This is a genomic window from Paraburkholderia sp. Ac-20347 (assembly GCF_017104805.1).
Lineage (GTDB): Bacteria > Pseudomonadota > Gammaproteobacteria > Burkholderiales > Burkholderiaceae > Paraburkholderia > Paraburkholderia tropica.
Window position 1 is genome coordinate 1 of record NZ_JAAGPN010000011.1, and the last position, 57,671, is coordinate 57,671.

A 57,671-nucleotide genomic window follows, 5' to 3' on the forward strand; every position below is an offset into this window, starting at 1 on the left:
CTGGCGCGCGCGCCGCAACGCGGCAATCGTCGTGCGGCCCGCATGGCCGGTCGCGCCAAAGATCACATACATGTCGATTCCTCCTCGTTGAGCCTGCCGCCATCGTAGGGGCGCGGTGGCCGCGCGGCGCGCACGAACGGATGGCCGCGCGCGGAATCGGATGAAATCGCACGCGGCGAGACACGCGCCCGCCGTTGCGCCGCCCGGTGCGAATCCACTAGACTGGGCGCGCACGATTTCGCGCGACGCCACGCATACGGCGTCGAAAAAGGGGACGCCATGAACGCAGTATGGGAAGCCGCCGCGCCGCGCGCCGGCGCGCGCGTGAGCCTGAAAAACAGCCGCGAACTGGGCTGGAACGGTTTCGGCGCGGAACTGGTCGGGATTTCGGCGGGCAGCCATCGCGTGCCCGGCTCGGCGATGCATCGCGTCGGCGTACACGTGGGCGCGCCGGTGCGCGCGCATTGCGTCTGCGACGGCACGCGGCTCGCGCGCCTGCAGGCCGAAGGCGACGCCGATGTGATTCCCGGCGGACTCGACGGCGTCTGGACCGACGACGGCGACTGCACGATCCTGAGCGTGAGTTTCGAGGATCACTTCGTGCGCGCGACGGCGCAGCAACTGTCACGCGGATCGGCGCGCTGGGCGATTCGTCCGCGCCTGCAACTGCGCGACGCGCGCCTGCAGCATCTCGCCTGGGCGCTGCGCGCGGAACTCGAAGCGGGCGCGGCGTCCGATCCGCTGTTCGCCGAAAGCGTCGCGACGGCGATGGTCGTGCGTCTGCTCGACGGCGCGCCGCCTTCTCCGCCGACGCGCCGTGCGTTGCTCGCGCCGCGCGTCGCCGCGCGCGTGATCGACTACATCGAAGGCCATCTCGACGAACGCCTCACGCTCGCGGAACTCGCCGCGCTGGCGGAACTCAGCACGCCGCATTTCAAGGCGCTGTTTCGTGCGACGGTCGGCTTGCCGGTGCATCAATACGTGGTGCGGCGGCGGGTGGAACGCGCGCGGACGCTGCTGGAAAAGGGCGCGCTGAGCGTCACGCAGGTCGCGCTCGAAACCGGCTTCGCGCACCCGAGCCACATGGCGCACTGGATGAACCGCGTGCTCGGCGTGACGCCGCGCGACGTGGTGCGAACGCGCGGCGCGTAGCGTGCCGCGTGCTCAGCCGCCCACGAGACCTTCGGCGACGAGCGCGGCGCGAACGTGCGGTCGGCTCGCCACGCGCTGCTGGAACGCCGTGAGCGCGGGCAGATGCGAAAGATCGACGCCGACATGCGGCGCCCAGTTCGTCACCGTGAACAGATAGGCGTCGGCGGCCGAGAAATGATTGCCGAGCAGCCAGGCCTGCGGCGTCAGGATCTCTTCGAGCCACGCATAATATTTGCCGAGCGCGGCTTGCCGTTCCGCGCGAACTTCGGCGGGCGTCGCCGGATTGAACAGCGGCGAATAACTCTTGTGCACATCGGAATTGATGAACGCGAGCCACTCCTGCAAGCGGTAGCGCGCCATCGATTCGTGGGCCGGCGCGAGTTCGGCTTCGGGCGCACTGTCCGCGAGAAACTGCAGGATGGCGGGGCCTTCGGTCAGGATCGTCCCGTCGTCGAGTTCGAGCGTCGGCACGTTGCCCTTCGGATTGATGCTGAAGAAGTCGACGCCGCTTTGCGTGCGCTTCGTCGCCAGGTCGACTTTTTCGAGTGCGATGGGAATGCCGCATTCGCGCGCGACGATATGGGCGGCAAGCGAGCACGCACCCGGCGAGTAATAGAGCTTCATATCGGTTCCTGACTGGAGTGAAAACGGTCGCGGGCCACACGGTCCGCGCTACGCATGGTAGCGGCACGGCGCGGCGATGTGGCAAGTGCGCCGATATAATCCGGTTACTCCGCAGTTACCGTTTGACGAGGACGATCGACGATGGGTTTGGCGGTCCGCAAGAACAGGGCACCCGCGCCGCCCGCGTGTCAGGTGACCGACGCGCTGGGTTTTTTGCGCGGCGCATGGGCATTGAACGTGATCTGGCAGTTGCGCGATCAGGCGCGCCGGTTCGGCGAATTGCGCCGCGATTTGCCGGGCATTTCGGCGCGCGTGCTCAGCGTGCGTCTGCGCGAACTGGAGACGCGCGGGCTCGTCGCGAAACACAAGCTCGACAGTTCGCCGCCGTCGGCCGAATACGTGCTCACCGATCTCGGACGCGAATTGCTGCCGGCCATCGACATCTTCGCAGCCGTGGGGCAGAAGGTGCTGGCGGCGTGGCAAACGTCGCCAGCGGAAATCGCGTAACGCAAGTCAGCCAGGTAAGCCACATCAGCCGCCCGGCTTACTCCTCGCCGCCGAGCCGACGCGCCAGCCCGCTCGTGCGCACGACCCACTTCTCCAGTTCCGCGCCGAGAAACACCACGAGCCCCGCGCCCAGCACCTTGAGCCATTCCTGCGGGACGAGCGCCGCCGATCCGAACAGATGCTGCATGAAGGGCGCATACGTGAACGCGATCTGCATCAGCACGCACGCGCCAATCGCGAGCAGCGCGTAACGGTTGCCGGTGAGCCCCTGCCAGCTCAGCATCGAGTGGAAGATCGAGCGGCTGTTGATCAGGTAGAGCATCTCGGACATCACCACCGCATTCACGGCGATCGTGCGTGCGCGCTCGATGCCGGTGCCCGCGCTCAACTCCCAGTAAAACAGGCCGAACGCGCCGATCATCATCAGCACCGAGACCATCGCCACGCGCCACATGAAGAAGCCCGAGAGCAACGATTCGCCGGGCGCGCGCGGCTTGCGGCGCATGATGCCCGGTTCGGCGCGCTCGAACGCAAGCGCGATGCCGAGCGTGCTCGCCGTCACCATGTTGACCCACAGCACCTGCGCGGGCGTGAGCGGAATGCCCAGACCCGTGAGCGCGCCCGCGAGCACGACGAGCGCTTCGCCGCCGTTGGTCGGCAGCGTGAAGAGGATGAACTTCTTGAGGTTGTCGTAGACGGCGCGGCCTTCGCGCACGGCGCGCGCGATGGTGGCGAAGTTGTCGTCGGCGAGCACCATGTCGGCGGCTTCCTTGGCCGCTTCCGTGCCTTTCGCGCCCATCGCCACGCCCACGTCCGCGCGCTTGAGCGCGGGCGCGTCGTTCACGCCGTCGCCGGTCATCGCCACCACCTGGCCGTCCTGCTGCAAGGCTTCGACGAGACGCAGCTTGTGCTCGGGACTCGCGCGCGCGAACACGTCGATATCGAGCGCCACGCGGCGCAGTTCCGCATCGCCCATCAGCGCGACTTCCGCGCCCGTGACGGCCGGCTTGCCGACGCCGATCGCCAGTTGCGCGCCGATCGCACGCGCGGTTTCTGCGTGATCGCCGGTGATCATCTTCACGCGGATGCCTGCGCGATGGCAGTCGGCCACGGCCTGGATCGCCTCGTCGCGCGGCGGATCGATGATGCCCGCGAGCGCGAGCAGCGTGAAGCCCTGCGCGACATCGTCGAAATCGAGCGTGTTGTGCGCGGGCGCGCCGCGCCGGTACGCGAGCGCGAGCACGCGCAAGCCCTGCGCGCCGAGGTCGGTCTGCATGCGCCGCCAGTAGTCGGGATCGATGCGCTCTTCGACGCCGTGCGCGAGTTGCGTCGCGCACATGTCGAAGAGGCGTTCGGGCGCGCCTTTCACGAAGATCCATGCGTGGCCTTCGGCGTCCGTGTTCCAGCTCGCCATGAAGCGATGCTGCGATTCGAACGGAATGCTGTCGCGACGCGCCCACGGCGTGCCCGCGCGCGCCTGCGGTTCGTGCGCGATGCCCGCCTTCGCGCCGAGCACCAGCAGCGCGCCTTCGGTGGGATCGCCTTCGACGTGCCACAGGCCCGCTTCGTCGCGACGCATCTGCGCGTCGTTGCAGAGCACGCCCGCGCGCACCGCGAGCGCGAGTTCGGGGCAGCGCGCGGGCCATTGCGCGGCGTCGAACGCGCGTTGATCGATCGTGAAGGCGCCTTCGGGCGCGTAGCCCACGCCGCTCACGTCGATCACGTCGCGCGCGCACACCACGCGCTGCACGGTCATCTCGTTGCGCGTGAGCGTGCCGGTCTTGTCGGAGCACACGACGTTGACCGCGCCGAGCGCTTCCACGGCGGGCAGGCGGCGCACGATGGCGTTGTGCCGCGCCATGCGCTGCACGCCGAGCGCGAGGATGATCGTCATGATCGCGGGCAGGCCTTCGGGAATGCCGGAGGCGACCAGCGCGACGACGATCAGGAACATGTCGCTCGCGCTTTCGCCGCGCCACAGCGTGCCGAGCGCGAACGTGAGCGCGCCCAGCGCGAGGATCACGACGGCGAGCACGCGGCCGAAGCGGTCGATCTGGCGCAGCAGCGGCGTGGCCATCGTATCGACATCGGCGAGCATGCGGTTGATGTGGCCGATTTCGGTGTCCGCGCCCGTGGCCACGACCACGCCGCGCGCCTGGCCGTAGACGACCAGCGTGCCCGAATACGCCATGCCCCAGCGGTCGCCGAGCGGCGCGGCGGCGTCGACGCTCGCGGTCTGTTTATCGACGGGCAGCGACTCGCCGGTGAGCGCCGCTTCGTCCACGCGCAGCTCGCGCACGGCGATCAGCCGCAGGTCGGCGGGCACACGGTCGCCCGATGCGAGCACGACGATGTCGCCGGGCACGAGCTGCGTGGCGTCGACGGTTTCGCGCTCGCCGTGGCGGATTGCGGTGGCGTGCGGCGAGAGCATCGAGCGGATCGCTTCGAGCGCCGATTCGGCCTTGCCTTCCTGAATGAAACCGATCGCCACGTTGACGAGCACCGCCGCGAGCAGCACGCAGGTGTCGAGCCAATGCCGCAGCACGGCCGTGACGAGCGCGCCGGCGAGCATGACGTAGATCAGCACGTTGTGGAATTGCAGCGCGAGGCGCAGCAGCGGGCCGCGGCGTTTGGGCGGCAGCAGACGGTTCTCGCCGTAGCGCGCGCGGCGGCGCGCCACTTCGGCGTCGTCGAGACCTTCGGGCGTGGTGCCGAGATCGGCGAGCGCCTGGTCGGCATCGACGTTGTGCCACGCGCGCGGCGCGGCGGCGGCAGGCGGCTGATCGGGCATCGTGCGGTCCTCCGTCGTGCGGGTTCGCACGATGGCGGTCGATTGCAGGGGCAACGAAGCGCACCGTCGAACGTCTGCGGAAAAAAATCAGTATGACGGTATCGGAATTGGCGTGCGCGTGCGCCGGACGTGCGCGCGGCGATGCGGCGCGCGACTTAGGTGGATCGCGCGCGTGCGAGAAACGTGGCGAACGTGGTGGAACGTGGCAAACGCACGCGCGCAAAAAAACCGCGCCGCCGTCCGCAAGAAGCGGAACGGCGGCGCGGCTGATAATTGATTCGATATCCGAACGATTTAAAAACGATATCGCGTTCGGATCAATGTATCACTTCGCGACCGGCATCGTGAATTCCGCACCCTTTTCGGTGCTTTCCGGCCAGCGCTGCATGATCGACTTCTGCTTGGTGTAGAAGCGCACGCCTTCCTCGCCATACGCGTGCATGTCGCCGAACAGGCTGCGCTTCCAGCCGCCGAAACCGTGCCACGCCATCGGCACCGGAATCGGCACGTTGATACCCACCATGCCCACTTCGATCTGGCGGCCGAATTCGCGCGCCACGTTGCCGTCGCGCGTGAAGCAGGCCACGCCGTTGCCGAACTCGTGGTCGTTGATCAGTTGCACGGCTTCGGAGAAGTCCTTCACGCGCACGCAGGCGAGCACCGGGCCGAAAATCTCTTCCTTGTAGATGCGCATGTCAGGCGTGACGTCGTCGAACAGCGTGCCGCCCGTGAAGAAACCGTTTTCATGACCCGGCACCGTGAGGCCGCGGCCGTCCACGACGAGCTTCGCGCCTTCCTCGATGCCCGTGGCGATATAGCCTTCGATGCGCTCCAGCGCCTGTTTCGTGACGATCGGGCCCATTTCGGCGTCGGCTTCCATGCCGTTCTTCACCTTGAGCGTGCGCGCGCGCTCGGCCAGACGCGGCACGATCTTGTCGGCGACGTCGCCGACCAGCACCGCCACCGAGATCGCCATGCAGCGCTCGCCCGCCGAACCGTAGGCCGCGCCGATCAGCGCGTCGACGGCCTGGTCGAGATCGGCGTCGGGCATCACGACCATGTGGTTCTTCGCGCCGCCCAGCGCCTGCACGCGCTTGCCGTGCTTCGCGCCGGTTTCGTAGATGTAGTTCGCGATGGGCGTGCTGCCGACGAAGCTCACGGCCTTCACGTCGCGATGCGCGAGCAGCGCGTCGACCACGATCTTGTCGCCTTGCACGACGTTGAACACGCCGTCGGGCAGGCCGGCTTCGGTCAGCAGACGCGCCATGAACAGCGCGGCCGACGGATCGCGTTCGCTCGGCTTGAGCACGAAGGTGCAGCCCGCCGCGAGCGCGACCGGGAACATCCAGCACGGCACCATGCACGGGAAATTGAACGGCGTGATGCCCGCGACCACGCCCAGCGGCTGGCGCACGGTCCAGTTGTCCATGCCCGTGGAGACCTGCTCGGTGTAGTCGCCCTTGAGCAGCTGCGGAATGCCGCAGGCGAATTCGATCACGTCGATGCCGCGCGCGACTTCGCCTTGCGCGTCGGCGAACACCTTGCCGTGCTCGGCGGTGATGATCGCCGCGAGTTCGTCCTTGTGGCGGTTCATCAGTTCGAGGAAACGCAGCATGACGCGCGCGCGGCGGATCGGCGGCGTGTCGCGCCAGGCCGGGAACGCGGCTTTCGCGCTCGCCACGGCGGCGTCGACGTCGGCGACTTCGCCCAGCACCAGACGGCGCGCGGCGGCGCCCGTCGCCGGATTGAAGACGGATTGCGTGCGGTCGCCCGCGCCGCGCTCGCGCTTGCCGCCGATGTAGTTGACTACGTCCGCGGAATCGGTAAAGGGCTGCATGTCATCTCCTCGAAGTGGGGTATCGATTGAGCATCGGTTGATCGTCACTGTGACGGCCAGTGTACGGAGGCGGCAGGCGTCTGCACAGCCACGCAGGCTGAATTGATTGTTTTCCAGCGTGAACAATCGCCATGCGCAGCGCTGAAAGATGCGCGGGCGCGGTGCTATCATCGGCGCATCTTTGAGGATTCGGGGCGGGAGTCATTTCGTGGATACGCAGAACGTCGAAGCGCTCTGGACCCATTTGCACTGGCTGAACGTGCTGGCGGCGCAGGGCAGTTATACGGCGGCCGCCGCGCGGCTCGGCGTGAGCAAGGCCGCGATGAGCCAGCGGATCGCCGAACTGGAACGCGTGGCGGGCGTCGCGCTGGTGCAGCGCACCACGCGCAGCGTGCGCTTCACGGAAGCGGGGCGGCGGCTCGTGGAAGACACGCGCGCGCAGTTCGAGCGCATCGCCACGAGTTTCGCGAGCGTGCGCGAAATGGCCGACGTGGCGCGCGGCACGGTGCGCGTGACCGCGCCCGTGGCCTTCGCGCGTCAGCAACTGGTGCCGCGTCTCGCGCAGTTCGCGCGCGCGAATCCCGAGGTGCGCGTGCAGCTCGAATTGTCCGACCGGCTTACGTCGATCGCGAGCGAGGGTTTCGATCTCGCGATCCGCCACAGCGCGCAGGTGCCGGAAACGCATGTGGCGTTCAAGCTCTGCGACACGCGTTCGGTGATCGTTGCCACGCGCGCGTATCTGAAGCAGCGCGGCACGCCGCAAACGCCCGCCGATCTCGCGCAGCACGACTGTCTCTACTATCCGCGCACGCTCGGGTCGGGCGCGTGGTCGTTCGAGAAAGCCGGACGGCGCGCCGAGCAGTCGCGCGTGAACGTGACCGTGAACGGGCCGGTGTCGGCCAATAACAGCGAGGCGCTGCGCGACGCCGCGCTCGAAAATCTGGGCATCGCGCTGCTGCCCGATTTCAGCGCGCAGGCCGCGCTGCAGGCGGGCAAGCTCGTCGTGCTGCTGCCGGCGTGGCGGCCGGTCGGGGCGTTCGCGTCGCAGTTGCACGTGGTGCGGCCCTATGGCGCGCATGTGCCGCGCGCGGTGACGCTGTTCGCCGATTTTCTGCGCCAGACCTTCAAGCAGGGCTTTCCGCTCGAATGAGCGACGCGGGCGGCGCGGCGCATCTGACGTTTTTTCGCATCGCCCGGCGCGCCGGAGGTTGACGCGCCGAACGCGCCGCCTTTACGCTCGCGCGCTGATGGTTCCCGGTGACGGGATCAAAAGGGAACGCAGTGACGGCGCGCGCGCCGGGAGTCTGCGGCTGTCCCCGCAACTGTGAGCGGCGAGTCCATGTCAGCGAGGGCCACTGGGAAACCGGGAAGGCCGGCATCGGGCGACGACCCGCGAGCCAGGAGACCTGCCATCGACCGAGGTCCAAGCAGCCGCAAAGGGCGGGGTGTCCCGATGCGCGCGCGCCGCCCGCGCGGCCGCCCGTTGCAAGGACAGTTCGACCTCAGGATCTGTCTGCTCATGAAGTATCGTCAATTCGCTCTCACCGCCCTCGCGTCCGCCGTGGCGGTCTGCGCCTGGCAAAGCGCCTATGCGCAAACGTCGCCGCAAAGTACCGAAGAAAGTGCTGAACAAAGCGCTGAACCCACTCAAACCGACGCCACGTTGCCGAACATTCTCGTCGTCGGCGACACGCAGCATCTGCCGCAATCGTTCGATCAGCGTTACGCCAGCACGCAGGTGCTCACGCGCGCCGATCTCGACCGGCTCGACCCCATCGACCCGAGCATCACGCAGGCGCTCGCCACGCTGCCCGGCGTGAGCGTTTCGCAGAACGGCGGCCCCGGCACGACGGCGTCGGTCAGCATTCGCGGCTCGGCGGGCAATCAGGTGGCCGTGTTCATCGACGGCATTCGCGTGGGTTCGGCGACCACGGGCACAGCCGCGTGGGCCGATCTGCCGACCTCGGCGTTCGATCGCGTGGAGGTGATATCCGGTCCGGCGGCGGCGTCGTTCGGCGCGGATGCCGTGGGCGGCGTCGTGCAGCTGTTTACGCGCCACGCCTCGAATCAGCCGAACCAGACCACGGTGTCGTTCGGCGGCGGCTCGAACAAGACCTTCGACACGCAGCTGCGCACCTCGGGCACCGTGCCGTCGAGCGGGCCGCTCGCGGCGCTCGGCGGGCTCACGTATTCGCTCGGTCTGCACGACTACAACACGGCGGGTATCGACGCGACCAAGCCGTGGGCCTACGGTCACGAGGACGGGCGCAATTCGTATCACGCGCAGGACGTGGACGCGCGTCTTGGCTACGCGCGCGACAACTGGTCGATCTCGACCTTCGCGCTCTATCACCGCTCGGATCTCTCGTACGACAGCGCGGGCTATGCCGATCGCCAGCGCGATCACCAGCTCACGACCGGCGTGGCGTTTCATCTCGACATCACGCCGACCACGCAGTTCGACCAGTCGTTCGGCTATGCGTACGACCGCCAGTTCCTCTACGCGAACGACCCGGGCATTCCGACCGACGAGATCGATTCGACGCGCCTGAGCACGTCGACGTCGATCACGCATCAGGAAACGGGTCACACGCTGTTCGGTCACGCGCTCTCGGGCGAGACCAAGCTCGCTTACGACTTCACGCGCGAGCAGGCGTATCTGCCCGTCGATGTGCCGGACGGCCTGCCCGCGCGCAACGATTCCGCCGTCTCGCTGCATCAGTCGGTGACGCTCGGCGACTGGACGCTGTTCCTCGCCGGACGCCACGAAATCGTGCAGGGGCAAAGCGTGAACACGGGCAACGCGGCGCTCGCGTGGGCGATCACGCCGGTGTACACCGCGCGCGTGTCGTACGGCAACGCGTTCCGTCTGCCGACCTTCAACGACCTCTACTATCCGGGCTACGCGAATCCGAACCTGCAACCGGAGCGCAGCGACACGGTGGAAGTGGCGCTCGACGCGACGACGTCGATCGGCACCTTCACGGCCGCGCTCTACGACACGCGCGTGCGCGACCTCATCACCTACGACTCGCAGACCTTCCTGCCCGTGAACGTGGGCCGCGCGCATATTCAGGGCCTCGATCTCTCGTACAAGGGCACGCTCGGGCCGAACACGCCGGTCAGCGTCGCGGTGGGGTTGCTCAATCCGCAGGACGTGAGCGATCAGACCTGGTTGAACCGGCGTCCGCGTCAGACTGTGAATCTGAGCGTCGATCACACGTGGGACGAGTTTCATCTGCACGCGCTGAGCACGGGCATTTCGCTGCTCTACGGTGGCTCGACCTTCGACGACCAGTACAACACCACGTATCTGCCCTCGTACACGACGGTCAATCTGCGCGCCACGTACAAGATCAATGCGCATCTCGCGCTGTCGGCCACGCTCTCGAACCTGTTCAATCGCGACTACTCGACCGCATACGGCTACAACTCGCTGGGCCGCACGGCGTTCGGCAAGATCACGTACACGTTCTGAGCGCGTTCGAACAGCGGTTCGTTAGCAATCGTTGAGCGGAGTTGAGCGGAAATTCTCGCGGCGGCGCGCGGTTTTGTACCGCAATGTATCTGCGCCGCCGCGGGAAAAACTCGCTTGCAATAAAGGGGGACGACGGAAACAAGCCAGATACGTCCAGCGGTTCAAATATCTCCAACGCAAGGTTGAACACAGACAACAGTGCGCCGACCGACTCACTCACTCATCGACTGGAGATTGACCATGAACCTCGTTCGTACCCTCGTTGCCGCCGCCGTCGTCGCCGTTCCCGCGCTCTCGTTCGCTGCCCAGCCGGCCGAGCAGGGCCTCACCCGCGCCCAGGTGCGTGCGGAACTGGTCCAGCTTCAGCAAGCCGGCTATCGCCAGTCGAGCGACAACAACCAGTACCCGGTTCACCTCCAGGCCGCGCTGGCGCGCATCGCCGCGAGCCAGGACGTCGCGCACGTCAACGCGCCTTCGCATGACGCCGATGCCAACGCCGTGCAGACCTCGTTCGGCGGCGTGACGAGCGGCAGCTCGGCTTCGGGCGCGCACGTGAAGCCTGCGCATGCAACGCTGCACGACTTCTCCGGCGCGCAGGCGGATCAGGTCGGCCTCGAACCGATCTACGCCCATTCGTAATGCGCCGGCCGCCGCGAGGCGCGTGCTTGAAACAAGCCTGAATCACGCTTGAATCGTGCTTGACTCATGCTTGTAATCACGCGCGCCGTCGCCCGGCGTTCTTCCGACCATTCCTCTCTTTTCCACATTCATTCCACGGAGTCAGACGATGCTTCGTCTTCTTCGCAAGTCCCTCGCGTTCGCCGGCCTGCTGGGCGGGCTCTTCGCCTTGCCCGCCGCGCATGCCGCTCAACCGGCGGCTCAAGCTGCTTCATCCGCCGATCTGCAAGGCAAGAACGTCGTGCTCGTGCACGGCGCATTCGCCGACGGTTCGAGCTGGGACAAAGTGATCCCGCTGCTCGAAGCGCGCGGGCTGCATGTGGTGGCGGTGCAGAATCCGCTCAGCTCACTCGCCGACGACGCGGCCGCAACGAAGCGCGTGATCGATCAGCAGACCGGGCCGGTGGTGCTGGTCGGTCATTCGTGGGCGGGCGTGGTGATCAGCGAAGCAGGTAACGACGACAAGGTGAAGGCGCTCGTCTACGTGGCCGCGTTCGCACCCGACGACGGCCAGTCGATCAGCGACATCACGAAGGGACTGCCGCCGCCCGTGTGGGCGAACGCGCTGCGCAAGGATTCGGCGGGCTATCTGACGCTCTCGACCGAAGCCGTGCTCGACGACTTCGCACAGGACTTGCCGCTCGCGCAGCGCCGCCTGATTGCGGCCACGCAGGCGCCGTGGTTCTCGGGCTGTATCGACCAGAAGGTGGATCAGGCCGCGTGGCGCGGCCGTCCGTCGTACTTCGTGATTCCCTCGCACGACCGCATGATCGACCCGCAATTGCAGGCGAAGATGGCCGCGCATATCGGCGCGACGGTGACGCACGTGAACGCGAGCCACGTGGCGATGGTGGGTCAGCCGCAGCAGGTGGCCGACGTGATTATCGAGGCGGCGCGCAAGGCGCAGTGAGCGCCGCCTGAATTTCGCACGAGGCAGCACGAGGCGGCACGATGGATCCGGAAATCGAATCCATCGTGCGCGCTATCGTTGTCGCCTTACTCGGACGCTTCCAGCTTGTCGATCGCGATGCCGAGTTCGCCGGCCATGCGCTCGACGAGCTGCTGCAGGCGCGCGACTTCATCGGCGAGACGCTGATGATCGGCGCGCAACGCCTCGAAATCCTCGGAGGAAACGCTGCCTTCCGCCACGCTGTCGCGCTCGCTCGCATAGGACGTGGGCACGCTCAGACTGACTTCGCCGCACAGCAGATGCATCCAGCGGCTCTCGCGCTCGCCGGGCGCGCGCGGCAGCTTGACGACGAGCGGCGGTTCGCGTTCGGCCAGTTCGCTGAGAAACGCTTCCACCGACGACACATCGGCGAAACCATGCAGACGCGCGGAGTTCAGCCGCAGTTCGGCGGCCGTCTGCGCGCCGCGCAGCAGCAGCACCGTCAGCAGCGCGCCGGCCTGCGTGGGCACGCCGAGCACGCGGTTCAGGTTGTGCTCGAAGCGCGGCACGCGGCTGCTGCTGCCTTCGAACACGAGGCTCAGGTGCTTGAGGTCTTCGATGGCGCTGAGCACCTCGGCTTCGCTCACGTTCATCACGGGCGCGCGCGCCGTCTTCTGGTTGCAGCCCGAGGTGAGCGAGTTCAGCGAGAGCGGATAGGTGTCGGGCACCGTATGCTGCTTCTCGACCAGCACGCCGACGATGCGCGCTTCGAGCGGCGTGAGCGCGCGCAACGCGCGCGGCGAGGAACCTTCGGCGGGAGAATTCATAGGCGGGTCAGGCAAGAGTTTTGCACGGGATTCGATCATACCCGCCCTGAGCCGCTTGCCGGAACCCTGGCGCGTGCTAGCGCGCCGCCCGCGCGAGCGCGTGCTCCTCGAAACCGGCCAGCACGTTGACCACGTTCACGCCGATTTCTTCGACCGCATAGCCGCCTTCCATCACGAACAGCGTCGGCAGACCGAGCCCGGCGATACGCGCGCCGATCCGCGAAAAGTCCGCTGATTTCAGCTTGAAACGCGAGATCGGATCGCCCTCGAAGGTGTCGACGCCCAGCGAGACGACGAGCGCGTCGGGGCCGAAGCCTGCGATGCGCGCGCCCGCGTGATCGAGCGCCTGCGCGTAGCGGCTCCAATCCGTCCCCCACGGCAGCGGATAGTTCAGATTGAAACCCTCGCCCGCGCCGCGCCCGGTTTCATCCGCGTGACCGAGCAGATAGGGATAGTCGAGCAGCGGGTCGGCGTGCAGCGAAGCGAATAGCACGTCGTCGCGATCGTAGAAGATCGACTGCGTGCCGTTGCCGTGGTGATAGTCGATGTCGAGAATCGCCACGCGCCGTGCGCCCTGCGCGAGCCAGTGCGCGGCGGCGAGCGCCGCGTTGTTGAGGTAGCAGTAGCCACCCATCACGTCGCGCCCCGCGTGATGGCCGGGCGGCCGGCACAGCGCGAACGCGGCCTGCGCGCCGTCGTGCACGCGCTGCGCGCCCGTGAGCGCGAGATTCGCCGATTCCTCGACCGCGTCCCAGGTGCCCGCCGTGATCGGCGCGCCCGCGTCCATCGCATAGAAGCCGAGCTTGCCGTCGATGCTGTGCGGAGCGCGGTCGCGGCGCAGACCGCGCGCGGGCCAGATGGTCGGCAGCGCATCGTGCGTGCGGCCCAGCGCGGTCCATTCTCCCCACGCGCCGTGCAGAAAGTCGAGATATGCATCGCTGTGCACGCGGCGCAGCGCTTCGATGCCGAACGCATCCGGCGCGATCGTCTCGTCGAAACCGGCTTCGGCCAGCCGCGCGCGCACGATATCGACGCGCTTCGGCATTTCGAAACAGGGTTTGAGTTCGCCGTCGATCAGTTCGCTACGGCCGTGATGCAGGCGATGGCGCTCGCCGAGGATGGTCAGCATGCAGGTCTCCCGTCGTGAATGTGTCGCGAACGTGAGGCGCAGGTGAAGCGCACAAGCAGCGCAGATGCAGCGCACACGTTCGGTGCATGCAGCGACTATGGCCGCACGCCGATTTTCTTTCCAAGAAGAAATATCCGATTCACAAGCAAGCCCGCGGCTATGCAGGCGCGAGAACTGCATAAGAAAAAGCTATTCACTAGCAAAGAATTTCGTTCTTTTCCGCGCAATATTGGCGGTCGAAAGTGCGTCATCACAACGCACTTTCGTGCGTCTACGTCACGCACTTTCCTTTCGCAGGAGCCGCCGATGAGCCAATCCGATACCGTCGCTCGCCTCGAGCAGAGCACGATCCAGCCCATACCCGACGCCGAGCGTCATGGCCGCGCGAGCGACCTGTTCACGATCTGGTTCGGCTCGAACATCATGTTGCTGACCATCGTCACGGGCGCGCTCGCCGTGACCGTATTCAAGCAGCCGTTCTGGTGGGGCGTGCTCGGCATCGTGATCGGCACGCTGGTGGGCGCCGTATTCATGGCGCTGCATTCGGCGCAAGGTCCGCAACTCGGCGTCCCGCAGATGGTGCAGACGCGCGGCCAGTTCGGCTCGCTCGGCTCGCTGCTGGTGGTCGGCCTCGTCGTGGTGATGTATCTGGGCTTCTTCGCGTCGAACCTCGTGCTGGGCGGTCAGGCGCTGCACAGCCTCACCACGCACGTGAGCGTGAACGACGGCGTGCTCGTGGTGGGCGCGCTCAGTCTCGTGGCGACCATCTTCGGCTACAACCTGATCCACGCCTACACGCGCCTGATGACCTGGTGCTCGGGCGCGGTGCTACTGCTCGCGTTCATCTGGATCGTGGGCGTGCACGGCCTGCCCGCCGACTTCTTCGCGCGCAACACGGCGAACGCCACGGGCTTTCTCGGCACGATCTCGATCGCGGCGCTCTGGCAGATTGCCTACGCGCCGTATGTCTCCGACTACTCGCGCTACATGCCGCGCGCAACCGGCGCTCGCGTGGCGTTCTGGTCGAGCTACTGGGGCTGCTCGCTCGGCTCGATCTTCCCGATGGTGCTGGGCGCGATGGTCGGCCTGATGGTCGCCGACGGCGACGTGGTCAACGGCCTCACCACGCTCACGCACGGCATCAGCGGACTGGTCGTGATCGTGCTCTCGGTGGGCATTGCCGCGACCAACGCGATGAACCTGTACTGCGGCGCGCTCTCGTCGATGACGATCGTGCAGACGCTGTTTCCCTCGTGGTCGGGCCAGGCGCGCGCACGCGCCGTGACGGCAGTGATCCTGTTCGCGATCTCGCTGGCCATCGCGCTGTTCGGCCAGACCAACTTCCTCGCCGAATACACCAACTTCATTCTGCTGCTGCTCTACGTGCTGGTGCCCTGGACGGCGGTGAACCTGATCGATTACTACCTCGTCTGCCACGGCGACTATCACATCGACTCGTTCTTCCGCCAGGACGGCGGCATCTACGGACGCTTCAACGGCGTGGCGATCTTCGCCTACCTGTTCGGCATCGCCGTGCAACTGCCGTTCGTCGCGACCGACCTGTACACCGGCCCGATCGCCAAACGCCTCGGCGGCGCCGATATCTCGTGGGTCGTCGGGCTGATTCTCACCTCGGTCGTGTACTACGTGGGCTGCAAGCGCTTCTCGCGCGCCGGCGCCGCGCAAAATCAGACCGACGTTGCCGTGGGCATCTGACACGCACGATTAAAGCAAACGCATTCCGTACAGAGGAGACACCGCGCATGAACGCACCTGAATTCGCACACGGCAGCACGTCGAGCGGCAAAGCACGCAGCACCGAAGACTGGCAACGCAGCGACGCCGCCCATCACCTGCACGCTTTCGTCGATCAAAAGGCGCTCAACGCCGAAGGTCCGCGCGTGATGGTGCGTGGCGAGGGCGTGTATCTGTGGGACAACGACGGCAAGCGTTATATCGACGGCATGTCGGGCCTCTGGTGCACCAACGTCGGTTATGGCCGCGCTGAACTCGTCGAGGCCGCCGCGCGCCAGATGAGCACGCTGTCCTACTACAACATGTTCTTTCACACCACGCATCCGGCCGTGATCGAATTGTCGGAGCGGCTGTTTGCGTTGCTGGGCGATCGCTTCAGTCACGTGGTGTATACCAATTCGGGATCCGAATCAAATGAAGTGCTGATTCGCACGGTGCGCCGCTTCTGGGACGTGATGGGCCAGCCGAACAAGAAGATCATGATTGGCCGCGTGAACGGCTATCACGGTTCGACGGTCGGCAGCGCGTCGCTCGGCGGCATGGCTTTCATGCACGAAATGGGCGATCTGCCGATTCCGAATATCACGCACGTGGACGAGCCGTACTGGTACGCGAACGGCGGCGATCTCACGCCCGAGGCGTTCGGGCTGCAGGCCGCGCAATCGCTCGAACGCAAGATTCTCGAACTGGGCGCGGAGAACGTGGCGGCTTTCGTCGCGGAGCCGTTCCAGGGCGCGGGCGGCATGATCTTCCCGCCTGAAGGCTACTGGCCGGAAATTGAGCGCATCTGCCGGAAATACGATGTGCTGCTTTGCGCGGACGAAGTGATCGGCGGATTCGGCCGCACGGGCGAATGGTTCGCGCATCGCCATTTCGGCTTCGAACCGGATCTCGTGTCGATCGCCAAGGGACTGACGTCGGGTTATGTGCCGATGGGCGGTCTGGTCATGAGCCGGCGCGTTGGCGAGGCGCTGGTGGAGCGCGGCGGCGTCTACGCGCACGGGCTCACGTATTCGGGCCATCCGGTGGCCGCGGCCGTGGCGCTCGCGAATCTCGACGTGCTCGAACGCGAGCAACTGGTCGCGCGCACGAAGGAAGACACAGGTCCGTATCTGCAGCGCGCGCTGCGCGAGGCGTTCGCGGATCATCCGTTGATCGGCGAGATTCAGGGCGTGGGCGCGGTGGGGGCGATTCAGTTCGCGAAGGACAAAACCACGCGCGAACGCTACGCCAACGAGGCCGATCTCACGTGGCACAGCCGCACCGAAGGATTCGAGCGCGGTGCGATCGTGCGCTCGACCAGTGGCCGTTTGATCGTGGCGCCCCCGCTTGTGATCGACCATGCGCAGATCGACGCGTTGATCGGCACGATGCGCGATGCCGTCGAGGCGACGTGGGGGCACATTCAAAGCGCTGGCTGAAGTCGCGCGCTCTACGCAGGGCACCGCGCGCCCATTCGCGGCGCGCGGCGCGTCGACAAATTTACTTCGTCCACGCGCGCGAGACTTCGTCGTAGCAGAACGCGGTGAAGTCGCGAATCAATTGCCGTGGATGCGAACGCGTCGAACGCGCGACGCCCAGCACCGTCGGCTTCACTTTCTCCTTGATGGCGCGCGAAACGAAGCGGCCGCCGTCCACCGTCTGCGAGTTGCGCAGCGGAAAATTGTGAATGCTGTAGCCGAGTCCGTTGGCGACCATGCCGCGCACGACTTCCGGCTGCGAGGAACTGAACGCCGCCACCGGACGATTGCCATAGCGATCGAACAGCGACGCGAAATATTCCTTGCTGTGCGCGAGATCGAGCATCACATAAGGCTCGTCGAGCAGATCCTTGAGACTCACCTGTTCGCTGGCGGCGAGGCGATGCTTCGCGGGCAGCAGCACATAAGGCGGAAATTCGACGATGGGCGTGAAGTCGATCGTGTCGTCGATATCGATATCGTAAGTCAGCGCCACGTCGAGCGTGCCATCGCGCAGGCCCACGAACAACGTTTCCTGATCGCCTTCGCGCGTCTGGAATTCCACGCCCGTACGCGCATTCAGAAAGCGGCTCATGAGCCAGGGCATCAGCGGCGGCGCGACCGAAGTCAGGCAGCCGAGCGAGATCGTGCCCGCGATGCCGGTATCGGAATGGCGCGCGGCGATCTGCAATTCCTCCGCGCTTTTCAGCAGGTCGCGCGCGCGCCCGAGCAGATCGCGGCCCGCCTGTGTCAGCGAAAGTCCGTGCGCGTGATGGCGGATGAACAGTTGCAGCCCGAACGCGTTTTCCAGCTCCGACAAGGCCGACGAAATCGACGGCTGCGAAACGTGCAGACGCTTGGCCGCCGCCGTAAACGACAGCGCTTCCGCCGTGGCGACGAAGTATCTCAACTGGCGCAGCGAATAGTGAAGAGGCGTGTTTTCCATGGCCAATCGAAGGGTCCGAGGCAAGAGTCGAATGCAACCGGGCGGGGAGCGCAAGCGCCTGCGCGAGCAACGGTCAGCAGTGATGCGCCGCGTCGCTTGCATAGTCTAAGCCTTTTCAAGACATAGACAAACAATGTTTTTCGAATGAATTTTGGCTCGATAGATTCGAGGCTCGACGCGCTTGCGGCCCATTTCGGCGCGCGGCGCGAGCATGAAAGCATTGAATCTACAGGAGTCCGTTCATGACCTTTTCGATTGCAGGCCGTTGCGCGCGTACCGGTGCCGTGGGCGGCATCGTGACGAGTTCGAGCATCGCCGTGCCGAGCCGCTGCCTCTGGGCGAGCCGCGACGGCGTGGTGCTGAGCCAGAACGTGACCGATCCGCGCCTCGGCCAGATCGGTCTGGGCGAACTCGCGCAAGGCTATGGCGCGCAGGCGGTGCTCGAACGCATCGCGGGCGCGCGCCCGTATGCGGAGTGGCGTCAGCTGGCGGTGCTTGACGCGGCCGGTTTCTCCGCGTGGCGCACGGGCGAGCGCGGGCTCGGACTGCATGCGGGCGCGAGCGGCGCGGATTGCGTGGCGGTCGGCAATCTGCTTGCGAACGACAGCGTGCCCGCGGCGATGATCGAAGCCTTCGCGGAGCACGCCGGGCGCGCGTTGCCGGACCGTCTGTTGCGCGCCCTCGAAGCGGGTCTCGCGGCGGGCGGCGAAGCCGGGCCGGTGCATTCGGCGGGGCTCTGCGTGTTCGACGGCGCGAGCTGGCCCGTGGCCGAATTGCGGGTGGACTGGAGCGATCAGCCGATCGCCGATCTGCGCGCGCTGTGGGAGCGCTACGAACCGCAAATGAAGGACTACGTGCTGCGCGCGACCGATCCCACGCGCGCGCCGTCGTACGGCGTGCCCGGCGACGAATAAGTCGGCGCGCCGCCATCGACGCAAGACGAATCACGCTCACCCGAATCGACGCGAATCGACGCGAATCGACCCAAACCCAAGCGAACCCAGGAGCCCACCTTGAGTGCCACCGAAGCGATCCACGCGCAGCAACCCGACTACTCGCAATGGCGTGATCTGGCCGCGCGCGTGACGCCGCGCGCGCAGGCGTTCATCGACGGCCGCTTCGTGCCCGCGCGTAGCGGCAAGACATTCACGGCGATCAATCCGGCGACGGAAGCCGTGATCGCCGAGGTGGCCGCCTGCGATGCGCAAGACGTCGACCTCGCCGTGCGTGCCGCGCGCGCCGTCTTCGAAGCCGGAACGTGGTCGCGCTGCGCGCCCGGCGAGCGCAAGAAAGTGCTGCAACGTCTCGGCGCGCTGATCGCCGCGCATCGCGAGGAATTCGCGCTGCTCGATTCGCTGAACATGGGCAAGCGCGTCGCCGACGCGTGGCAGTTCGACGTGCCCGCATCGGCGGAATTGTTCGCGTGGTACGGCGAGGCGATCGACAAGCTCTACGGCGAAGTCGCGCCGACGGGACCGGGCAATCTCTCGTTCGTGACGCGCGAAGCGCTGGGCGTGGTGGGCGCGGTCGTGCCGTGGAATTTCCCGCTCGACATGGTCGCGTGGAAAGTCGCGCCTGCGCTCGCGGCGGGCAACAGCGTCGTGCTCAAACCGGCCGAGCAGTCGCCGCTTTCGGCGCTGCGTCTCGCGGAACTCGCGCGCGAAGCGGGCGTGCCCGACGGCGTGTTCAACGTGGTGCCCGGTTATGGCGAAACGGCGGGCGCGGCACTCGGCCTGCACGCCGACGTTGACGTGCTCGCGTTCACCGGATCGACAGCGATCGGCAAGCGCTTCATGGAATACGCCGCACGCTCGAACATGAAGCAGGTGTGGCTCGAATGCGGCGGCAAGAGTCCGAACCTCGTGTTCGACGATGCCGACGATCTCGATCTGGCCGCGCAAAAAGCCTGCTTCGGCATCTTCTTCAACCAGGGCGAAGTGTGCTCGGCGAACTCGCGCCTGCTCGTGCAGCGCTCGATTTACGACACCTTCGTCGAAAAGCTCGCCGAACAGGCGCGCGCCTGGTATCCGGGCGATCCGCTCGATCCCGCGAGCGGCATGGGCGCGATGGTCGATGCCACGCAGCACGCGCGCGTGATGGCGTTTATCGAACGCAGCCGCCGCAGCGCGTCGCTCGTGAGCGGCGGTCAGGCGGCGCGCGTGAACGGCAAAGGCTGGTTCATCGAGCCGACGATTTTCGCGGGCGTGCGTCCCGATGCGGAACTCGCGCGCGACGAAGTATTCGGCCCCGTGCTCGCGGTGATGCCGTTCGACACCGAAGACGAAGCCGTTCGCATCGCCAATGATTCGATCTATGGACTCGCCGCTTCGGTCTGGAGCGGCAGCCTCAAGCGCGCGCATCGCGTGGCGGCGAATTTGCGCGCGGGCACGGTCTCCGTGAACACGGTGGACGCGCTGAGCATGCAGACGCCGTTTGGCGGTTTCCGCCAATCGGGCTTTGGCCGCGATCTGTCGCTGCACGCGCTCGACAAATTCACGGGTCTGAAAACGACCTGGATTCAATACTGAGCGCCTTGAATCAGCGTTCCACAGTGTGCTTCAGAAGCACGGGGATACGAACATGCCGACTGCTACACAAGTGCTCGATTTCGATTATGTGATTGTCGGGGCGGGCTCGGCGGGCTGTGTGATGGCGAACCGCCTGAGCGCGGATCCGGCCGTGCGCGTCTGCCTCGTCGAAGGCGGCAGCGATGATCGCTCGGCGCGCATTCAGGTGCCGGCCGGCACGATCACGCTCTACAAAAGCCCTAAATACAGCTACAACTTCGAGTCGGCGCCGCAGACGCGCCTGAACGGCCGGCGTCTGCATTGTCCGCGCGGCAAGATGCTGGGCGGCTCCAGTTCGATGAACAGCATGATCTATATTCGCGGCATGCCCGCGGATTACGACCGCTGGGCCGAACTGGGCTGCGAGGGCTGGTCGTATGCGGACGTGCTGCCGTTCTTCCGCCGCTCCGAGCGCAATCTTCTCGGCCACGACGCGCGCGTGCACGGCGAATCGGGCGAGTTGTGCGTGGATCAGCCGCGCGACCCGAATCCGCTTTCGCATCGTTTCATCGACGCGGCGAAACGCATCGGCCTGCCGCATAACACCGACTTCAATAGCGGCGACGCCTTCGGCGCGGGCATTTACGACGTCACGCAGAAAGACGCGCATCGGCTTTCGAGTTATCGCGCTTTCGTGCATCCCGTGTTGTCGCGGCCGAATCTCACCTTGCTCAACGATACGCGCGCGCTGTCGCTCGATATCGCGGATCAAACGGCGCGCGGCGTGTTCGTTGAGCGCGAAGGTCAGGTCGTGCTGTTGCGCGCGCATCGCGAGGTCGTGCTCAGTGCGGGCGCGATTGGCTCGCCGCATCTGCTGATGGTGTCCGGTATCGGCGACGAAGCGCAATTGCGCGCGGCGGGGATCGCGCTGCGTCATCACTTGCCAGGCGTGGGGCGCAATTTGCAGGACCATCTGGACGGGCTCGTTACGGTGCGTTCGTCGAGCGCGCAAACGCTGGGCTTTTCGCTGCGTTCCTTGCCGAGTGTGCTCGGCGCGCCCGGCGCGTACTGGCTGAAAAAGAAAGGCTGGCTGACGACAAATTACGTGGAAGCAGGCGGATTCGCGCGCACGCGTTACGCAGGCGACGGCGACCCCGACGTGCAGTTTCATTTCGTGCCCGGCTATCGTAGCCATCGCGGCCGCCTGTTCGAATTCGGTCACGGTTATGCGATACACACCTGCGTGTTGCGGCCCAAAAGCATCGGCCGCATTCTGCTCACCGACGACGGCCGGCGCGCGCCGCTCATCGACTACAACTTTCTCGAACGCGAAGAAGACGCACGCGTGCTGATCGAAGGCATCAAACTCGCGCGCGCGATTCTCGCCGGGCCGGAATTCGAAGCGATTCGCGGCAAGGAAATGCTGCCGGGCGCGCATGTTCAATCGGACGACGCGCTGCTCGACTACGTGCGCGATTACGCGGCGACGGTGTTCCATCCGTCCGGCACCTGCAAGATGGGCGTGGACGACGCCAGCGTGGTGGACCCGCGTTTGCGCGTGCGCGGCCTGCGCCGATTGCGCGTGGCCGACGCCTCGATCATGCCCTTGCTCGTTAGCGGCAACACCAACGCGCCCTCGATCATGATCGGCGAAAAGGCGGCGCAGATGATGCTCGAAGACGCCGCGCAAACGCATTCGGATCGAGAAACGAATCGCGAAATGAATCGCACGACACTGGCTGCCTGAAAGCGTATCGACGGCCGTGCTTCGTTGCCGCTCATCGCATAAGAAAAAACTATGCAATGAATATGAAAACGATGTTTCGCAAATAATTCGAGCGAAGGTAAATTCGATTTCAGGCGATGCGCTAGCGCCTTTTCGCATCGATTTTCGCCGACCCCATTCAGTCATCACGCACACGCAAGCAGAGGCAACCATGAGCCACAAACGCATCCGCAAATTCAATACTCGCGAAACCTATCCCGAGCAGAAACTCGACAACGATCTGTGCCAGGCCGTGGTCGCCAACGACACGGTGTACGTGCGCGGCCAGATTGGTCAGGACCTCGACACGCGCGAATCGGTCGGTATCGGCGACGTGACGGCGCAAGCCGAAAAGGCGATGTCGAACATCGCGATGCTGCTGGAAGAATCGGGCAGCCGTCTCGAAGACATCTGCAAGATCACGATTTTTCTCGTGGACGTGCGCTATCGCGAAGCGGTCTACAACGTGGTCGGCAAGTGGCTCAAGGGCGTGTTTCCGGTTTCGACGGGCCTCGTGGTGTCCGCGCTCGCGCGTCCCGAATGGCTCGTGGAAATCGACGTGATTGCCGTGATTCCGCGCGATCGCCAGCAATAAGACGAGGCATCCGCCTCAGCCACAAGCCGCCATGCGCGGCGCGCAACGACGCGTGCGCCGCGCCGCTTTACAAGGAGACGCCATGTCCCACCCACGACTCGATTCGACACTCTCGCTGCTGCAAACGCTGGTCGAATTCGACACGCGCAGCGCGCGCTCGAATCTGGAATTGATCACGTTCGTGCGCGAGTATCTCGCGGGCTTCGGCGTCGAGGCTTCGCTGAATTACAACGCGAGCGGCGACAAGGCGAATCTCTACGCGACGATCGGGCCGCGCGATCGTGCGGGACTGTGTCTGTCCGGTCACACGGATGTCGTGCCGGCAGACGGCCAACCGTGGACCGTGCCGCCGTTCGCGCTCACGCGCGAAAGCGCTCGCGTGCTCGGCCGCGGCACCGCCGACATGAAGGGCTTTCTCGCCTGCGTGCTCGCGAGCGTGCCGTACTTCGTCGAACATTGCCGCACGCTCCCGATCCATCTCGCGTTCAGCTACGACGAGGAAGTCGGGTGCCGTGGCGTGCGCGGCTTGCTCGACGAACTGGCGCGCGCACCGTTCAAACCGCTCGCATGCATCATCGGCGAGCCGACCAGTATGCAGGTGGCGATCGCGCATAAGGGCAAGCGCGCGTATCGCTGCTGTTTCAAGGGCCTCGCGGGCCATTCGGCGCTCACGCATCTCGGCGTGAACGCGGTGGATTTCGCGGCTGAATTCGCGGTGCATCTGCGCCGCGCGAGCCGCGCGCTGCGCGAATCGGGCCAGCATGATGCGCGTTTCGAACCGCCTTATACGACCGTGCACACGGGCAAGATCAATGGCGGTATTGCGTTGAATGTGATTCCCGATCACGCGGAACTCGAATTCGAAGTGCGTAACCTGCCGGGCGATTCGATTGACGCAATCGTGCAGGCGGCGCGCCGTTTCGCCGAAGACGAACTCGAAGGCGAGATGCAGGCAACGCACGCGGACACCGGCATCGAATGGCAGGAACTCGTCGATTACCCGGCGCTCGCCGCCGATCCCGACGCGAACTGGCTGCGCGATATGGCCTGTGAACTCACGGGCGACGAGACGCTGCGCACGCTTTCGTTCGGCACCGAAGGCGGACTGTTTCAGCGCATCGGTATTCCGACCGTGGTGTGCGGGCCCGGTTCGATTGAGCAAGGTCACAAGGCCGATGAATACGTGGAAATCGCGCAGCTCGAACGCTGCCTCGGCTTCCTCGAAAGGCTCGCGATGAATCTGCCCACGCGCGTGCCCGGATACGCGAACGCATAACGCGCAACGCGCAACGCGCAACGCGTAACGCGACGCGCGGCACGCAAAAACACACACGCTTCTTCACAACAAACGGACGCCGCGAATCGCGAGCGCCCACGCACGATACGCGCGCACGCGCGCGGGATGGGAGAGTTGTCATGTCAGCAGAGCGCGGGACCGTCCCGCTTATCGAAAAGCACACGATCGGCTATGTGCCGCCCGAGGACCGCCACGGCAAGGTGCGCGATCTGTTCACGCTGTGGTTCGGCGGCAATATCGCGCCGCTGCCCATCGTCACGGGCGCGCTGGGCGTGCAGATCTATCACCTCAATCTGTTCTGGGGCATCGTCGCCATCGTGATCGGCCAGGCGGTGGGCGGCGTGCTGATGGCGCTGCATTCCGCGCAAGGTCCGCAGATGGGCATTCCGCAAATGATTCAGAGCCGCGCGCAGTTCGGTTCGTGGGGCGCGCTGCTCGTGACCGTCATCGCGGGCGTGATGTACGTGGGTTTCTTCGCGTCGAACATCGTGCTCGCGGGCAAGTCGCTGCACGGCATCGCGCCGACCGTGCCGGTGCCGGTCGGCATCGTGATCGGCGCGGTGGGCTCGGGCTGTATCGGCATCATCGGATATCGCTTCATACACGTGCTCAATCGCATCGGCACGTGGGTGCTCGGCATCGGCATCGTGGTCGGTTTCTGGATGATTCTCTCGCACGTGCAGAGCGCCGACTTTCTCACGCGCGGCGGCTTCAATCTCGCGGGCTGGCTCGCGACGGTGTCGCTTTCGGCGCTGTGGCAAATCGCGTTCGCGCCGTACGTCTCCGATTATTCGCGCTATCTGCCCGAGAACGTGGGCGTGGCGTCGACCTTCTGGGCCACGTATCTGGGTTGCGCGCTCGGCTCGACGCTCGCCTTCGTGTTCGGCGCGGTCGCGGCGCTCGCCGTGCCGCCGGGCGTGGACACGATGGACGCCGTGAAGCAGGCCACCGGCGTACTCGGCCCCGTGATGCTCGTGCTGTTCCTGCTGAGCGTGATCAGTCACAACGCGCTCAACCTCTACGGCGCGGTGCTCTCGGTGATCACCTCGCTGCAAACCTTCGCGTATCGCTGGATTCCCACCTCGAAAGCGCGCGCCGTGCTCTCCGTCGTGATTCTCGTGGCGTGCTGTTTCGCAGCGATTGGTGCGTCGAGCGATTTCGTCGGTCACTTCGTCGATCTCGTGCTCGCGCTGCTCGTGGTGCTGGTGCCGTGGACGGCCATCAACCTGATCGACTTCTATGTGATTCACGCGGGCCGTTATGACATCGATTCGATCTTTCGCGTGGATGGCGGTATTTACGGCCGCTTCAATCCGCAGGCGCTGATTGCGTACGCGGTGGGCATTGCCGTGCAGATTCCGTTCATGAATACGCCGATGTACGCGGGCCCGGTGGCGGCGCATATCGACGGTGCGGATCTGTCCTGGCTCGTCGGCCTCGTGGTGACGTCGCCGCTCTATTACTGGCTGGCTTCGCGCGACAGCGCGTACCGGCGTCGCCAGCACGCAGGCGTGCCGGTGTGAATGCAAACTTTTCGCAGAAGGAAACCGCAATGACTCTCGAAACGACAACCATCGATACGCTCGTGGTAGGCGCGGGCCAGGCCGGCGTGGCCATGAGCGAACATCTCGGCAAGCTCGGCGTGCCGCATCTCGTGCTGGAGCGCGACCGCATCGCCGAACGCTGGCGCACGGGCCGCTGGGACTCGCTGGTCGCGAACGGTCCCGTCTGGCACGACCGTTTTCCGGGCATGGCCTTCGACGATCTCGATCCCGATGCCTTCGCTTCGAAAGAACGCGTCGCCGATTATTTCGTCGATTACGCGAAGCAGATCAACGCGCCCATTCGCACCGGCGTCGAGGTGAAAAGCGTCGAGCGCAAAAGCGGCGAGGCGGGTTTCGTGATCGAAACGAGCGAAGGCACGATCGAAGCGCGCCGCGTGGTGGTGGCGACGGGACCGTTTCAGCGTCCTGTGATTCCGCCGATCGCGCCGCAAACGAAGGGTCTGCATCAAATCCATTCCGCCGATTACAAGAACCCGCAGCAACTTCCCGCAGGCGCGGTGCTGGTGGTGGGCGCGGGCTCGTCGGGCGTGCAGATTGCCGACGAACTGCAGCGCTCGGGCCGCCAGGTGTATCTCTCGGTGGGCGCGCACGATCGTCCGCCGCGTGCGTATCGCAATCGCGATTTCTGCTGGTGGCTGGGCGTACTCGGCGAGTGGGACGCGGAAGTCGCGCGCCCCGGTCGCGAACATGTGACGATCGCGGTGAGCGGCGCGCGCGGCGGCCAGACGGTGGACTTCCGTCTGCTCGCGCAACAGGGCGTGACGCTGGTCGGTCTGACGAAGGCGTTCGATAAGGGCGTGGCGACGTTCCAGGCGGATCTCGTGGAAAACATCGCGCGCGGCGACGAGAACTATCTCTCGCTGCTCGACGCCGCCGACGCGTATATCGAACGCAACGGTCTCGATCTGCCGGAAGAACCGGAAGCGCGCCGCGTGTATCCGGACCCGGCGTGCATGACGCAACCGATTCTCGAACTCGATCTCGCGCAGGCGGGCGTCACGTCGATTATCTGGGCAACCGGTTATGCGGTCGATTACAACTGGCTGCACGTGAATGCGTTCGACGAGAAAGGCAAGCCGAAGCATCAGCGCGGCGTATCGAGCGAGCCGGGTATTTATTTTCTGGGTTTGCCGTGGCTGTCGCGACGCGGATCGAGTTTCATCTGGGGCGTGTGGCACGACGCGAAACACGTCGCGGATCACATCGTCACGCAGCGCAAGTATCTGGCGTATCAGGACGCCACGCAGCGTGAAGCGCGAGTTCTGCGCGATGAAGCGTCACAACGTGAAGCGACGCAACGCGAAGCGCGCGCGCTCAGCGGCGTGGGCGTGAATTGATGAAATGATTTGTCAATGCGCCGGTGTTCGCACTCAATTGATAACGCGAATGCCGGCGCGTTGAATCGCGCATTCAATGCCCGCGCTGCAATTGTCCCCAACTCACCAGAATTGCCTGAATGCTGCGCGCGTAGGCATCGCGTTCGTGCGGCGATTCCGAGTGATAGGCACCGATCGCGCGCCACGTATTGCCGTATCGCACCATCTTCTGTTTGAGCAGCCACGCGGCCACGAAGATATTCACGCACGGATCGATAAGTGCGCGATGCGGAATGCCCTGACGCGCCAGTTCCGAAAAATGTATGGAATTGATCTGCAATTGGCCGACGTCGATCGAGCCATTGGTGTTGTGATTGATCGCGGCGGCGTCGCCTTTCGACTCGCGCCACGCCACGGCGCGCAGCACCAGCGGATTGACGCCTTGATAGGCGCCGGCTTTCTCGAAACATTCGTCGGCGGTTTCGGCCGCGCGCGCAGCGCCCGAATTGCCGAGCGCGGCGCACAGTGCGAAGGCGCACGCCAGCAGGAATCGCGCGCAATGGATCAATGAAGCGGGTGGCTTCTGCATCGTTCGTTCTCCGCTGCGGCGCTCAATGCGCGAGGGCGACATCGAGTTGCCGCTCGACATCCTTCAAATACGCGCGCGACGTGTCCGAGACCACCAGACGCGGCGCGGGCATCGTGCAATGACAATCGCGCACGCGCGATGCTTTCTTCTTGCGCGCGCTGTGCGTCGGCGCGGGCGATTCTTCGTCGTCATTGTTCGAAGGCGGCAGCATCGCGAGCGACGGCAGCGGCGGATAAACGGCGGACGGCGAGGCCGAAGGCGCAGCCGAGGCGATTACCGTCGCGCCAGCCGATTCGGCGCACGCCTCGGAGGCGAAGTGCGCGCAGAGCGCGAGCGCGGCCGCCGCGAAAATCGTCGTACGCATGCGTTCAGCTCCCCGTCTTCAGCGGCTCGATCGCCACGCTGTACGTCTGGTTCGCGCCCGCGGTGAGATTCTCCAGCAGCGGTTTTTGCGCCTGGCGTGCAGGCACGCCCTTCCAGATCGCTTCGTTGATATAGCGGAGATCCTGACCGAGCGCGGTCACGCGAATCACCGTGGGCTGCTTCTGCGCGGCGGCGAGCGCGCCCGCTTTCGCGAGTACGGCGCTCAATTGCGGATCGCGTGCGCCGAGTGCGTCGGCGGGAATGTCGAAGCGCAGGACCGAAGCCGACGCCGGTGCGTTGCCGCTTTGAGCGGTATTGCCCTGGGGCAGTTGTGCGCAGCCGGTCACGGCAAGTACGGCGAGAAGGAAAGCAAAGCGCGACACGTCCAGCTCCAAAGTTTCGTGGCTATGTGCGCGTTGTCGGCCAATGATGGACCGACTTGAGAGCCTGGCGGCAAACGTTTGCCAAAAAGAAAGAGTTCGCTCGCGAAAGGCGGCTTGCCGGAATGCGGCTGCGAAGTCGCGCGCGTTCGCGCACGGAATTGCTTCGGCGATTTCGCGTGGATTACGTCTGAAGAATCAGGTGGATTGCGCGATTCGTATGATGGATGCGTTTAAATGCAAATGCCCGCGCGCCGTGATCGGGCGCGCGGGCATTCGCGTCATGGCATCACATCAATTCACATCATGCATAGTGAACGACAGTGCGGATCGACTTGCCTTCGTGCATCAGATCGAAAGCCTCGTTGATGCCCGCGAGATCCTTCGTATGCGTGACGAACGGCGCGAGCTGGATCTTGCCTGCCATCGCGTCCTGCACCATGCCCGGCAGCTCCGAGCGGCCCTTCACGCCGCCGAACGCAGTGCCGAGCCAGCGGCGGCCCGTGACGAGCTGGAACGGACGCGTGGAAATTTCCTGACCCGCGCCCGCCACGCCGATGACCACCGACTGACCCCAGCCGCGATGCGCGCATTCGAGCGCCGCGCGCATGACGTTGACGTTGCCGATGCACTCGAAGCTGTGGTCCACGCCCCAGCCCGTCATCTCGACGATCACTTGCTGGATAGGCTTTTCATGATCCTTGGGATTCACGCAGTCGGTCGCGCCGAATGCCTTCGCGAGTTCGAACTTGCCCGGATTCGTGTCGATGGCGATGATGCGGCCTGCCTTCGCGAGCTTCGCGCCTTGAATGACCGCGAGGCCGATGCCGCCGAGACCGAACACCGCGACCGTATCGCCTTCCTGCACCTTGGCCGTGTTCTTCACCGCGCCGAGGCCGGTGGTCACGCCGCAACCGAGCAGGCAGACCTGTTCGGGGTTGGCTTGCGGATCGATCTTCGCGAGCGAGACTTCGGCCACGACCGTGTATTCGCTGAACGTCGAGCAGCCCATGTAGTGATAGACCGGCTGGCCGTTGTAGCTGAAACGCGTGGTGCCGTCGGGCATCACGCCCTTGCCCTGGGTGGCGCGCACGGCCACGCACAGATTGGTCTTGCCGCTCTTGCAGAACAGACATTCGCCGCATTCGGCCGTGTAAAGCGGAATGACGTGATCGCCGGGCTTCACGCTCGTCACGCCTTCGCCCACTTCCACGACGATGCCCGCGCCTTCATGGCCCAGCACGGCGGGGAACAGGCCTTCCGGATCGTCGCCGGACAGCGTGAAGGCGTCGGTGTGGCACACGCCCGTGTGGGTGATCTTCACCAGCACTTCGCCCTTGCGAGGCGGTTCGACGTCGATCTCGACGATTTCCAGGGGCTTGCCCGGGCCGAATGCAACAGCAGCACGTGATTTCATAGCAATCTCGGTATCGGTTAGGAAAGGAGTCGACCAGTCGACCTTGGGGCCGCACGGGCGGCCGGATGTTGAAACGGATTGAACGCGCGCTCATGCGCGTGTTTAGCGCAAATACGAACGTACGAGAGAAACCACCTCTTCGATGGGTTTGTCGGGCGTGCCGTTCGCTGCCGCGAGATGGGAAAACTCCTCGCGCAGATGACTCTCCAGTACCCCGGCCATCAGCCCGTTGATCGCGCCGCGCACCGCCGCGATCTGCTGCAGGACCGGACCGCAATCCGCGCCTTCCTCGAGGGCGCGCTCGAGCGCGTCGATCTGCCCGCGCACACGGCGTACGCGGGCGAGAACGCGTTTCTTCTCTTCGGGGCTATGGGGCATGACGAGTCCAGGTGGGATACTGCATGGGAGTATCCTAGCATACTCCGTGGGAGTATGTTGGACAAACCCGCGCTTTAGCTGCCGACGCCTCGGCGCTTAGCAAAGAATAGTCAATGCGCATGGAGCGCGCTTATTCGACACGTCTGCTTACATTTAAAGCGCCGGACTATGCGCCGATTATTCATACAAAGCGTGACCGGAAATCGACATAACAGTAAGATTACGCATTCAAGAAATAACGAATAACAGAGGCGAAGATGGGGGTGGGGAATATAAGCAGTCTGATAAGCGGGGCCGCATTGCTGCAGGACGGCCGCCTGCTCAAACTCGATACACCGCTTGGCGATAATGTATTGCTGCCGCAGCGTGCTATCGGCCATAGCCGTATTGGCCGCGATTACGACTTTACGCTCGACGTCGTCGCTACGGACGAAAACGTCGATCTGAGCAAGCTGATTGCGCAGCCCGTCACGCTATGGCTGCAGCAGGCCGACCAGACCTATCTGCCGTACCACGGCTACGTCCACACGGCCCGCCGGCTGGGCGCGGACGGCAGTTTGACGAGCTATCAGCTGGAATTCGCCTCGTGGCAGCACTTCCTCAAGTTCCGCTCGGATGCCCGCATCTGGCAAGACAAAACCGCCGACGCCATTCTCACCGACGTCTTCAATGCGCATCCGCAAGCGCAGGGCGCATTCCGCTTTGTTATTCAAAATGCATTGCCTTCGCGTTCGTTTTGCGTGCAATACGAGAGCGACTGGAATTTCTGCCAGCGGATTATGGAATCCGAAGGCCTGTTCAGCTATTTCGAACAGGCGGCTGATGGAAAATCCCACACGGTCGTAATTACCGACAATATCGGCGCATTGCCCGCTTTAAATCCGCAATCGGTTAATTTTTACCGATCGGGCGTGAATAGTGAAACCAATGCGCTGGTGCAATGGAGCGGTACGCGCACGCTGCAAAGCGTGACGCTGGCCACGCGCACATTCGACTACAAGTCGCCTTCCACGTCGGTGAATCCCAAAGGCACGTCGGTGCCGACGCTGGCCACGCAGGGCAATCTGCCGCAGCAGGCCGAAGTCTACGAATACACGGGCGCGTACACCTACGGCGAGCAGTCGCGCGGCGACACGCTCAGCGAAATCCGCATGCAGGAGTGGGAGTCGCGCGCGAAGCGCTTCGAAGGCGCGGGCGCCGTGCGCAATCTCGACGCCGGGCGCTGGTTCGAACTCGACGGCCATCCGGTGCACGATGCGGACAGCCAGCAGGATCGCCAGTTTGCGGTGATCGACGCGCGCTGGTTCATCGAAAATAATCTGCCCGCAACGACCTCGCAGACGCAATCGTTTCCGCACAGCCTGCAAAGCGAACTGGCCGCGATCAAGAGCGCGAATCAGGGCGACAGCGACGCGCTGGTGGTGAAAGCCTCGGACGGCAGCGAAGGTTTTCTGCTCGTGAAAATCGAAGCGCAGCGCAAGGCGGTGCCGTATCGCAGTCCGCTTGAACATCGCAAGCCGGAAATGCGCATGCAGACGGCTATCGTGGTCGGGCCGTCGAACGAAGAGGTGTATACCGATTCGCTCAATCGCATCAAGGTGCATTTCCATTGGGACCGGCTCAATGCCGGCGACGAAACGGCGTCGTGCTGGATACGCGTGGTGATGTCCGATTCGGGCAGCAGTTACGGCGGCGTGCACGTGCCACGTGTGGGCGAAGAAGTGATCGTGAACTGGCTCGACGGCGATTGCGATCGACCGTTGGTGACGGCGCGCGTGTACAACGGCTCGACCACGCCGAACTGGAATTCGAACGGTATTCTTTCGGGCTACAAGTCGAAGGAATACGGCGGCAGCGGCTATAACCAGCTCGTGATGGATGACGCCACCGGCCAGAATCGCGCGCAGCTTTTCAGCACGAGTGCGAATTCGCAACTGCATCTGGGTTATCTGGTCGCGCAAAACGCGAATTCACGCGGCGCGTATCTTGGCAGCGGTTTCGATCTGAAATCGGATGCATTTGGTGCGATCAACGCGGGCCAGGGCCTGTATCTGAGCACGTACGCGAAAAGCACGACGAGTCAGCAACTCGATGTTGCCGAAGCGCATTCGCAATTGACGAACGCGCAGGAGACGATCGACGCGCTTTCGCAGGCGAGCGAATCGCACCAGGCCGAGACCTTGCAGGACGGCACGAATGCGCTCAAGACCTTTGCGAGCGCCACGCAATCGACGAAACAAGGTGCGAGCGCGAGCGGCGGCAATACGGCCGGCGGCGGCACGGGTAGCGCGAACGCATTCACCGATCCGGTGATGCTGATGGCGAGCCCGTCGGGGATTGCGCTGTCTACGCAGCAGTCCGCGCATGTGACCGCCGCACAGCAAATATCGGTGATCAGCGGACAGAGCGTGCAAATCGCGAGCGGTAAATCGCTGATTGGCGGCGCGGTGGAAAAGATCAGTCTCTTCGCGCAGCGCTCCGGCATCAAACTATTCGCGGGTAAAGGCAAAGTCGAAGTGCAGGCGCAATCGGATAATGTCGAACTCGTTTCGCAGAAAGCCACACGTCTGATTTCGGCGACCGAAAACGTCGAGATCGCGGCGAAGAAAGAAATCGTGTTGACGTCGGGCGGTGCGTATATCCGCATCAAGGACGGCAACATTGAAATTCACGCGCCCGGCACGATCGACGTGAAAGGCACGCAACATAGTTTCGCAGGCCCGGCGCAGCAGAACTATCCGCTACCCGTATTCGCTCAGGCCGAAACGCAAGGACCGGTCGCCTTCAATATGGTGCTCGCGGATATGCCGGGACCGAACGGCCATCCGTACATCAATATGCCGTGGCGCATCGTCTCCGCGCGGAGCGCGAACGACGCGCACATGTCATCCGATTTCATACTCAGCGGCAAGAGCGATTCGACGGGCAAAGTCGCGTTGTCCGCGGCCGATCAGAAGACGCTGCACGACGCCTGGAACGCCACGCCCGGACAGATCTGGCTCGCGTACGGCGGACAGGTGCATTCGCTCGCATTGAGCCGCCAGACCGCGGACTGGACGGAGAACGACCGCTTCTACGAAGCCCTCGATGCGATGGGCTATAGCCAGCGCATGTACGTCACGGAACAGGGCGACGTCGATCAGGGCTTTGCAAAACTCGCGCGCCAGGAATGGCAGACCGATAGCGATGGGACGTTGTTGGACAAGTTGAAAGGAGAGGCTTGATGGAGGCCACATCGCTCGAGGGAAACACGGGGTTGCTTTTCGACTCGTCGCCGATTAAAACGCTGCGCCAGATTATCGATGAAGCCGGGAACGCGTTGACGTCCAACGCAGCGGACAACCGTTGGGTGCTCTCCGACCAGTCGTTCTCCTGGCCGCGCACGGGCAACACCGTCACGCCGTTTACGACCGGCAAGAGCTATTTCAAGAAACTGGCGGAGGAACTCGAAGGCGCGCAGAAGTCGATTTATATCGGCGGCTGGCAGGTGAACTGGGACGCGCAATTCGCGCCTGGCGGCCTGCGCCTTTTCGACGTGTTGCTGAAAGCCGCGCGCGCCAATGCCGGGCTGAAAATCTACGTGATGCCGTGGAAGCATTCGCCGCCGGTCCAGACGTACGACAAGCAGACCGTGCCGGTGCTCGAGGCCATCAACGAGCTCGTTGGGCGCAAATGCGTGACGGTCACGCTCGCTGCCTCGTTAGCCGATGAGGACCCGGGTTTCTTCAGTCATCACCAGAAGTTCGTGGTGATTGACGAGCACAAGGCGTTTATCGGCGGCATGGATGTGTGTTACGGCCGTTTCGATGACGAGACCTATGATCTGCACGCGGATGCGGAAGGACGCGAGGGCCTGAATCGCTATAACGGCTGCATACCGCATTTGGGACATGTGAAACCGGAGAAGCTTGTCGATCCGGATCTGCTCACCGGCGCCTATGACAATCACCCGACGTTTGGCGGACGCTGGGCGTCGAATCGCACCGAGATTCTGAAGAAAATCGAAAATGGCGCGGTGCAGACGGACTATAGCGGCGAGACGCCCTACTGGTCTGCGATGTCGCGTCCCACCGGTCTGTCACCCAGCGACGCCACGCTCGACGCCACGCGGCAACCGCGCATGCCTTGGCAGGACGTGCACGTCCTCATTGAAGGACCGTCCGCTGCGGATATTGCGCGCAATTTCGTCTATCGCTGGAACAGCGAGGGCGGAGAAAAGACGCCGCTCGATTTGCCCGCGGAGCCTGAGTTCGTTTCGGGCGGCTGCACGGTCCAGGTGCTGCGCAGTGCGCCGTTCAAGATGCGCAAGGCTGAATACGCGGCCTTGAAGGACGATGCGAAGAAAGACGTTACGCAGCCGACTGGAAAACAGTGCGAAATCGCGCTGGCGATGAAGAACCTCATCGAAGGTGCAACTTCGTTTATTTATATCGAGAATCAGTTTTTTGTTTCGGCGTTTGGGGTGGAGAACACTGATCCGGAAAAAACGGCGCCGGATGTTACGTCGACAGAACCTTTGTCCGGTCCGGCTGCCAAGGTCAAAGCAAGTGGCTTCCAGGAGTGGGCGACGCATCTCGTCTCGGACAAACCCAACGAAGCGCCGAAAAATTTCATCTGCGAAGCGCTGGGGGAGCGGATCGGCAAGGCAATCATGTCGGGCGCGAAGGAGAATTTCCACGTCATCATTACGCTGCCTGTTCATCCGGAAGGGAAGCTGAACGATGGCAATATCATGACGCAGGTCCACTGGACCATGCAGACGCTGGTGTTCGGCAGCTTCAGCTTGCTGAATCGCGTGCGACGCTATATCAAAGCCAGGGAGTTGCGCGACAAGAAGGTCGCCGACTGGAAGAAGGTGACGACGGATGCGAACGATCGTCGGTACGAAGACGTGGATATGGAGCGGTGCAATGACTATGTCACGCTGCTCAATTTGCGCAATTGGGCGCAGTTGGGTGATCGTTATGTAACGGAGCAGATCTACATCCACACCAAGATGATGATCGTCGATGACCTGTTTGCGCTTTTGGGCAGCGCGAATATCAATGACCGCAGTATGCTGGGATCGCGCGATTCGGAAATCGCCGTGCTCATCTCGGATTCGGCGAAAGAAAATCACGATATCAGTGGGAATGGGGACGTCCGGATCACCCGCAATTTCGCGCGCGAATTGCGCAAAGGCGTGTGGAGCAAGATATTCGGTCTCACAGGGAAAGTGAGGTCGGCTGAAGCGTTGAGGGGCGCGGTGGATCAGCCCGCGAATCCGGAGAACTGGAAGAAGATTCAGCAGGTGGCGGATGCGAACCGGCTGATTTATGAGGCGGCGTTTGATTTTATTCCGCGGAATACGGTTTATGAAAATGCAGCCGATGGACTGGGTGCACACGCGTCGATTTGGCCAACGTGGGACGCGAAGAAAAACTCGCTGAAGAGTCCCATGCCTTTCGATTCCGAATTCTGGACAAAGCCGCGTCACAGCTCGAGCGCGAGCGCGCTAGGGGACGTGACTGGGTTTATCGTAGCTCTACCTATCCATTGGACCCAAAACGAGAACAATAATTTAGGTTACGCGATATCCCTGGTGGCTGAGAATACGCCGCCTTCTGGGCGAGATGAACTGGACACTGATGCGCCTCGCGAGTTGGCGCAAACTCAGGACCCGCTGACAGGAACAATCGGATAATGAGTAAATTGGCAATCAGGCTGAGAACGCTGAGTCGCTGCTCCGCGTTACTTTTCACGATTCTGGGAGCGACACAGATACAAGCAGCACAACAGATGGAATGTGTAGGGCGATATCGTTTGACCTTGCCATCCGAAGCCGAGGTCGCGATGGACACCGCGAAGTCGTTCACAGAACTGCAAGACTCCCCAATCCGATTCGCGGACAACGTCGTGGCCCCGCTCTCTGTATTTGCATATGATGGCGGCTTCAAAATAAGCAGAGGTCTTTCGCAGAACGCGTTCGATGAGGTGCTGAATCACGCGAAAGAGCGTGTGGCCGCGAGTGCCGATAAACCGTACGATGACCAGCGGATCACACTTCTTCCCGTGAAAGAGTCTCATGGACTCGCATGGAAGAATATGGAAAATTCGGGTTTCTACGTTTACCGGGACCGGGTTGCAGTTTCATTCGTAGCTGACTCTGTTCCAGAGAAAAAAACGCTGAATATTCTCGCGAATACGCGCGCGCGGAGTGACGGAGAGGTACCCGCGATGGCTGGCGTATGTTTGCCAGGTCTATTCGTTGAAGGTGACGGCCCCGATGAGTTGCGCAACATCGGTGTGACATTCCGATTAAAGGCGCACCCGGACGTACTAATCTTTTTTCACGACTTGAAAGTTTTAAAGGATCAACCGCAATTGACCTCTCGTCAGAAGAACGAATTCGTCTGGAGCAGCGAGTTCGGTGTCGGAAAGGCGGTTAAATTACACGGCGTCTTTCCGTGGCGAACCGTCAAGCTTGACGGCCGCGAGGGGGTAGGTACGTTCGCTACAATCACGCGTCGGAATGACGCGACAGACTACGGCTATCTCGTGACGGTGCAGGGCGATCTTAACGCCCCAACCGATACACCCGACTTGCTCTTGTATGTCGAACGCAATGCCTCCGCATCCCAGGGAAAAACCCCCGTCACCGCCGACGAGTTAGAGAAAATCGGCGAAGAAGTGGCGGCTTCGATAAGGCGTCGATGAGCGTGCCGAACCACTTCCCGTCACTTGCGAGCGCAGCAAGCAAGACAACATCAAAGGCGGTGATGCCGCTTCGATCAGTGGCGTTGCTGATCTTCATGTTGAAGACAACGCACGCGCTGGCTGCACCGCAAGAGGAGTGTGTAGGGCGATATCGCTTGACTTTGCCTTCGCGGGCCGAAGTCGCCATGACCACGGCGAAGGGGTTTGCCGATGGTCAGGTGGCACCTATCAGGTTCGCCGACGGAACGAGTGCACCTCTTTCTTCGTTCGCCTACGATGGCACATTTAAAATCACCGCAGGCCTTCCACCGAGCGACTTTGACGCGCGAGTGAAACGGGCCAAAGATCAGGTCGCAGCGAGCGCAAAGGAGCCTTACGCAGATCAGCGATTCATCGTGCTTCCAGTAAATGACGCCAGGGGCTTTGCGTGGCGAAGCACAAAGGCCGTGGGTTTCTATACCTATAAGGATGGGACGGCAGTCTCATTTCTCACGAGGTCCGTCTCCGAACAACGCGCACTTGAAGTTTTAGCGCACGTCAACACGCGAGCCGAGGGCGAGGTGCCTGCGAAGCCCGGCGTCTGTTTGCCAGGACTCTTCATCTCCAGTGACCAACCTGACGATGTACGCAACATCGGCGTGACATTTCGGCTCAAGGAACATCCTGATGTGCTGGTTTTCTTCCACGACTTGAAAGTGCTGAAAGATCAACCCAATCTGACCTCACGCCAGAAGAACGAATTCGTGTGGACCAGCGAGTTCGGTGTGGGTAAAGCCGTGAAATTGCACGGCGCATTCCCGTGGAAAACTGCCAAACTTGATGGCCGTGAGGGCGTAGGCTCATTTGGTACGATCACACGCAATGACGATTCGACGGACTACGGTTATCTCGTGACCGTGCAGGGCGATCTGGACGCTGCCATCGATACGCCCGACTTGCTACTGTATGTCGAGCGAAATGCTTCTGCATTGCAGGGAAAATCCCCCGTCACAGCCGATGAGCTGGAAAGAATCGGCAAAGAAATTGCGGCTTCCATCAAACGACGATGACTTCGTTAAGGCTTCTCTCTTTCCGCAGTGGTGCGAGACATATAAAGGCAGCAAGGCCATCGAAGGAATTTCGATCAGCGGCGTTACTTTTATGCACGTTGTGGGCATCGCACTCGTTCGCTGCACCACAAGAAGAGTGCGTAGGGCGATATCGCTTGACCCTTCCCAGCGAAGCAGATGTGGCGCTCACGACAGCCAAGGCTTTTCGCGAACCTCAGGAATCGAATATCCGTTTTCCCGACGGGCTTTTTGCGCCGCTTTCATCGTTTATCTACAACGGGACCTTCTACATCACGGAAGCCATCACGCATGACGGCTACGATGCGCTCGTCGATACGATGAAGAATCGCGTTGCGGCAAGTCAGAACAAACAGTTTCAGGATCAGCGACTCTCGGTTTTGCCGGTGCGGGATACGAGTTCGTTTGCCTGGTCGGGCCGTGGCGGAGCGGCTTTCTATGCGTTCAAGAACGGAAGAACCATCACGTTCCTCACAAAATCGCAAGACGTGCAGGAGGCGAGCGGTGATGCGCTCGAAGTATTGGAACATCTGGAACCACGCAGCACGGGAGATATCCCAGTTGAGCCGGGCGTTTGTCTGCCCGGCTTGTTCGTCAAAACGAGTCAGGTGGACAAGAGCCGCATCGTTGGCTCAACATACCGGCTGCAAAGCCACCCGGATGTGTTGATCTTCTTCCGTGATTCCAAAGCATTAAAGGATCAGCCGAAGCTAACTGCACGTCAGGAGAGTGAATTCGTCTGGACCAACGAGTTCGGCGTGGGCAAGGCCGTCAAAATTCGCGGTGCGAGCCCGTGGCGCACAGTAAAACTCGACGGCAGGGAAGGCGTGGGATCCCTCGGTGCAATCACAAGGAACGACGATTCGACCGACTACGGTTATCTCTTGACGGTGCAAGGCAATCCTGATGCGTCGACTGACACGCCCGACTTATTGCTGTATGTCGAACGCAATGCCTCCGCAGCAGAGGGCAAAGCCCCTGTTACCGCCGACGAGCTCGAAAAGATCGGCGAAGAAATAGCGGCTTCTATCAAACGGCGATGACTTCACTAACGCTTCTCTCTCTCGGCAGTGGTGCGAGACATATAAAGGCAGCAAGGCCATCGAAGATATTTCGATCAACGGCGTTGCTTTTATTCACGTTGTGGGTATCGCACTCGTTCGCTGCTCCGCAAGAGGAGTGCGTAGGGCGATATCGTTTGACCTTGCCATCCGAGGCTGACGTCGCAATGAGCAGTGCGAAGTCGCTCACCGGACCCGATGACGAGCCGATTCGTTTCCCGGACAATCTGAATTCGCCACTATCTATCTTTGCCTTTGATGGCGCGTTCAAGATCAGTAGAAACCTTGCTCCGGCCGCGGCGGATGCGCTGATGCGACATGCCAAAGATGCTGTTGTGAGGAGCGCCGAAAAGCCGTACGAGTATCAGCGATTCAAACTCCTCTCGGTCGAAGACGCCAATAGCGTCGCGTGGAAGAGCCCGGACAAGTCTGGGTTCTATACTTTCAAAGATGGGACGACTGTCTCGTTCATAGCAGACCTGATTCCTGAGCAGAAAACATTGGAAATACTTGGCAGTCTCCGGGTGCGAGGCGATGGCGAAGTGCCTTCGATGCCCGGCGTGTGCCTCCCGGGCCTGTTCATTGAACGCGACGGCCCTGACGCGCTGCGCAACGTCGGCGTGACATTTCGGCTCAAAGATCATCCCGATGTACTCATTTTCTTTCACGACTTGAAGGTCTTGAAGGACCAGCCACGGCTAACTTCGCGCCAGAAGAACGAGTTCGTCTGGACCAGCGAGTTCGGCGTGGGCAAGACCGTAAAATTGCACGGTGTATTTCCGTGGCGCACCGTCAAGCTCGATGGCCGCGAAGGTGTGGGTTCGTTCGCCACCATCACGCGCAGAGACAATTCGATGGACTACGGTTATCTCGTGACCGCGCAGGGCGACCTGGACGCTGCCGCCGATACGCCCGACTTGCTACTGTATGTCGAGCGAAATGCTTCTGCATCGCAAGGAAAATCCCCCGTCACAGCCGATGAGCTGGAAAGAATCGGCAAAGAAGTAGCGGCTTCCATCAAACGGCGATGACTTCACTAACGCTTCTCTCTTTCGGCAGTGGTGCAAGACATATAAAGGCAGCAAGGCCATCGAAGACATTTCGATCAGCGGTGTTGCTTTTATTCACGCTTTGGGTATCGCACTCGTTCGCTGCTCCGCAAGAGGAGTGCGTAGGGCGCTATCGCCTGACTCTCCCCGACGAGGCAGATGTGGCGCTCACGATCGTCGAAGCCTTTCGCGGGCCGCAGGAATCGAATATCCGCTTCCCCGATGGGCTGATTGCGCCGCTTTCCTCGTTTGTCTACAACGGAACGTTTTATATCAGCGATGGCATTTCGCGTGATGGCTATGATGCGCTCGTCAACGCGATGAAGGATCGTATCGCGAGGGAGCAGGACAAGTCACCGGACGAACGGCCTGTGGTTTTGTCGGCGCAGGGCTCGGGCTCGTATGCGTGGACGGGTCGCGGCGGAGCGGCCTTCTACGCGTTCAAGGACGGAAAGACCGTGTCGTTCGTCACGAGATCCGACGACAGGAATACGGCGAGCACCACCGCGCTTGAGGTTCTGACGAATCTACAACCACGCGCAGTTGGAGAGGTTCCAACCGAGCCGGGAGTCTGTCTGCCAGGCGTTTTCGTCAGGACGAGTCAGGTGGACAAGACGCGCATAGTCGGTGTGAGCTATCGACTGAAGCGTCATCCGGATGTGCTGATCTTTTTCCGCGATACGAAAGTACAGAAATATGCGCCCAGGCTAACTTCACGTCAGGAGAATGAGTTTGCGTGGACGAGTGCGTTCGGCGTGGGCAAAGCTGTTAAATTGCACGGCGCATTTCCGTGGCGCACGGTGAAGCTCGATGGGCGTGAAGGCGTGGGCTCATTGGCCACCATTACACGACGGGACGATTCGATCGACTACGGATATCTCGTGACCGTGCAAGGAAAAGCGGATGCGACCGTGGATACCCCGGACCTGCTTCTCTATGTCGTGCGTAACGCCGCAGCAGCCAACGGCAAAACCCCTGTAGCCGAAGACGAAATCGAAGAAATTGGCAAAGAAGTGGCGGCTTCGATCAAACGACGATGACGTCGTTACCACTTCTCTCTTCAGGCGACGGTGCGAGACACATGAAAGTAGCAAGGCCATCGATGACGTTACGATCAGCAGCACTGCTTCTCTCCATGTTGGGGGGAACACACGCGTTGGCGGCACCACAACAGGAATGTGTAGGTCGTTATCGGTTGACGTTACCGTCCGAGGCGGAAGTGGCCATGACCACCGCCAAGGCATTTACCGATACGCAGATCAAACCGATTCGTTTCGCCGACGATTTGCCCGCACCACTCTCGTCCTTCATATACGACGGCAAGTTCGAGATCAGCAGAAGCGTTTCCCAAAGCGAATTCGACGCGCTGGTGGGCCGTGCGAAAGATGAGCTTGCCGCGAGTGCGAAAAAGCCTTATGCGGATCAGCGATACATCGCCTTGCCGGTGAGCGCCGCGCGGAGTTTCGCGTGGTTGGGCGCGAAGGATTCGGGCTTTTACACGTATAAAAATGGCACGGCAATTTCATTCATTGCTCAACCCGCCTCGGAGAAAAGCACGACATTTGTCTTGGATAACGTCAGAGCGCGGGATGATGGTGAGGTTCCGACCGCTCCGGGCGTGTGCTTGCCGGGTGCCTTCGTCGAGAGCGAGCAACCGGATCGTGCCCGCTCCGTTGGCGTGACCTTCCGCTTGAAAGATCATCCCGATGTGCTGATTTTCTTCCACGATTTAAAGGTGCTGAAGGATCAGCCCAAGCTGACCTCACGCCAGAAGAACGAGTTCGTCTGGACCAGCGAATTCGGTGTCGGTAAGGCCGTCAAATTGCACGGCGTGTTCCCGTGGCAAACCGTCAAGCTCGATGGCCGCGAGGGTGTGGGTTCGTTTGGCACGATCACACGCAACGACGATTCAACGGATTATGGCTATCTCGTGACAGTGCAGGGCGACCTTAACGCCTCAACCGACACCCCCGACTTGCTCTTGTACGTCGAACGCAATGCCTCCGCATCCCAAGGCAAACCCCCCGTCACCGCCGACGAACTCGAAAAAATCGGCGAAGAAGTTGCCGCATCGATCAAGCGCCGCTAACGCAATCCGCTCACAACCCAGCTGCCGCTGCGCCCGACTAACCCGCATTCACCTGCACGTGATAAACCGCCCACGGGCAGGTCACAAACCGCTCCTTCAGCGGCTTGCTGGCCTGCTCCGGAACGCGGTCGGCATCGTACACGGCCCATAGCGGCCCGAGTCCACCCAGCGGCATGGGCTTGCCATCCAGATGCGTGGCGACGATAAAGCGCCACGCCCGCAGATTCTCCAGCGACACCATCACCGCATAACCATCGATCGCACGCAGCATGACCTGCGCCGTCCCCGCGCCGGTTACGCCCGCAACTTGCAGCACGTCGACGAGCAGCGGACCTGAGAGCGTATGCAACTGCTGATCGTATTCCAGCGTGGGGCGGATCGTGACTGCTGGCAAGCGCATCAGCGCGGGAAAGTCGAACGCATACGCTTTGTCGAACTTCACGAGCTGTTTCTCGAACAAGCGATCGAACACGTCGACACCGCCGCGATTGTGCCGGCCGATATCGCCGGAGATCGTCAGCACGGCGGGCGAGGTCGCATGCGCGGCGCCACTCGCTTCGTGCTTTGCGGCGAAGGCCGCCGGTGCGACGCCGAACGCGGCTGCGCCGCTCAAAAATTGCCGCTTGTTCATTTCGGATTGCCCTTTCGTTGACGCTGGCTGGCCGTGGACGGGAAACTGGGTGATGGTATCGACAGAAACCGGTTGCAGTATATATCGGCGCGCCGCCCCGTTCAGGCTGACCCAACGCCCATACGTTTCGAAAATATTAGTTAGGATGGCGAATGAAATTGAGGGGGCCGAAAAACGTAGCACATATACGTCGGTATAACTCCGTTAAACCGATCGCCGTATCGTCTGCACGACGCGCCGATGCTAGGCTTCAGATCAATATGGGCCGCCCTGTCCGCGCGGCGGCGCATCGAGCAATCGATTTAACGGAGTGTACTGAATGAAATTCCTTCACATCAAGGCCTTGCTGAGTGGCGCGACGCTGGCGCTTGCCATCTCGGCGAACCAGCCTGTCATGGCGGAGCAGCCGTCGCCCGACGCATCGCCCATTTATGGCGTGACGATTCCGCCAGGCTATCGCGAGTGGCAGATGATCGCGCCCGCCGCCGAAGCTGCGCCGCTCGACGAATTGCGCGTCGTGCTGGGTAATCCCGCTGCAATCAAGGCGATCAAGAATGCGACGCTGCCGTTCCCGGACGGCGCGGTGCTCGTCAAGCTGGCCTACAAGAAAAAGCAATCCGATGATTTCGCGCCCGCCACGGTGCCGGGCCAACCCACCACGGTGCAGGTCATGGTGAAAGACTCGAAGCGCTATGCGTCGACGGGCGGCTGGGGTTTCGGTCGCTTCATCGACGGCAAGCCTGCCGATCTGAAGCAGCACCAAACCTGTTTCGCGTGTCACGCCGAACGCGTGAAGGACCGCGATTATGTCTTCACACGTTTCGCGCCTTGAGAGAAAACCGACGTTCAAAGTAAAGCGCGCCGCTGCAACGAGCGGCGCGCACCGAATCACCCGCCAATTAAAGCCCTGTTCGCACGGGCAACGCCGTCACACCACGCAGATTATTGCGGTGCTGCCAGACCAGCGCGTCGAGATTCTCGGCCTGTAGCGCGGGAAAGCGATCGAGCAGGTGGCCGATCGCGACTTCCATTTCGAGCATGGCGAGCCGCGCGCCCAGACAATAATGAATGCCCGCGCCGAAAGACAGCGATTTTGCCGTATCGTCGCGCGCGAAATCGAGTTGGTCCGGCTGCGCGAAAGCCTGCGGGTCGCGATTGGCCGCGCCAATCAACATGAAAACGACAGAGCCGCGCGCGAGCCGCGCATCGCCCACGTCGATATCGTCGAATGCCGTACGCACGACCATTTGCACGGCGCCGTCGTAACGCAGGCACTCGGCAATCGCGCGCGGCAACAGCGTGCGATCGTTCTGCAGCGTCTGATACTGATCGCGATGCCGAAACAGCGCGAGCATCGTATTGCCGATCATGTTCGACGTCGTTTCGTGTCCGGCAATGAATAGCAGGACCGCGTTCGACACCACCTCTTCGTCGGTGAGTCTCGCGCCATCCACCTCCACGTGCAGCAGCGCGCTGATCAGATCGTCGGCGTGCAGCGCGCGCCGTTGTTCGATCACGTTAAGGAAGTAGCGTTCGAGCGTGAGCGCGGCTTCGTCGGCGGCGCTCAGTGTTTGTGCGTCGAGCGGCGCGAGGTCGAACGCGGCGACCAGTCGACCGGCTGCGCCTGCGAGCGCGTGTGCGTCTTCGAGCGGGACGTCGAGCAACTGGCAGATGATGCGCACCGGCAATGGCAGCGCGAAATCGCGCATCAGATCGAAACCGGTATTCGTGCCGATCGCATCGAGCAGTGCGCGTGTGGTGGCGTCGACCGTGTCACGCAGTTTCTCCATTTGCCGCGCGTTGAAGGTCTTCATCAGCAACGCGCGCAACCGCGTGTGCGTCGGGGGATTCATCATCAGCAAGGTGCGGTTCAGCGACTGGAATACGGGACGCGCCGTTGCCGCTTCGCTGTAGCGCGCGGCCACGCTTTGCAGATACGTTTTGCCCATGCGCGGATCGCGCAGCAACGCGTCGATCACATCGAAGCGGCCCGTGACGAAAACTTGCGGCGCGATAGGCAGCAACGCACCGGCCGCACGAATCTTTTCATACGCGGGATACGGGTTGGCGAAGAACGCGGGCGAGGTGAAGTCGGAGAATTGCATGACGTTGGGCGATGAGTGTGGGCGGATCGTAGTGTAGCGAGGTGTTGTGTAAATCGAGCGTTCAGGGGCGCGCTTCGAGCATCTTGACAAGCGTGTGCAGCGTGCGATTCGCGGGCGTGGCAATACCCGCATTTAAACCGCGACGCACGATCGCGCCGTTGAGATGATCGATTTCGCTGGGCTTGCCACGGGCGAGGTCTTGCGCGGTCGACGAATATTGACCGGCGGGAATGGTCGCTTCAATGCGCTCGACGATTTGCGCGGGTGTGTCGTCGAAATGCACGCCTTCGGCGGCTGCAACGGCCAGACATTCGGTCACCACGTCGCGCATGGTTTCGCGCAGCGCGTCGCGTTGCGGCATGGCGTCGAGCGGCAATTGAACGATGGCCGACACCGCGTTGTACGCGCAATTGAGTACGAGTTTGTGCCAGAGCGTGGCGCGCACGTCGCGGGCGATGCGAGTGGGGATTGCGGCGTCGAGCAGCGTGCGTGCGAGCGCTTCGCTCGAAGGTGTGTCTTCGATCTCGAGATCGCCGCGTCCGTGATGCAGTAAATGGCCGGGCCCCGCCATTTCGCTCGCCACATACACGGCGGCGCTGATCACGGGCTGTGCCAGTTCGGCGCGCAGAGTCGCTGCATTGTCGACGCCATTTTGCAGGCTCACGACCATGGCATGCGGTGCAATTGAACGGCGCAGCGCGCGAGCGGCGTCCTGCGTATCGGGCGATTTCACGCAGACGAGCACGGTGTCGGCGGACGTGGCCGCCTCGATTGCAGTCGAGGCTTGCACGGGCAGGCGCACGTCGAACGCTCGCGACTGAAAGCGCAATCCCTGCGCGCGAATGGCATCCACATGCGTCGATCGGCCGATCAACATCACCTCATGACCGCGTCGTGCGAGCATGCCGCCAAAATAGCAGCCGACCGCGCCGGCGCCCAGAACCGCAAACCGCATACTGTCTCCCGTGAAGCGAAACTGGCCGCACGCACCGGCCCGTCGATCACCGAGAACGCCTGGCGGCCGCGTTTTATTCCCTTCATTGTTAATGCAGGGGCGCAAAAACCGGCAAACGCTCGCGAATCCAGTCGAGCAGCGCCGCCGGTCCGGGCGCGAGCGCGCGATTCGACTTCACGAGTAAGCTCGCGTGCGTACTTTGAAAAATGCTGTGCTCGATTGGCACGGTTGTCATCTCGCCGCGCGCGACTTCGGCTTGCGCGGCGAATTCGCCAATCAGCGTGACGAAATTCTCGACGGCCACCATGCGTTTGAGCGCCGCCACGGAATTGCTCGTCATGGCGGCGGGAATCTCGATGTCTTCGGCGAGTTCGACCATTCTCACTGCGTAACCGATACCGAACGATTCGGGCATCAGCGCAAGCGGATACGCACGGAGGTCTCCAAGTTGCGCGGCGGCGCGCGCTTTCGCCAGCGGATGTCCGTTGCGCAGCAACAGCACAACCGGCTGGTTCGAACTCGCGAGGCAGCGAATCAGCGGATGCGGCGGCGGATTGTAGGCGAGGCCGATATGGGAACGGCTCGACGCCACCTCGTCGATCACGCCGTCGCGACCCAGCACGCTCAACTCGATCGTCAGCGACGGATAGCGAGCGCAAAACGGCCGGAGCACGGCGTCGGTGAGCGTATCGACGAAACCTTCGCTCACGGCAAGGCGGATACGCCCGTGTTGCAAACCGCGCAGCGCGCCGAGTTCGGCCTCGAGCTTTTCCTGTTGCGCGCGGCAGCTTTCCACGAAGTCGAGCAGATGCGCGGCGGCGTCGGTCGCGCGCACGCCTTTCGCGGAGCGATCGAACAGCGTTGCGCCCAGTTCGTCTTCGAGAATGCGGATTTGCCGCGTGATGACGGAGGGCGACGTATTGAGGCTGTCGGCGGCGCCACGGATCGAGCCGTGGTCGAGGACCGCGTGGAAATAGCGCAGGCGTTGATGATTGAGTTGACGCATGGTGCTCACCTGATCGAATGTCGTGCGTTGCCCGCAAGGCAACAGGGGTGGGGCGCAATTGCTGTTGTCCAGAGCGCGCCTTCCTGACACCATCGCTAAACCGGATGCTTTTCGCATTTAATCAGCGATCCGAATTAATGTTCGCGGTGGAATAAAGAAGCACTTAGTCATGGTTGCAGATGCCCCTCAAAAGCCGGACCACATCCTGATTGTCGACGACGACCAGGCGCTACGCGAGCGAATCGCCACGTATTTGCAGGCCAATGGCATGCGCGTTACGCAGGCTTCGCGAGCGCGCGATCTGCGTGCGCGGTTGAATCAGGCCGAGCCCGATCTCGTCGTGCTCGATACCCATCTTCCCGATGCGAATGGCCTCGCGCTGTGCGGCGAATTGCGTGCGAACCGGCGCTTTCACGCGCTGCCGATCGTGCTGCTCTCCACGCGTCACGGCGTGGAGGACCGCATTGTCGGCCTCGAAATGGGCGCCGACGATTACCTCGCCAAGCCGCTCGCGACTCGCGAACTGTTCATGCGCATTCGCGCGATCCTGCGCCGCGCGCGCCTGCCGCCGCCAGGACTCGCCGTCGCGCAAACGCCGAGCGTGCTGCGCTTCGGCGAATGGCGGCTCGACACGTTGGCGCGTCGTCTCGTGGACGAGAGTGGCGCAACGGTGGCGCTGAGCAGCGCCGAATATCGTTTGCTGCGCGTGCTGCTCGACTATCCGAACCGCGTGCTCTCGCGCGATCAACTTCTCGACCTCACACAAGGCCGCGAGGCCGATCTGCTCGACCGCTCAATCGACCTGCTCGTGAGCCGCGTGCGCCAGCGCCTGCGCGACGGCGTGCGGGAAGGCCGCTACATCAAGACGATACGCAACGAGGGCTATCTGTTCTCGGCGACCGTCGTCGAAGCCATCGGCCCGTGTGCATCGGCGTGTTGCGAGCTTGCTTGAATTCCCGCGACGGCGCGCGTCACGGAATCAGCAGCAGCTTGCCGGTCGATCGACGGCTTTCCATATCGTCATGCGCCTGCGCCGCCTGGTCGAGCGGATACACGCCGCCGATCCGTACGTCGATCGCCCCGGCGACGATCCAGTCGAACAACTGCTTCGCGCGCGCCCGCAGCAGAGCAGGCGTGGCGATGTGATCGGCGAATACCGCGTAACCGATCTTGATGCTGCGCGGCAGGCTCATGATGTGCAGCGGGCCTGCGTCGCCGAGCACCGGGCCGTACCAGCAGAACGTGCCGCTGCGACGCAGCGAGGCCATCGACGCGTGAAAGGTCGTGGGACCGGAGCCGTCGTAGACCACGTGCACGCCTTCGCCGCCCGAGAGGCGCACGGCTTCTTCGGCGAAGGCGCCGTCCGCGTCGACGATGACGTGGTCCGCGCCTGCCTCGCGTGCGATCTCCGCCTTCGCTGCGCTCGACACGCGGCCGATCACGGTGCCGCCGCGCAGCTTGATGATCTGCGTGAGCAGCAGGCCGAGGCCGCCCGCGGCCGCGTGCACGAGTGCGATATCGCCGCGCTGCACCGGATAAAAATCGGTTGCGAAGTGGCTGGCTGTGAGGCCCTGCATCATCAGCGCGGCGGCGGTGCGATGGTCGATTTCGTCGGGCACCGGCACGAGCGCGGTGGCTGGAATGACGACGCGTTGCGCGTAGCTGCCCGGTGCATAGACCCACGCGACGCGCTGCCCGGGGCGCACATCCGTGACGTGCTCGCCGACGGCGAGCACGCGGCCCGCGCCTTCGACGCCCAGCGGCTTCGGATCCGGCATCGATTCCCAGAAACCACCGCGACGCACGCCGATATCCATGAAGTTGACGCCCGCAGCATCGACTTCGACGAGCGCTTCGCCCGGACCCGCAACGGGCTCGCGCGCATCGACGAGGCGCAGCTTGTCGATGCCGCCCGGGCCTGCCATGACGATCTGCTTCATGCTCGCGCGCTCCGTGTATGGCGTGGTTTGCGTGGTGTTGTCATCGTGCGTTCCTTGAATGAGGGGCGTGACGCTATTGGAACGCCGCCACGTATCCCGGTTGTTTCCGCCGATGCGTGGAAATGTAAGCGCGTGTTGCTACGCGGCTCGCCGATACAGTGCGCTACAAACCCGCGTCGCCCGACGCGGTTATGCGGCGCTCGGTTGAAGACAAAGCGCACGCGCGAGCGGGGCGGACGCGCGGCGCGTGTCGTCGCGTTCGGCGATACGACGCTCGTCGAGCGTGGTGACAGCCGCCGAAAACACATAGCCCTCGTTGCGCAGCGTCTTGATGTAGCGGGCCATGCGCGCCGTGTCGTTGAGGCGCTGCCGCAAACGGCTCACGAGCAGGTCGATCGAGCGGTCGAACGGATCGGCGCTGCGCCGCTGGGTGAGATTGAGCAACTGGTCGCGCGTGAGCACGCGCTGCGGATGATCGAGAAACACGCGCAGCAGGCGATATTCCGCGCCGCTGAGCGCGACGGGCGTGTCGTGCGGATCGAGCAGGCGACGCGCGGTGGTGTCGAGCCGCCAGTTGCCGAAGCCGAGCGTCGCGGGCCCTTCCTCGGCATGCAGATCGGGCGGCAGCATTCGCGTGCGCCGTAGCACGGCGCGGATGCGCGCGAGCAGCTCGCGCGGCGGGAAGGGCTTGGTCAGATAGTCGTCCGCGCCCATTTCGAGGCCGACGATGCGGTCCATCACGTCGTTGCGTGCGGTGACCATCAGCACCGGCACGAGGCGATGGCGGCTCTCGCGCAGCGCGCGATAAAGCGTGAGTCCGTCTTCGCCAGGCAGGATGAGGTCGAGCAGGATCAGGTCCGGCGGGCTGCGTTCGAGCGCGTCGTGCATCTCGCGCCCGTTGGCGGCGCGCGTGGTCCGCATGCCGTTCTTCTCGAGATAGTTGCCGACCAGTTCGCGCAGGTCGCGGTCGTCGTCGACGATCAGCACATGGTCGATTTTTTCCATGATGGTCATAAGCGACGCGGTGCGTCGCGTCCGGTTTGCGTGGAGCGCCGCTCACGCCTTCGTGCGCGCGACCGTCTGACTCCGATGCAAACAGATTAGCTGCTGTGCGCCGGGTATTCCATCCGGATCTGGATTGAGTCGATAGACGAATAAGGATAGGAGACCCTATACGTCCGTATAGTTGTGGGGAATTCAAATCCCGCTCAAACGCAATTTCAGTCAATTGATAATTCGATGACGCGAGATTTGAATGCGGCAGGGAATTTAAAAAAACTACAAACCGGACATAATCGGGATACATGCGCTGATTTTAATGAGGGTCGGCGTTTCGGAATCGATCGTGCGTCAGAGCAGTCGCACGCTGTCGCGTTGCCGAATCGACTTTTCTCTCATGAACAGGATGATCCAGCATGCCTTCGAATGTTTTCTCACCGATGCGGCGCAGCCTGCTGACCGCCACTGCGGCGGCCGGTGCGCTGTCGCTGTTTCCTGAAGCGATTTACGCCAGCGCGGCCACGCCCGATATTCGTCCGTTCAAGGCGAATATTCCCGATTCCGCACTCGACGATCTGCACCGCCGACTCGCGAATACTCGTTGGCCAGGAAAAGAAACCGTCGCTGACGAATCGCAGGGTGTGAAACTCGCGCGCATGCAGCAACTGGTTCAATATTGGGGCTCGGATTACGACTGGCGTAAAGGCGAAGCGAAGCTCAATGCTTTTCCGATGTTCATCACGGAAATCGACGGGCTCGATATTCAGTTCATTCACGTCCGCTCGCGCCATGCCAATGCACTGCCTTTGATCATGACGCATGGCTGGCCCGGTTCGATTTTCGAATTGATCAAGGCAATTGGTCCGCTGACCGATCCGACCGCGTATGGTGCGAGCGCCGATGACGCCTTCCACGTCGTGGTGCCCTCGCTGCCGGGCTTCGGCTTCTCGGGCAAACCCACGCAGCCCGGCTGGGGCTCGGACCATATCGCGCGCGCATGGGGCGTCCTGATGGCGCGGCTCGGCTACGAGCGCTTCGTTTCGCAGGGCGGCGACTGCGGCTCGGTGATCTCGCAACGCATGGCCATGCAGCACGTGAAGGGCTTGATCGGCATTCATGTGAACATGCCGGCCACGGTGCCGCCCGATATCGCGCGCCATCTCGCGCTGGACGATCCCGCGCCTGCCGGACTTTCGGCGGATGAAAAGCGCGCTTACGAGAAACTGAGCGTGTTCTATCGCGACAATTGCGGCTATTCGGCCATGATGGTGACACGTCCGCAAACCGTCGGCTATGCGCTCGCCGATTCGCCGGTGGGGCAGGCGGCGTGGATGTACGACAAGATTTCGCAATGGACCTATAGCGGCGGCATTCCCGAGCGTTCGCTGACGCGCGATGAAATACTCGACGATATCTCGCTCTACTGGCTGACCAATAGCGCGACGTCGTCGGCGCAAATCTATTGGGAAGATCACTCGAATAATTTCAATGCGGTCGATATCGGCTTGCCCACGGCAATTACGGTATTCCCCGGCGAGATTTATCAGGCGCCGCGCAGTTGGGCGGAGCGCGCCTATCACAACCTCGTGTATTTCAACGTGGTGGACAAGGGCGGCCATTTCGCCGCGTGGGAGGAGCCGCTGCTGTTCGCGCAGGAAGTGCGCGCGGGCTTCCGGCCCATGCGCAAGCTGGCTTGAATGGCGGGCAAAAATGCAGAAAAAAAGCAATGCGGCTGTTGAATGAAGTACCTAATGATCGCGAATAACGGCCGAATTGGCGCGGGAGAGGACGAGCCTATTGGAGCAGCGATTGCCGATTAATCGCTGCCATAGGCATCGAATGGCGGTTATTGGCGAGTGATTGCGTGGACCGGCGAGAGGGCTTTTGTTACCATCGGTTATTCGCCCTTCATAACAATCAACTCGCCTTTCTCGCCAGCGGCCCATTTGCCCACGATGTCCAACTCCCCGCCCGCCCCGCCCTCGACGGACCCGGACAGCACCATCGTCTATATCGTCGACGACGACGCGTTGTTTCGCCGTGCGTTGACCGGGCTGTTGCGCTCGGCCGGGCTGGCGGTGCGGGCGTTCGATTCCACCGAGGCCTTTCTCGCCTCGCCGCGCCCGGCCATGCCGTCGTGCCTGCTGCTCGACGTGCGTCTGCAAGGCCGCAGCGGCCTCGCGTTTCAGGCCGAGCTGAGCGAAGGCGGTCGCGCGCATCTGCCTATTATCTTCATGACCGGCTATGGCGACATCGCCATGTCGGTGAAAGCGATGAAGGCGGGCGCGGTGGACTTTCTCGCGAAGCCGTTTCGCGATCAGGACATCATCGACGCGGTGCTCGCCGCGCTCGAAAAAGACGCGAGCCGTCTCGCTGCCGATCGCGCGCTGCACACATTGCGCGCGAACTGGGACACGCTCACGCCGCGCGAGCGCGAAGTGCTCCAGCACGTTGCGTCCGGTCTCATGAACAAGCAGATCGCCGCGAATATGGGCATTGCCGAAATCACCGCGAAGATTCATCGCGGCCAGGCCATGAAAAAAATGAACGCCCGTTCCGTGGCGGAACTGATGCGCAAGATGGAAGCGCTCGGCATCGCGCATCTGCGTGCGTGAGTTCGCGCGATATCTATACCTAGAGATGATAGCGGCGCGGCACGGCGTCCCGTATTCTGACGCTGCCGCGCGAACGCCTCGTTGCCCGCGCGTTTGTTAACGTCCGTGCGCCTTTGCGGCGCGCGGCTTAGAACAACGATGGGAGAACGACTATGCGTGCGAGTCTGCGTCGCGTCGCCATATCGCCGGATTCGTCGCGATGATGTCGCGTGTGCTCCCGGCGCTGTGGGCGGCGTTGTTCGTGGCGGCGTGCGGTTACGCCGTGTTCGCGATGTACGCCACGCCCGTCTCCGTCGCGCATGAGCCGTATCGCTTCGTTGCGCCGCTGATGCTGCCCGCGCTCGCGGCGCTTGCTTTCGTCACGTTCCAGTATGGCGCGTTGCGCGCGCAACTACGTCGTCATGCTCAGGCGTTCGAAGCCGAAGCGGATGAGGGCGTGGGTCTCGCGCTACCCGAAACCGGCCCCGCGCCGATTGCGCGGCTCGCGCGCGCGGCCAATCGCTGCACGCGTCAACGTGCGGCTCGCCAGGCCGAATTGCTGCATGTGCTGGCCGCTTACGCGCACGATCTGCGCACGCCGCTCACGCGCATGGGCATGCGTTGCGAACTGCTCGACGACGACGCGACGCGCGACGCGCTGCAACGCGATCTCGCCGAAATGGCGGAGCTGGTCGAAGGCAGTCTGTCGTGCGCGCGCATGCAGTGCAGCGCCGACGAACCGATGCGCTCCGTCGATGCGGATGGCCTGCTCGACCTGCTGATCGCCGACTATCGTGACGCGGGCCGCATCGTCACGCTCGACGGTCTGGTGGGGCGTCCTGTCGTTACCTGTCCTCACGCGTTGCGCCGCGTGCTCGTGAACCTGATCGACAATGCGTTGCGTTATGGCGGCGATGTGTGCCTGAGCGTGCGCGTGGAAGCGCGGCGGCTCGTGATTGCCGTGCTCGATACGGGACCGGGCATCGTGCCCGCGCAACTCGAAGCGGTGTTTCTGCCGTGGTATCGCGCGCCCGGCACGGCGTCGGCGACATCGGGTTCGGGATTGGGACTTGCCATCGCACGACGACTGACGCACGCGATGCGCGGCGAACTGCATCTGGAGAATCGCCGCACGGGCGGGCTGGAAGCGCGCCTGACGTTGCCGCTAAGCGCGGCTTGAATGGTCGATTCATGTGCGTGACGTAGGTGAAGTTTGCAACGCGATTCAGGCGCCGGGCAGCGTCACGGTCACGATCGTCGTGCCGCACAAACGCTCGGTGAGTTCGTGATGCGCGGCCCGTGATCCCCACCAGCGCGAACGGCGCGCCTGCGGGCGATGGCCGACGACGACGAGATCGGGATTGAACGCCTGCGTATGGCGCAAGACGACGTCGTTCAAGCGTCCGAAACTCACATAGCCACTCGCGACGATGCCATCGCCGGTCAACTGGCTCACGGCATGATCGAGCGTGCTGCGCGCGAGTTCCTCCAGACGATGAAACGCGAGGTCGCTGAGCAGGCCGCCGCAATGGGCATTGGCGCTCTCGGCATCGACGACGGAAACGACATCCACCTGTGCCGACAACGCCAGCGAGAGTTGCGCGCAGCGTTCGAGCGCGGTCTGCGCTTCGGCGCTGCCGTCGTACACGAGCAGCAATTTCGCAAAGGGAGACATGACGTCGATAACCGTGAATTGAATCGTGCGTTTGAGCGTAAGTGGCGCGAACAAAACAGCCCGCGCGCAATGTTTATTCCGCGCACATGCTTTAAAGCCCGATGTTTTCAGACGCGCGAACGCCGACATATTCCGACATAAATTTCGACCCGCATTGCGCTATAACGATGCGAGCCGAAAGCCGCGAAATGCGCGTCACGGACAAGCACGCGCAATGTGCCGGACAAGGCCCAGGCGAAGGCGATCGATACACTCGTTTGCCATGAATCGCCGCAATCGATGCAATTGATGCAGTCGACGCGCGCGATTCATCGCGAGGTTTCGCCGCCGTGCGAGGCCGCTACTCCTTTCGAAGTTCATCTGGCAAACGATCATGTCCGAGTCCTGCACCGCACTTTCGTCGAATGTTCGCCAACGATTTTTTATCGATGGCGATTGGGTATCGAGTCATTCCGATCAGCGTCACACGATCATTTCTCCGGCGACTGAAACGCCGTTCATGTCCGTGCCGCTCGCGGATGCGATCGACATCGAGCGCGCGGTATCGGCGGCGCGGCGCGCGTTCGATCACGGGCCGTGGCCGCGTCTGTCCGGACCGGAACGCGCCGCCTATCTGAAGCGGCTGACGCAGGCGTTGCGCGCGCGCCTGCCGTTGCTCGCGCAACTCTGGACCGATCAGGTGGGCGCGCCCGCGTCGTTCGCGCAGAAGCTCACGCCGTTCGGTGCGAGCCGTTTCGATTTTTTCGCCGCGCTCGCCGAGCACTATGCCTTCGACGACTGGCGGCCGACGCAGCGCGGACGCGCCTGCGTGCGTCGCGTGCCGGTCGGCGTCGCGGCGCTGATCGCGCCGTGGAATGCGACCTTTCCGATCGTCTCGCAGAAGATCGCCGCGGCGCTGGCGGCCGGTTGCACGATGGTCGTGAAGTCGCCGCCCGAGTGTCCGTTCGACGCGCTGATCATCGCGGAATGCGCGGCGGCCGCGGGCATTCCGCCCGGCGTCCTCAACGTGGTCACGGCGGGACGCGAAGCGGGCGCGCAACTCGTGCAGTCGCGCGATATCGACAAGATCAGCTTCACCGGCAGCGTGGCGACGGGCCAATGGATTCAGCGCGCGGCGACCGACCGGCTCGCGCGCGTGACGCTCGAACTCGGCGGCAAGTCCGCGGCGATCCTGCTCGACGACGTCGATCTGCCCGCCGCGCTGGCGGCGCTCGTGCCGTTCACGATGCCGTTCTCTGGGCAAATCTGTTTCGCACAGACACGCGTGCTCGTGCCGCGTCATCGTCACGATGAAATCGCCGAGGCGTACGCGAGTGTCGTCGCGCGCATGAAGGTGGGCGATCCGCATGACGCGGATACGGCCATCGGTCCCGTGCTCAACGCCGTGCAGCGCGAACGTGTGCGCGGCTATATCGAGCGAGGTATCGCCGAGGGCGCGGCGCTCGTGATGGGCGGCACCGGCAATGCGGGATTCGAGCGCGGCTTTTACGTCGCGCCCACGGTGTTCAGCCGCGTGACGTCGACGATGACGATCGCGCGCGAGGAAATTTTCGGCCCGGTGGTGTCGATCCTGCCGTACGACAGCGTCGATCAGGCGGTCGAGATTGCGAATGACTCGGACTATGGTTTGAGCGGGTCGGTGTTCGGCGCGGATGAAGCGCGTGCATTCGACGTGGCGTGTCGTTTGCGTACCGGCAACGTCGGCATCAACGGCGTGGAGATTGCGCCCAACGTGCCGTTCGGCGGCATGAAGCGTTCGGGCATCGGTCGGGAAGGCGGACGCGAAGGGCTCGAAGCGTACCTCGAAACGCAGGCGATATTCGTCCCGGGCGCAGCATAGCGCCGAAGCGGAATTTGATCATCAGGAAACAAGCCATGAACTTCGAGAAGCACGAGATGACGCTCGACGGCGACCCGCACGCGAGCGAGATCTGGTCGGACGTCATGCTCAACGTTCACGGCTTGCGTTGCGAATTCGATGCACGCCGGCCGGCGATGTCGCGCGTGAAGGGCTGGCGGCTCGGTCGGGTCGGCTTCTCGCTGGCCGATCTCGCGGTGCTGACGCTCTCGCCGGTCGGCACGGAGCGCGCATCGTGGCAAGGCGACTGGCTGTTCGTGAAGCTCGTGACGGCGGGTCATGTTCACGTGCGCAGCCGCGACGCGATCCGGCGTTTCGATGCGGGCAGTCTGTTCGTGATCGATCCCGCGTGGCCGTTCACCGAAGTCTTCGACGAACGCGCGCGCCTGACCGTGCTGCGCATTCCGAAAGCGGCGCTGCGCGAACGCGGCGTGCAGTATTCGACACCCGCGCCCCTGACGGTCGACGCGCGTTGCGCGGATGTGCAGGCGACGCGCGACATTATCCAGTGCATGGCAGCGCAGACCGTCGCGCCCAGCCGCCATACGCAAACCATGATGGGCGAACAATTGATCGAACTGATTCAACACGCCGTACTCGACCCCGAGGCAGGGGCCGCGCGACGCAGTCCCGACGCGCTGATCTGGCAGGCGAAGCGCTTCATCGAGCAGCATATCGGCGATACGGGACTCGACACGGCCGCGATTGCCGGCGCGGTTCACGTCTCGCCGCAGCACCTGCAACGCGTGTTTCGCGCGCAAGGCGGCACGCCGATGCGTTACGTCTGGCAAGCGCGGCTCGCACGCGCCGCGCATCTGCTGCGCAGCGATCCGGCGGCGGGCGTGTCGATTCAGGAGATTGCGTGGCAATGCGGCTTCGCCACGGCCGCGCATTTCAGCCGCCTGTTCAAGCAGCAATACGGCGAGCCGCCTTCGGACTTTCGTCACTCGGGCTCGCCGCTGGCGGTGTGATCGCCGGATTAACTCGCGGTGGCTTCGGGCGGCGTGGATCGCTGGCCGAGCACTTCGTCGTCGCGGCCTTCGGCGATCTGCTTGCCGATCGCTGAAAGTGCGCTGTCGTCGAGCGCGGCGATCAGCGCGTAACTCATGTTGGCGCGCCGCCACGTGAGCACGTTGAGGTTGTCCACGTGCTGACGCGTCATCGCGGTATCGGGCTTGTCGTCCTTCATCACGCAGAGCGCGATCGGCAAACCGGTTTTCGGCAGATAGACGATCTGCACAAGCGGCTTGTTGTTGAAGCGCAGGCGTTGAATGCGTTTGAACGTGAGGCCCGCCGCGCGCAGATCGGGCACGTGTAGCGGCACGCCGTCGTCGCTGTGAATCTGCTCGATGACGCGCGCCGCCACCGCCATGTTGGGCATGTCGCTGGAAACCGTGTCGCGCGTATAGAGGCGCTGATAGTTGACCGCTGCCGCGACCCACGGCATCACGCCGGGCGCGGACGTCGCCACGGCAACAGGACGCGCGCCGTCGCCCGGCAGCCAGCCCGGCGCCACGCTGAGCACGAGCGCGCCACACGCGGCGCACGTGAACGCACCGGCGAGGAACGGCCAGGCAAAGCGCGGCCACGTGAAGCGCGTGCGTTGAGTTTTGCGCGCTTGCGTAGAAGTTCGAGTTGCAGCGTTCGCATGATGTTGCGCGTTGGCCGACGGGTTGCGCTTTAGCGCGCCGATGGGCGTGA

49 protein-coding genes and 1 riboswitch (1 of these 50 running past the window's edge) are annotated in these 57,671 nt (G+C 63.2%); of the genes, 30 read left to right on the plus strand and 19 right to left on the minus strand.

Annotation, left to right across the window (positions count from 1 at the left end):
* Nucleotides 1-279: 279 nt before the first annotated feature.
* Nucleotides 280-1,152 (plus strand): AraC family transcriptional regulator, encoded by an 873-nt coding sequence (locus G3N97_RS03675; protein ID WP_205991960.1) that lies wholly within the window; start codon nt 280-282, stop codon nt 1,150-1,152.
* Nucleotides 1,153-1,164: 12 nt separating this feature from the next.
* On the opposite strand, the gene gstA is transcribed toward G3N97_RS03675, so the two are convergent.
* Nucleotides 1,165-1,776: a glutathione transferase GstA gene (gstA, locus tag G3N97_RS03680; RefSeq protein ID WP_065058620.1), complete on the minus strand. Its 612-nt coding sequence runs from the start codon at nt 1,774-1,776 to the stop codon at nt 1,165-1,167.
* Nucleotides 1,777-1,917: 141 nt separating this feature from the next.
* Here gstA and G3N97_RS03685 point away from each other — a divergent pair, with 141 nt between their 5' ends.
* Nucleotides 1,918-2,283 carry a helix-turn-helix domain-containing protein gene (locus G3N97_RS03685; RefSeq protein ID WP_205991961.1) on the plus strand — a complete coding sequence of 122 codons (366 nt, stop codon included), beginning with the start codon at nt 1,918-1,920 and terminating at the stop codon, nt 2,281-2,283.
* 37 nt (nt 2,284-2,320) lie between these two features.
* Here G3N97_RS03685 and G3N97_RS03690 read toward each other — a convergent pair whose 3' ends face one another.
* Complete coding sequence (locus G3N97_RS03690; protein WP_205992007.1) at nt 2,321-5,074, minus strand: cation-transporting P-type ATPase; 2,754 nt, start codon at nt 5,072-5,074, stop codon at nt 2,321-2,323.
* A 325-nt stretch (nt 5,075-5,399) separates the two neighbouring features.
* The gene (locus G3N97_RS03695) at nt 5,400-6,911 is read right to left on the minus strand and encodes a CoA-acylating methylmalonate-semialdehyde dehydrogenase (RefSeq protein ID WP_065058623.1); all 1,512 of its coding nucleotides are present in this window, start codon (nt 6,909-6,911) and stop codon (nt 5,400-5,402) included.
* Between the two features lie 208 nt (nt 6,912-7,119).
* Here G3N97_RS03695 and G3N97_RS03700 point away from each other — a divergent pair, with 208 nt between their 5' ends.
* The 4 genes from G3N97_RS03700 (at nt 7,120) to G3N97_RS03715 (ending at nt 11,977) form a co-directional block, all read left to right on the plus strand.
* A complete protein-coding gene (locus tag G3N97_RS03700) occupies nt 7,120-8,061 on the plus strand; it encodes a LysR family transcriptional regulator (protein ID WP_205991962.1) in 942 nt (313 codons plus the stop codon).
* Between the two features lie 81 nt (nt 8,062-8,142).
* Nucleotides 8,143-8,340, plus strand: a riboswitch (cobalamin riboswitch).
* A gap of 90 nt (nt 8,341-8,430) precedes the next feature.
* Nucleotides 8,431-10,389, plus strand: a complete 1,959-nt coding sequence (locus G3N97_RS03705) for a TonB-dependent receptor (protein ID WP_205991963.1) — start codon at nt 8,431-8,433, stop codon at nt 10,387-10,389.
* A 240-nt stretch (nt 10,390-10,629) separates the two neighbouring features.
* Nucleotides 10,630-11,028: a DUF4148 domain-containing protein gene (locus tag G3N97_RS03710; protein ID WP_205991964.1), complete on the plus strand. Its 399-nt coding sequence runs from the start codon at nt 10,630-10,632 to the stop codon at nt 11,026-11,028.
* Between the two features lie 148 nt (nt 11,029-11,176).
* On the plus strand, nt 11,177-11,977 hold the full coding sequence (locus G3N97_RS03715) for an alpha/beta hydrolase (protein WP_205991965.1): 801 nt from the start codon (nt 11,177-11,179) through the stop codon (nt 11,975-11,977).
* An 86-nt stretch (nt 11,978-12,063) separates the two neighbouring features.
* Here the strand turns inward: G3N97_RS03715 and G3N97_RS03720 are convergent, their stop codons facing one another.
* The gene (locus G3N97_RS03720; RefSeq protein WP_205991966.1) at nt 12,064-12,783 is read right to left on the minus strand and encodes a YceH family protein; all 720 of its coding nucleotides are present in this window, start codon (nt 12,781-12,783) and stop codon (nt 12,064-12,066) included.
* Between the two features lie 76 nt (nt 12,784-12,859).
* A complete protein-coding gene (locus G3N97_RS03725; protein WP_205991967.1) occupies nt 12,860-13,912 on the minus strand; it encodes a histone deacetylase family protein in 1,053 nt (350 codons plus the stop codon).
* Between the two features lie 306 nt (nt 13,913-14,218).
* Here G3N97_RS03725 and G3N97_RS03730 point away from each other — a divergent pair, with 306 nt between their 5' ends.
* Nucleotides 14,219-15,628 (plus strand): cytosine permease, encoded by a 1,410-nt coding sequence (locus G3N97_RS03730; protein WP_176082092.1) that lies wholly within the window; start codon nt 14,219-14,221, stop codon nt 15,626-15,628.
* Between the two features lie 47 nt (nt 15,629-15,675).
* Nucleotides 15,676-17,088 (plus strand): aspartate aminotransferase family protein, encoded by a 1,413-nt coding sequence (locus G3N97_RS03735; protein WP_205991968.1) that lies wholly within the window; start codon nt 15,676-15,678, stop codon nt 17,086-17,088.
* Between the two features lie 61 nt (nt 17,089-17,149).
* Here the strand turns inward: G3N97_RS03735 and G3N97_RS03740 are convergent, their stop codons facing one another.
* Nucleotides 17,150-18,073, minus strand: coding sequence for a LysR family transcriptional regulator (locus tag G3N97_RS03740; protein ID WP_205991969.1), 924 nt, complete (start codon nt 18,071-18,073; stop codon nt 17,150-17,152).
* 242 nt (nt 18,074-18,315) lie between these two features.
* On the opposite strand from G3N97_RS03740, the gene G3N97_RS03745 reads away from it, so the two are divergent.
* The 7 genes from G3N97_RS03745 (at nt 18,316) to G3N97_RS03775 (ending at nt 27,139) form a co-directional block, all read left to right on the plus strand.
* Nucleotides 18,316-18,987 carry a DUF1028 domain-containing protein gene (locus G3N97_RS03745; RefSeq protein ID WP_205991970.1) on the plus strand — a complete coding sequence of 224 codons (672 nt, stop codon included), beginning with the start codon at nt 18,316-18,318 and terminating at the stop codon, nt 18,985-18,987.
* 99 nt (nt 18,988-19,086) lie between these two features.
* Nucleotides 19,087-20,601 carry an aldehyde dehydrogenase gene (locus G3N97_RS03750; RefSeq protein ID WP_241030362.1) on the plus strand — a complete coding sequence of 505 codons (1,515 nt, stop codon included), beginning with the start codon at nt 19,087-19,089 and terminating at the stop codon, nt 20,599-20,601.
* A 52-nt stretch (nt 20,602-20,653) separates the two neighbouring features.
* Complete coding sequence (locus tag G3N97_RS03755; RefSeq protein ID WP_205991971.1) at nt 20,654-22,327, plus strand: GMC family oxidoreductase N-terminal domain-containing protein; 1,674 nt, start codon at nt 20,654-20,656, stop codon at nt 22,325-22,327.
* Between the two features lie 190 nt (nt 22,328-22,517).
* Nucleotides 22,518-22,940 carry a RidA family protein gene (locus G3N97_RS03760; protein ID WP_065058639.1) on the plus strand — a complete coding sequence of 141 codons (423 nt, stop codon included), beginning with the start codon at nt 22,518-22,520 and terminating at the stop codon, nt 22,938-22,940.
* Between the two features lie 82 nt (nt 22,941-23,022).
* Nucleotides 23,023-24,216, plus strand: a complete 1,194-nt coding sequence (gene argE / locus G3N97_RS03765) for an acetylornithine deacetylase (RefSeq protein WP_205991972.1) — start codon at nt 23,023-23,025, stop codon at nt 24,214-24,216.
* A 140-nt stretch (nt 24,217-24,356) separates the two neighbouring features.
* On the plus strand, nt 24,357-25,760 hold the full coding sequence (locus G3N97_RS03770) for a cytosine permease (protein ID WP_205991973.1): 1,404 nt from the start codon (nt 24,357-24,359) through the stop codon (nt 25,758-25,760).
* A 29-nt stretch (nt 25,761-25,789) separates the two neighbouring features.
* Nucleotides 25,790-27,139 carry an NAD(P)/FAD-dependent oxidoreductase gene (locus G3N97_RS03775; RefSeq protein WP_205991974.1) on the plus strand — a complete coding sequence of 450 codons (1,350 nt, stop codon included), beginning with the start codon at nt 25,790-25,792 and terminating at the stop codon, nt 27,137-27,139.
* 73 nt (nt 27,140-27,212) lie between these two features.
* On the opposite strand, the gene G3N97_RS03780 is transcribed toward G3N97_RS03775, so the two are convergent.
* The 5 genes from G3N97_RS03780 to frmR form a co-directional block, all read right to left on the minus strand.
* Nucleotides 27,213-27,707, minus strand: a complete 495-nt coding sequence (locus G3N97_RS03780) for a lytic transglycosylase domain-containing protein (protein ID WP_205991975.1) — start codon at nt 27,705-27,707, stop codon at nt 27,213-27,215.
* 22 nt (nt 27,708-27,729) lie between these two features.
* On the minus strand, nt 27,730-28,071 hold the full coding sequence (locus tag G3N97_RS03785; RefSeq protein WP_205991976.1) for a hypothetical protein: 342 nt from the start codon (nt 28,069-28,071) through the stop codon (nt 27,730-27,732).
* Nucleotides 28,072-28,075: 4 nt separating this feature from the next.
* Nucleotides 28,076-28,453, minus strand: coding sequence for a hypothetical protein (locus G3N97_RS03790; RefSeq protein WP_205991977.1), 378 nt, complete (start codon nt 28,451-28,453; stop codon nt 28,076-28,078).
* Between the two features lie 301 nt (nt 28,454-28,754).
* Nucleotides 28,755-29,867, minus strand: coding sequence for an S-(hydroxymethyl)glutathione dehydrogenase/class III alcohol dehydrogenase (locus G3N97_RS03795; RefSeq protein WP_074986954.1), 1,113 nt, complete (start codon nt 29,865-29,867; stop codon nt 28,755-28,757).
* A 102-nt stretch (nt 29,868-29,969) separates the two neighbouring features.
* The gene (gene frmR, locus G3N97_RS03800) at nt 29,970-30,245 is read right to left on the minus strand and encodes a formaldehyde-responsive transcriptional repressor FrmR (RefSeq protein ID WP_065058649.1); all 276 of its coding nucleotides are present in this window, start codon (nt 30,243-30,245) and stop codon (nt 29,970-29,972) included.
* A 257-nt stretch (nt 30,246-30,502) separates the two neighbouring features.
* Between frmR and G3N97_RS03805 the strand changes: the two genes are divergently transcribed.
* The 8 genes from G3N97_RS03805 (at nt 30,503) to G3N97_RS03840 (ending at nt 42,207) form a co-directional block, all read left to right on the plus strand.
* Nucleotides 30,503-33,469 carry a type VI secretion system Vgr family protein gene (locus tag G3N97_RS03805; RefSeq protein ID WP_205991978.1) on the plus strand — a complete coding sequence of 989 codons (2,967 nt, stop codon included), beginning with the start codon at nt 30,503-30,505 and terminating at the stop codon, nt 33,467-33,469.
* Nucleotides 33,469-35,928 carry a phospholipase D-like domain-containing protein gene (locus G3N97_RS03810; RefSeq protein ID WP_205991979.1) on the plus strand — a complete coding sequence of 820 codons (2,460 nt, stop codon included), beginning with the start codon at nt 33,469-33,471 and terminating at the stop codon, nt 35,926-35,928. The genes G3N97_RS03805 and G3N97_RS03810 overlap by 1 nt, the downstream gene beginning before the upstream one ends.
* Before the next feature lie 149 nt (nt 35,929-36,077).
* Nucleotides 36,078-36,941 carry a T6SS immunity protein Tli4 family protein gene (locus tag G3N97_RS03815; protein WP_205991980.1) on the plus strand — a complete coding sequence of 288 codons (864 nt, stop codon included), beginning with the start codon at nt 36,078-36,080 and terminating at the stop codon, nt 36,939-36,941.
* A complete protein-coding gene (locus G3N97_RS03820; RefSeq protein ID WP_205991981.1) occupies nt 36,938-37,990 on the plus strand; it encodes a T6SS immunity protein Tli4 family protein in 1,053 nt (350 codons plus the stop codon). Before G3N97_RS03815 ends, G3N97_RS03820 begins: the two co-directional genes overlap by 4 nt.
* Nucleotides 37,991-38,145: 155 nt before the next feature.
* On the plus strand, nt 38,146-39,051 hold the full coding sequence (locus tag G3N97_RS03825; protein ID WP_205991982.1) for a T6SS immunity protein Tli4 family protein: 906 nt from the start codon (nt 38,146-38,148) through the stop codon (nt 39,049-39,051).
* A gap of 185 nt (nt 39,052-39,236) precedes the next feature.
* A complete protein-coding gene (locus tag G3N97_RS03830; RefSeq protein ID WP_205991983.1) occupies nt 39,237-40,100 on the plus strand; it encodes a T6SS immunity protein Tli4 family protein in 864 nt (287 codons plus the stop codon).
* 179 nt (nt 40,101-40,279) lie between these two features.
* Nucleotides 40,280-41,158 (plus strand): T6SS immunity protein Tli4 family protein, encoded by an 879-nt coding sequence (locus G3N97_RS03835; RefSeq protein WP_205991984.1) that lies wholly within the window; start codon nt 40,280-40,282, stop codon nt 41,156-41,158.
* Nucleotides 41,159-41,343: 185 nt separating this feature from the next.
* Nucleotides 41,344-42,207, plus strand: a complete 864-nt coding sequence (locus G3N97_RS03840) for a T6SS immunity protein Tli4 family protein (RefSeq protein ID WP_205991985.1) — start codon at nt 41,344-41,346, stop codon at nt 42,205-42,207.
* A 37-nt stretch (nt 42,208-42,244) separates the two neighbouring features.
* Here the strand turns inward: G3N97_RS03840 and G3N97_RS03845 are convergent, their stop codons facing one another.
* A complete protein-coding gene (locus G3N97_RS03845; RefSeq protein ID WP_346778013.1) occupies nt 42,245-43,021 on the minus strand; it encodes a molybdopterin-dependent oxidoreductase in 777 nt (258 codons plus the stop codon).
* Between the two features lie 136 nt (nt 43,022-43,157).
* On the opposite strand from G3N97_RS03845, the gene G3N97_RS03850 reads away from it, so the two are divergent.
* Complete coding sequence (locus tag G3N97_RS03850; RefSeq protein ID WP_205991986.1) at nt 43,158-43,670, plus strand: cytochrome P460 family protein; 513 nt, start codon at nt 43,158-43,160, stop codon at nt 43,668-43,670.
* Nucleotides 43,671-43,737: 67 nt separating this feature from the next.
* Here the strand turns inward: G3N97_RS03850 and G3N97_RS03855 are convergent, their stop codons facing one another.
* From G3N97_RS03855 to G3N97_RS03865, 3 genes are all read right to left on the minus strand, one after another.
* Nucleotides 43,738-44,943 carry a cytochrome P450 gene (locus tag G3N97_RS03855; RefSeq protein WP_205991987.1) on the minus strand — a complete coding sequence of 402 codons (1,206 nt, stop codon included), beginning with the start codon at nt 44,941-44,943 and terminating at the stop codon, nt 43,738-43,740.
* 61 nt (nt 44,944-45,004) lie between these two features.
* Nucleotides 45,005-45,898: a ketopantoate reductase family protein gene (locus tag G3N97_RS03860; protein WP_205991988.1), complete on the minus strand. Its 894-nt coding sequence runs from the start codon at nt 45,896-45,898 to the stop codon at nt 45,005-45,007.
* 88 nt (nt 45,899-45,986) lie between these two features.
* The gene (locus G3N97_RS03865; protein ID WP_205991989.1) at nt 45,987-46,904 is read right to left on the minus strand and encodes a LysR family transcriptional regulator; all 918 of its coding nucleotides are present in this window, start codon (nt 46,902-46,904) and stop codon (nt 45,987-45,989) included.
* 169 nt (nt 46,905-47,073) lie between these two features.
* Here G3N97_RS03865 and G3N97_RS03870 point away from each other — a divergent pair, with 169 nt between their 5' ends.
* Nucleotides 47,074-47,856, plus strand: a complete 783-nt coding sequence (locus G3N97_RS03870) for a response regulator transcription factor (protein WP_205991990.1) — start codon at nt 47,074-47,076, stop codon at nt 47,854-47,856.
* 19 nt (nt 47,857-47,875) lie between these two features.
* On the opposite strand, the gene G3N97_RS03875 is transcribed toward G3N97_RS03870, so the two are convergent.
* Both G3N97_RS03875 and G3N97_RS03880 read right to left on the minus strand, forming a co-directional pair.
* Entirely contained in the window at nt 47,876-48,844 is a 969-nt protein-coding gene (locus tag G3N97_RS03875; RefSeq protein WP_205991991.1) for a quinone oxidoreductase, read from the minus strand.
* 189 nt (nt 48,845-49,033) lie between these two features.
* Nucleotides 49,034-49,849, minus strand: a complete 816-nt coding sequence (locus G3N97_RS03880; RefSeq protein ID WP_205992010.1) for a response regulator — start codon at nt 49,847-49,849, stop codon at nt 49,034-49,036.
* A 410-nt stretch (nt 49,850-50,259) separates the two neighbouring features.
* On the opposite strand from G3N97_RS03880, the gene G3N97_RS03885 reads away from it, so the two are divergent.
* The 3 genes from G3N97_RS03885 to G3N97_RS03895 all read left to right on the plus strand — a co-directional run bounded on the left by G3N97_RS03885 (nt 50,260) and on the right by G3N97_RS03895 (nt 53,617).
* Nucleotides 50,260-51,540, plus strand: coding sequence for an epoxide hydrolase (locus G3N97_RS03885; protein ID WP_205991992.1), 1,281 nt, complete (start codon nt 50,260-50,262; stop codon nt 51,538-51,540).
* A gap of 258 nt (nt 51,541-51,798) precedes the next feature.
* The gene (locus tag G3N97_RS03890) at nt 51,799-52,458 is read left to right on the plus strand and encodes a response regulator (RefSeq protein ID WP_205991993.1); all 660 of its coding nucleotides are present in this window, start codon (nt 51,799-51,801) and stop codon (nt 52,456-52,458) included.
* A gap of 199 nt (nt 52,459-52,657) precedes the next feature.
* A complete protein-coding gene (locus G3N97_RS03895) occupies nt 52,658-53,617 on the plus strand; it encodes a HAMP domain-containing sensor histidine kinase (protein WP_205991994.1) in 960 nt (319 codons plus the stop codon).
* 45 nt (nt 53,618-53,662) lie between these two features.
* Here G3N97_RS03895 and G3N97_RS03900 read toward each other — a convergent pair whose 3' ends face one another.
* Nucleotides 53,663-54,112, minus strand: coding sequence for a universal stress protein (locus tag G3N97_RS03900; protein ID WP_241030363.1), 450 nt, complete (start codon nt 54,110-54,112; stop codon nt 53,663-53,665).
* Between the two features lie 373 nt (nt 54,113-54,485).
* Here G3N97_RS03900 and G3N97_RS03905 point away from each other — a divergent pair, with 373 nt between their 5' ends.
* Both G3N97_RS03905 and G3N97_RS03910 read left to right on the plus strand, forming a co-directional pair.
* A complete protein-coding gene (locus G3N97_RS03905) occupies nt 54,486-55,952 on the plus strand; it encodes an aldehyde dehydrogenase (RefSeq protein ID WP_205991995.1) in 1,467 nt (488 codons plus the stop codon).
* 35 nt (nt 55,953-55,987) lie between these two features.
* A complete protein-coding gene (locus G3N97_RS03910; protein ID WP_205991996.1) occupies nt 55,988-56,941 on the plus strand; it encodes an AraC family transcriptional regulator in 954 nt (317 codons plus the stop codon).
* A gap of 8 nt (nt 56,942-56,949) precedes the next feature.
* On the opposite strand, the gene G3N97_RS03915 is transcribed toward G3N97_RS03910, so the two are convergent.
* Nucleotides 56,950-57,671 carry the 3' portion of a zf-HC2 domain-containing protein gene (locus G3N97_RS03915; RefSeq protein ID WP_205991997.1) on the minus strand. 277 nt of this gene lie beyond the right edge of the window, so 722 of the gene's 999 nt are visible here — the last part of the coding sequence; the start codon falls outside the window, past its right edge; it ends in the stop codon at nt 56,950-56,952.

Bases quoted from the DNA above. Each gene is read 5' to 3' on its own strand.
- G3N97_RS03785 (WP_205991976.1), bottom strand. From the start codon at position 28,071: ATGCGTACGACGATTTTCGCGGCGGCCGCGCTCGCGCTCTGCGCGCAC.
- G3N97_RS03875 (WP_205991991.1), bottom strand. From the start codon at position 48,844: ATGAAGCAGATCGTCATGGCAGGCCCGGGCGGCATCGACAAGCTGCGC.
- G3N97_RS03880 (WP_205992010.1), bottom strand. From the start codon at position 49,849: ATGGAAAAAATCGACCATGTGCTGATCGTCGACGACGACCGCGACCTG.
- frmR (WP_065058649.1), bottom strand. From the start codon at position 30,245: ATGCCCCATAGCCCCGAAGAGAAGAAACGCGTTCTCGCCCGCGTACGC.
- G3N97_RS03780 (WP_205991975.1), bottom strand. From the start codon at position 27,707: ATGCAGAAGCCACCCGCTTCATTGATCCATTGCGCGCGATTCCTGCTG.
- G3N97_RS03805 (WP_205991978.1), top strand. From the start codon at position 30,503: ATGGGGGTGGGGAATATAAGCAGTCTGATAAGCGGGGCCGCATTGCTG.
- G3N97_RS03850 (WP_205991986.1), top strand. From the start codon at position 43,158: ATGAAATTCCTTCACATCAAGGCCTTGCTGAGTGGCGCGACGCTGGCG.
- G3N97_RS03705 (WP_205991963.1), top strand. From the start codon at position 8,431: ATGAAGTATCGTCAATTCGCTCTCACCGCCCTCGCGTCCGCCGTGGCG.
- G3N97_RS03745 (WP_205991970.1), top strand. From the start codon at position 18,316: ATGACCTTTTCGATTGCAGGCCGTTGCGCGCGTACCGGTGCCGTGGGC.
- G3N97_RS03740 (WP_205991969.1), bottom strand. From the start codon at position 18,073: ATGGAAAACACGCCTCTTCACTATTCGCTGCGCCAGTTGAGATACTTC.
- G3N97_RS03895 (WP_205991994.1), top strand. From the start codon at position 52,658: ATGATGTCGCGTGTGCTCCCGGCGCTGTGGGCGGCGTTGTTCGTGGCG.
- G3N97_RS03720 (WP_205991966.1), bottom strand. From the start codon at position 12,783: ATGAATTCTCCCGCCGAAGGTTCCTCGCCGCGCGCGTTGCGCGCGCTC.
- G3N97_RS03905 (WP_205991995.1), top strand. From the start codon at position 54,486: ATGTCCGAGTCCTGCACCGCACTTTCGTCGAATGTTCGCCAACGATTT.
- gstA (WP_065058620.1), bottom strand. From the start codon at position 1,776: ATGAAGCTCTATTACTCGCCGGGTGCGTGCTCGCTTGCCGCCCATATC.
- G3N97_RS03855 (WP_205991987.1), bottom strand. From the start codon at position 44,943: ATGCAATTCTCCGACTTCACCTCGCCCGCGTTCTTCGCCAACCCGTAT.
- G3N97_RS03760 (WP_065058639.1), top strand. From the start codon at position 22,518: ATGAGCCACAAACGCATCCGCAAATTCAATACTCGCGAAACCTATCCC.
- G3N97_RS03900 (WP_241030363.1), bottom strand. From the start codon at position 54,112: ATGTCTCCCTTTGCGAAATTGCTGCTCGTGTACGACGGCAGCGCCGAA.
- G3N97_RS03795 (WP_074986954.1), bottom strand. From the start codon at position 29,867: ATGAAATCACGTGCTGCTGTTGCATTCGGCCCGGGCAAGCCCCTGGAA.
- G3N97_RS03770 (WP_205991973.1), top strand. From the start codon at position 24,357: ATGTCAGCAGAGCGCGGGACCGTCCCGCTTATCGAAAAGCACACGATC.
- G3N97_RS03890 (WP_205991993.1), top strand. From the start codon at position 51,799: ATGTCCAACTCCCCGCCCGCCCCGCCCTCGACGGACCCGGACAGCACC.
- G3N97_RS03695 (WP_065058623.1), bottom strand. From the start codon at position 6,911: ATGCAGCCCTTTACCGATTCCGCGGACGTAGTCAACTACATCGGCGGC.
- G3N97_RS03865 (WP_205991989.1), bottom strand. From the start codon at position 46,904: ATGCGTCAACTCAATCATCAACGCCTGCGCTATTTCCACGCGGTCCTC.
- G3N97_RS03860 (WP_205991988.1), bottom strand. From the start codon at position 45,898: ATGCGGTTTGCGGTTCTGGGCGCCGGCGCGGTCGGCTGCTATTTTGGC.
- G3N97_RS03840 (WP_205991985.1), top strand. From the start codon at position 41,344: ATGACCACCGCCAAGGCATTTACCGATACGCAGATCAAACCGATTCGT.
- G3N97_RS03885 (WP_205991992.1), top strand. From the start codon at position 50,260: ATGCCTTCGAATGTTTTCTCACCGATGCGGCGCAGCCTGCTGACCGCC.
- G3N97_RS03810 (WP_205991979.1), top strand. From the start codon at position 33,469: ATGGAGGCCACATCGCTCGAGGGAAACACGGGGTTGCTTTTCGACTCG.
- G3N97_RS03755 (WP_205991971.1), top strand. From the start codon at position 20,654: ATGCCGACTGCTACACAAGTGCTCGATTTCGATTATGTGATTGTCGGG.
- argE (WP_205991972.1), top strand. From the start codon at position 23,023: ATGTCCCACCCACGACTCGATTCGACACTCTCGCTGCTGCAAACGCTG.
- G3N97_RS03685 (WP_205991961.1), top strand. From the start codon at position 1,918: ATGGGTTTGGCGGTCCGCAAGAACAGGGCACCCGCGCCGCCCGCGTGT.
- G3N97_RS03725 (WP_205991967.1), bottom strand. From the start codon at position 13,912: ATGCTGACCATCCTCGGCGAGCGCCATCGCCTGCATCACGGCCGTAGC.
- G3N97_RS03735 (WP_205991968.1), top strand. From the start codon at position 15,676: ATGAACGCACCTGAATTCGCACACGGCAGCACGTCGAGCGGCAAAGCA.
- G3N97_RS03675 (WP_205991960.1), top strand. From the start codon at position 280: ATGAACGCAGTATGGGAAGCCGCCGCGCCGCGCGCCGGCGCGCGCGTG.
- G3N97_RS03870 (WP_205991990.1), top strand. From the start codon at position 47,074: ATGGTTGCAGATGCCCCTCAAAAGCCGGACCACATCCTGATTGTCGAC.
- G3N97_RS03820 (WP_205991981.1), top strand. From the start codon at position 36,938: ATGAGCGTGCCGAACCACTTCCCGTCACTTGCGAGCGCAGCAAGCAAG.
- G3N97_RS03715 (WP_205991965.1), top strand. From the start codon at position 11,177: ATGCTTCGTCTTCTTCGCAAGTCCCTCGCGTTCGCCGGCCTGCTGGGC.
- G3N97_RS03710 (WP_205991964.1), top strand. From the start codon at position 10,630: ATGAACCTCGTTCGTACCCTCGTTGCCGCCGCCGTCGTCGCCGTTCCC.
- G3N97_RS03690 (WP_205992007.1), bottom strand. From the start codon at position 5,074: ATGCCCGATCAGCCGCCTGCCGCCGCCGCGCCGCGCGCGTGGCACAAC.
- G3N97_RS03830 (WP_205991983.1), top strand. From the start codon at position 39,237: ATGAGCAGTGCGAAGTCGCTCACCGGACCCGATGACGAGCCGATTCGT.
- G3N97_RS03910 (WP_205991996.1), top strand. From the start codon at position 55,988: ATGAACTTCGAGAAGCACGAGATGACGCTCGACGGCGACCCGCACGCG.
- G3N97_RS03730 (WP_176082092.1), top strand. From the start codon at position 14,219: ATGAGCCAATCCGATACCGTCGCTCGCCTCGAGCAGAGCACGATCCAG.
- G3N97_RS03775 (WP_205991974.1), top strand. From the start codon at position 25,790: ATGACTCTCGAAACGACAACCATCGATACGCTCGTGGTAGGCGCGGGC.
- G3N97_RS03815 (WP_205991980.1), top strand. From the start codon at position 36,078: ATGGACACCGCGAAGTCGTTCACAGAACTGCAAGACTCCCCAATCCGA.